This is a genomic window from Paenibacillus sp. FSL H3-0302, assembly GCF_037982245.1.
Taxonomy (GTDB): Bacteria; Bacillota; Bacilli; order Paenibacillales; family Paenibacillaceae; genus Paenibacillus_AQ; species Paenibacillus_AQ odorifer.
Map to the genome: position 1 here is coordinate 346,029 of NZ_CP150284.1, position 57,671 is coordinate 403,699.

At 45.4% G+C, this 57,671-nt stretch carries 53 protein-coding genes (1 of these 53 only partly in view); 40 read left to right on the plus strand and 13 right to left on the minus strand.

The genetic code is table 11. The annotated features are described in order from the left end of the window. From MHH50_RS01550 to MHH50_RS01560, 3 genes are all read left to right on the plus strand, one after another. Positions 1–121, plus strand: the 3' end of a protein-coding gene (locus tag MHH50_RS01550) for an alkaline phosphatase family protein (RefSeq protein WP_340033878.1). Its footprint begins 755 nt before the window's first position; 121 of the gene's 876 nt are visible here — the last part of the coding sequence; the start codon falls outside the window, past its left edge; the stop codon is at positions 119–121. 57 nt (positions 122–178) lie between these two features. Continuing rightward, positions 179–496, plus strand: coding sequence for a hypothetical protein (locus MHH50_RS01555; protein WP_036687337.1), 318 nt, complete (start codon positions 179–181; stop codon positions 494–496). A gap of 110 nt (positions 497–606) precedes the next feature. After that, entirely contained in the window at positions 607–843 is a 237-nt protein-coding gene (locus tag MHH50_RS01560) for a hypothetical protein (RefSeq protein ID WP_036687339.1), read from the plus strand. Between the two features lie 104 nt (positions 844–947). Here MHH50_RS01560 and MHH50_RS01565 read toward each other — a convergent pair whose 3' ends face one another. From MHH50_RS01565 to MHH50_RS01575, 3 genes are read right to left on the minus strand one after another with little or no spacing between them, the layout of a single operon-like run. Further along, positions 948–2,027: a mannose-1-phosphate guanylyltransferase gene (locus MHH50_RS01565; RefSeq protein ID WP_076127047.1), complete on the minus strand. Its 1,080-nt coding sequence runs from the start codon at positions 2,025–2,027 to the stop codon at positions 948–950. Further along, the gene (locus tag MHH50_RS01570; RefSeq protein ID WP_076219709.1) at positions 2,020–3,126 is read right to left on the minus strand and encodes a glycosyltransferase; all 1,107 of its coding nucleotides are present in this window, start codon (positions 3,124–3,126) and stop codon (positions 2,020–2,022) included. Before MHH50_RS01570 ends, MHH50_RS01565 begins: the two co-directional genes overlap by 8 nt. Further along, entirely contained in the window at positions 3,126–4,307 is a 1,182-nt protein-coding gene (locus tag MHH50_RS01575; RefSeq protein WP_076275948.1) for a glycosyltransferase family 4 protein, read from the minus strand. Before MHH50_RS01575 ends, MHH50_RS01570 begins: the two co-directional genes overlap by 1 nt. Before the next feature lie 216 nt (positions 4,308–4,523). Between MHH50_RS01575 and MHH50_RS01580 the strand changes: the two genes are divergently transcribed. The 3 genes from MHH50_RS01580 (at position 4,524) to MHH50_RS01590 (ending at position 6,402) form a co-directional block, all read left to right on the plus strand. Then, positions 4,524–4,820 (plus strand): helix-turn-helix transcriptional regulator, encoded by a 297-nt coding sequence (locus MHH50_RS01580; RefSeq protein ID WP_076127054.1) that lies wholly within the window; start codon positions 4,524–4,526, stop codon positions 4,818–4,820. Further along, positions 4,783–5,730: a DUF1861 family protein gene (locus tag MHH50_RS01585; RefSeq protein ID WP_139330081.1), complete on the plus strand. Its 948-nt coding sequence runs from the start codon at positions 4,783–4,785 to the stop codon at positions 5,728–5,730. The genes MHH50_RS01580 and MHH50_RS01585 overlap by 38 nt, the downstream gene beginning before the upstream one ends. A gap of 87 nt (positions 5,731–5,817) precedes the next feature. Next, the gene (locus MHH50_RS01590) at positions 5,818–6,402 is read left to right on the plus strand and encodes a 50S ribosomal protein L25 (protein WP_076101172.1); all 585 of its coding nucleotides are present in this window, start codon (positions 5,818–5,820) and stop codon (positions 6,400–6,402) included. 64 nt (positions 6,403–6,466) lie between these two features. Here MHH50_RS01590 and MHH50_RS01595 read toward each other — a convergent pair whose 3' ends face one another. Further along, positions 6,467–8,764, minus strand: coding sequence for a UvrD-helicase domain-containing protein (locus MHH50_RS01595; protein ID WP_340033879.1), 2,298 nt, complete (start codon positions 8,762–8,764; stop codon positions 6,467–6,469). Positions 8,765–9,088: 324 nt separating this feature from the next. Between MHH50_RS01595 and MHH50_RS01600 the strand changes: the two genes are divergently transcribed. The 5 genes from MHH50_RS01600 to MHH50_RS01620 all read left to right on the plus strand — a co-directional run bounded on the left by MHH50_RS01600 (position 9,089) and on the right by MHH50_RS01620 (position 12,390). Next, positions 9,089–9,322, plus strand: coding sequence for a hypothetical protein (locus MHH50_RS01600; protein ID WP_340033880.1), 234 nt, complete (start codon positions 9,089–9,091; stop codon positions 9,320–9,322). Further along, on the plus strand, positions 9,312–9,719 hold the full coding sequence (locus MHH50_RS01605) for a hypothetical protein (RefSeq protein WP_340033881.1): 408 nt from the start codon (positions 9,312–9,314) through the stop codon (positions 9,717–9,719). Before MHH50_RS01600 ends, MHH50_RS01605 begins: the two co-directional genes overlap by 11 nt. Before the next feature lie 75 nt (positions 9,720–9,794). Then, on the plus strand, positions 9,795–10,040 hold the full coding sequence (locus MHH50_RS01610) for a hypothetical protein (RefSeq protein ID WP_340033882.1): 246 nt from the start codon (positions 9,795–9,797) through the stop codon (positions 10,038–10,040). A gap of 131 nt (positions 10,041–10,171) precedes the next feature. Beyond that, the gene (locus MHH50_RS01615) at positions 10,172–11,008 is read left to right on the plus strand and encodes a DUF6492 family protein (RefSeq protein WP_076124729.1); all 837 of its coding nucleotides are present in this window, start codon (positions 10,172–10,174) and stop codon (positions 11,006–11,008) included. Between the two features lie 2 nt (positions 11,009–11,010). Beyond that, entirely contained in the window at positions 11,011–12,390 is a 1,380-nt protein-coding gene (locus MHH50_RS01620; protein WP_340011809.1) for a sugar phosphate nucleotidyltransferase, read from the plus strand. A gap of 521 nt (positions 12,391–12,911) precedes the next feature. Here MHH50_RS01620 and MHH50_RS01625 read toward each other — a convergent pair. Then, complete coding sequence (locus tag MHH50_RS01625) at positions 12,912–13,784, minus strand: Cof-type HAD-IIB family hydrolase (RefSeq protein WP_340033883.1); 873 nt, start codon at positions 13,782–13,784, stop codon at positions 12,912–12,914. 305 nt (positions 13,785–14,089) lie between these two features. On the opposite strand from MHH50_RS01625, the gene MHH50_RS01630 reads away from it, so the two are divergent. Beyond that, positions 14,090–15,331 carry a DUF445 domain-containing protein gene (locus tag MHH50_RS01630; RefSeq protein ID WP_076220722.1) on the plus strand — a complete coding sequence of 414 codons (1,242 nt, stop codon included), beginning with the start codon at positions 14,090–14,092 and terminating at the stop codon, positions 15,329–15,331. Positions 15,332–15,769: 438 nt separating this feature from the next. Here MHH50_RS01630 and MHH50_RS01635 read toward each other — a convergent pair whose 3' ends face one another. Further along, positions 15,770–16,909, minus strand: a complete 1,140-nt coding sequence (locus MHH50_RS01635; protein WP_076278946.1) for a glycosyltransferase family 4 protein — start codon at positions 16,907–16,909, stop codon at positions 15,770–15,772. A gap of 181 nt (positions 16,910–17,090) precedes the next feature. Between MHH50_RS01635 and MHH50_RS01640 the strand changes: the two genes are divergently transcribed. Next, entirely contained in the window at positions 17,091–17,867 is a 777-nt protein-coding gene (locus tag MHH50_RS01640) for a YheC/YheD family protein (RefSeq protein WP_256716038.1), read from the plus strand. Here the strand turns inward: MHH50_RS01640 and MHH50_RS01645 are convergent. After that, positions 17,860–18,675 carry a hypothetical protein gene (locus tag MHH50_RS01645; RefSeq protein WP_076220534.1) on the minus strand — a complete coding sequence of 272 codons (816 nt, stop codon included), beginning with the start codon at positions 18,673–18,675 and terminating at the stop codon, positions 17,860–17,862. The two genes, MHH50_RS01640 and MHH50_RS01645, sit on opposite strands and share 8 nt — an antisense overlap. A 280-nt stretch (positions 18,676–18,955) precedes the next feature. On the opposite strand from MHH50_RS01645, the gene MHH50_RS01650 reads away from it, so the two are divergent. The 5 genes from MHH50_RS01650 (at position 18,956) to yfcE (ending at position 26,548) form a co-directional block, all read left to right on the plus strand. Further along, the gene (locus MHH50_RS01650; RefSeq protein ID WP_076310053.1) at positions 18,956–21,457 is read left to right on the plus strand and encodes a PAS domain-containing hybrid sensor histidine kinase/response regulator; all 2,502 of its coding nucleotides are present in this window, start codon (positions 18,956–18,958) and stop codon (positions 21,455–21,457) included. Then, positions 21,454–22,077 (plus strand): C39 family peptidase, encoded by a 624-nt coding sequence (locus MHH50_RS01655; RefSeq protein WP_076304756.1) that lies wholly within the window; start codon positions 21,454–21,456, stop codon positions 22,075–22,077. Before MHH50_RS01650 ends, MHH50_RS01655 begins: the two co-directional genes overlap by 4 nt. A 107-nt stretch (positions 22,078–22,184) precedes the next feature. Further along, the gene (gene pulA / locus MHH50_RS01660) at positions 22,185–24,140 is read left to right on the plus strand and encodes a type I pullulanase (protein WP_076278943.1); all 1,956 of its coding nucleotides are present in this window, start codon (positions 22,185–22,187) and stop codon (positions 24,138–24,140) included. 249 nt (positions 24,141–24,389) lie between these two features. Next, on the plus strand, positions 24,390–25,874 hold the full coding sequence (locus MHH50_RS01665; RefSeq protein WP_076304758.1) for a glutamate synthase subunit beta: 1,485 nt from the start codon (positions 24,390–24,392) through the stop codon (positions 25,872–25,874). A gap of 125 nt (positions 25,875–25,999) precedes the next feature. Continuing rightward, positions 26,000–26,548 carry a phosphodiesterase gene (yfcE, locus tag MHH50_RS01670; RefSeq protein ID WP_076220270.1) on the plus strand — a complete coding sequence of 183 codons (549 nt, stop codon included), beginning with the start codon at positions 26,000–26,002 and terminating at the stop codon, positions 26,546–26,548. Positions 26,549–26,561: 13 nt separating this feature from the next. Here yfcE and MHH50_RS01675 read toward each other — a convergent pair whose 3' ends face one another. Both MHH50_RS01675 and MHH50_RS01680 read right to left on the minus strand, forming a co-directional pair. Next, on the minus strand, positions 26,562–27,200 hold the full coding sequence (locus MHH50_RS01675; protein ID WP_340033884.1) for a LysE family translocator: 639 nt from the start codon (positions 27,198–27,200) through the stop codon (positions 26,562–26,564). Between the two features lie 19 nt (positions 27,201–27,219). After that, positions 27,220–27,651, minus strand: a complete 432-nt coding sequence (locus MHH50_RS01680; RefSeq protein ID WP_076124705.1) for an Lrp/AsnC family transcriptional regulator — start codon at positions 27,649–27,651, stop codon at positions 27,220–27,222. A gap of 300 nt (positions 27,652–27,951) precedes the next feature. On the opposite strand from MHH50_RS01680, the gene MHH50_RS01685 reads away from it, so the two are divergent. From MHH50_RS01685 to MHH50_RS01780, 20 genes are all read left to right on the plus strand, one after another. Then, on the plus strand, positions 27,952–28,980 hold the full coding sequence (locus MHH50_RS01685) for an agmatine deiminase family protein (RefSeq protein ID WP_076307961.1): 1,029 nt from the start codon (positions 27,952–27,954) through the stop codon (positions 28,978–28,980). 55 nt (positions 28,981–29,035) lie between these two features. Next, positions 29,036–29,911 (plus strand): N-carbamoylputrescine amidase, encoded by an 876-nt coding sequence (aguB, locus tag MHH50_RS01690; protein WP_076124702.1) that lies wholly within the window; start codon positions 29,036–29,038, stop codon positions 29,909–29,911. A gap of 229 nt (positions 29,912–30,140) precedes the next feature. After that, the gene (locus tag MHH50_RS01695) at positions 30,141–30,956 is read left to right on the plus strand and encodes a transporter substrate-binding domain-containing protein (protein WP_076124700.1); all 816 of its coding nucleotides are present in this window, start codon (positions 30,141–30,143) and stop codon (positions 30,954–30,956) included. Between the two features lie 93 nt (positions 30,957–31,049). After that, entirely contained in the window at positions 31,050–31,700 is a 651-nt protein-coding gene (locus tag MHH50_RS01700) for an amino acid ABC transporter permease (RefSeq protein WP_076124698.1), read from the plus strand. A gap of 10 nt (positions 31,701–31,710) precedes the next feature. Further along, positions 31,711–32,433: an amino acid ABC transporter ATP-binding protein gene (locus MHH50_RS01705; RefSeq protein ID WP_076307988.1), complete on the plus strand. Its 723-nt coding sequence runs from the start codon at positions 31,711–31,713 to the stop codon at positions 32,431–32,433. Positions 32,434–32,588: 155 nt separating this feature from the next. Further along, positions 32,589–33,035: a tellurite resistance TerB family protein gene (locus MHH50_RS01710; RefSeq protein ID WP_076124697.1), complete on the plus strand. Its 447-nt coding sequence runs from the start codon at positions 32,589–32,591 to the stop codon at positions 33,033–33,035. A 124-nt stretch (positions 33,036–33,159) separates the two neighbouring features. Then, entirely contained in the window at positions 33,160–33,756 is a 597-nt protein-coding gene (locus MHH50_RS01715) for a TerD family protein (protein ID WP_076124695.1), read from the plus strand. Positions 33,757–33,785: 29 nt separating this feature from the next. Continuing rightward, complete coding sequence (locus tag MHH50_RS01720; RefSeq protein WP_036687420.1) at positions 33,786–34,361, plus strand: TerD family protein; 576 nt, start codon at positions 33,786–33,788, stop codon at positions 34,359–34,361. A 57-nt stretch (positions 34,362–34,418) separates the two neighbouring features. Beyond that, the gene (locus MHH50_RS01725) at positions 34,419–35,000 is read left to right on the plus strand and encodes a TerD family protein (RefSeq protein WP_036687422.1); all 582 of its coding nucleotides are present in this window, start codon (positions 34,419–34,421) and stop codon (positions 34,998–35,000) included. A 133-nt stretch (positions 35,001–35,133) separates the two neighbouring features. Then, on the plus strand, positions 35,134–36,414 hold the full coding sequence (locus MHH50_RS01730) for a TerD family protein (protein WP_076124694.1): 1,281 nt from the start codon (positions 35,134–35,136) through the stop codon (positions 36,412–36,414). 27 nt (positions 36,415–36,441) lie between these two features. Then, positions 36,442–37,182 carry a TerC family protein gene (locus tag MHH50_RS01735; protein ID WP_036687425.1) on the plus strand — a complete coding sequence of 247 codons (741 nt, stop codon included), beginning with the start codon at positions 36,442–36,444 and terminating at the stop codon, positions 37,180–37,182. 225 nt (positions 37,183–37,407) lie between these two features. Next, a complete protein-coding gene (locus tag MHH50_RS01740) occupies positions 37,408–38,616 on the plus strand; it encodes an HpcH/HpaI aldolase/citrate lyase family protein (RefSeq protein WP_232061116.1) in 1,209 nt (402 codons plus the stop codon). A gap of 76 nt (positions 38,617–38,692) precedes the next feature. After that, the gene (locus MHH50_RS01745) at positions 38,693–40,003 is read left to right on the plus strand and encodes a phosphoribosyltransferase family protein (RefSeq protein ID WP_076282401.1); all 1,311 of its coding nucleotides are present in this window, start codon (positions 38,693–38,695) and stop codon (positions 40,001–40,003) included. Continuing rightward, on the plus strand, positions 39,984–41,135 hold the full coding sequence (locus MHH50_RS01750; protein WP_076302299.1) for a cysteine protease StiP family protein: 1,152 nt from the start codon (positions 39,984–39,986) through the stop codon (positions 41,133–41,135). Before MHH50_RS01745 ends, MHH50_RS01750 begins: the two co-directional genes overlap by 20 nt. After that, a complete protein-coding gene (locus MHH50_RS01755) occupies positions 41,132–41,965 on the plus strand; it encodes an HAD family hydrolase (RefSeq protein ID WP_036687429.1) in 834 nt (277 codons plus the stop codon). The genes MHH50_RS01750 and MHH50_RS01755 overlap by 4 nt, the downstream gene beginning before the upstream one ends. Continuing rightward, entirely contained in the window at positions 41,962–43,017 is a 1,056-nt protein-coding gene (locus MHH50_RS01760) for an ATP-grasp domain-containing protein (protein ID WP_076185601.1), read from the plus strand. Before MHH50_RS01755 ends, MHH50_RS01760 begins: the two co-directional genes overlap by 4 nt. A gap of 34 nt (positions 43,018–43,051) precedes the next feature. Continuing rightward, positions 43,052–43,759 carry a hypothetical protein gene (locus MHH50_RS01765; RefSeq protein ID WP_340034576.1) on the plus strand — a complete coding sequence of 236 codons (708 nt, stop codon included), beginning with the start codon at positions 43,052–43,054 and terminating at the stop codon, positions 43,757–43,759. Positions 43,760–43,770: 11 nt separating this feature from the next. Continuing rightward, entirely contained in the window at positions 43,771–44,871 is a 1,101-nt protein-coding gene (locus MHH50_RS01770) for a toxic anion resistance protein (protein ID WP_036687432.1), read from the plus strand. A 461-nt stretch (positions 44,872–45,332) separates the two neighbouring features. Further along, positions 45,333–46,121: a formate/nitrite transporter family protein gene (locus MHH50_RS01775; protein ID WP_076124688.1), complete on the plus strand. Its 789-nt coding sequence runs from the start codon at positions 45,333–45,335 to the stop codon at positions 46,119–46,121. A 192-nt stretch (positions 46,122–46,313) separates the two neighbouring features. Then, on the plus strand, positions 46,314–47,930 hold the full coding sequence (locus tag MHH50_RS01780; protein WP_340033885.1) for an ATP-binding protein: 1,617 nt from the start codon (positions 46,314–46,316) through the stop codon (positions 47,928–47,930). Positions 47,931–48,020: 90 nt separating this feature from the next. On the opposite strand, the gene MHH50_RS01785 is transcribed toward MHH50_RS01780, so the two are convergent. After that, positions 48,021–50,303 (minus strand): TPM domain-containing protein, encoded by a 2,283-nt coding sequence (locus MHH50_RS01785; RefSeq protein ID WP_076310047.1) that lies wholly within the window; start codon positions 50,301–50,303, stop codon positions 48,021–48,023. A gap of 175 nt (positions 50,304–50,478) precedes the next feature. Further along, complete coding sequence (locus MHH50_RS01790) at positions 50,479–50,622, minus strand: hypothetical protein (protein WP_167348483.1); 144 nt, start codon at positions 50,620–50,622, stop codon at positions 50,479–50,481. Between the two features lie 305 nt (positions 50,623–50,927). Between MHH50_RS01790 and MHH50_RS01795 the strand changes: the two genes are divergently transcribed. Further along, on the plus strand, positions 50,928–54,050 hold the full coding sequence (locus MHH50_RS01795) for an EAL domain-containing protein (protein ID WP_076219205.1): 3,123 nt from the start codon (positions 50,928–50,930) through the stop codon (positions 54,048–54,050). Positions 54,051–54,168: 118 nt separating this feature from the next. Here the strand turns inward: MHH50_RS01795 and MHH50_RS01800 are convergent, their stop codons facing one another. After that, a complete protein-coding gene (locus MHH50_RS01800) occupies positions 54,169–55,263 on the minus strand; it encodes a GGDEF domain-containing protein (protein WP_076124680.1) in 1,095 nt (364 codons plus the stop codon). Positions 55,264–55,497: 234 nt separating this feature from the next. Here MHH50_RS01800 and MHH50_RS01805 point away from each other — a divergent pair, with 234 nt between their 5' ends. Then, positions 55,498–57,012 carry a methyl-accepting chemotaxis protein gene (locus tag MHH50_RS01805; RefSeq protein ID WP_076185612.1) on the plus strand — a complete coding sequence of 505 codons (1,515 nt, stop codon included), beginning with the start codon at positions 55,498–55,500 and terminating at the stop codon, positions 57,010–57,012. 75 nt (positions 57,013–57,087) lie between these two features. Here MHH50_RS01805 and MHH50_RS01810 read toward each other — a convergent pair whose 3' ends face one another. Further along, positions 57,088–57,603: a nucleotidyltransferase family protein gene (locus tag MHH50_RS01810; RefSeq protein WP_076124758.1), complete on the minus strand. Its 516-nt coding sequence runs from the start codon at positions 57,601–57,603 to the stop codon at positions 57,088–57,090. Between the last annotated feature and the right edge of the window lie 68 nt (positions 57,604–57,671).

Consider the following 57,671-nt stretch of genomic DNA (forward strand, 5'->3'; position numbering starts at 1 on the left):
TCCTTTAATGTGCCACTGTTTGGGGCTGGCCCCTTCGGCAGCAATGAGTAAGGAGGGCTTGCCTCCACTTGTGCAGAAGCAATCTCATGACAAAGTGGAAGAACCTTTGCCGTTGGTATGAAATAAAATAATTAGCACTAGAAAAATCATATATTTTACCCAATTAGGAGGTTGTCTATTGAGCGCTTCTAAAGCTATGAAATGGATTACGGGTTCCTGTGAAATTATTTTGGCAATTCCAATTCTGGGTGCTGCTATTGTTATTGGCACGGGGTATTCCGTTCTGGGGTTGATGTTTATTCTACATGTGATTACATTGATTTTATCTTCAAGAGACCGTGAGTCTATCTACGGTTCAGTGCTAGGAATTATAACTTCTTTATTGGCATGGATTCCTTTTGTAGGCTGGTTCTTGCACTTAATTACTGGGATTCTGTTGATGGTGAGTGGAGGACAGAAGTCCCGTTATCCGTCGAACCATATCTATCCACAGTGATGTAAATTGACTTCAATACAGCCCAATTCGGACGTTTGTCCGGTTGGGCTGTATTCATGTTATAATGAGGGCACATTTTAGCAGTAAGCACAGAGAGGAGGCGCATCCATATGGAAATAACCGCACAAGAAGTAGCAGAATGGATGGTGAAGGAGATTCGTTTTACGGGTACCTTGCATCAGACGGCGGCGATTGAATATGTGAAAGAGAATTTTGGAGAACAATTTGTATTTGTGAATGAGAACGGCAATGCCTCACTCTCCAAAGAAGTGAAGAAAGCTTTCCGGAAACTCCATGGCGGGAGAATTGCTTGGGATCGAGACGGGTTCTTGTGGGCTTGGACCTAGGTTTCGCGCTTAAAAAAAATTTATAAACTGTTCAACTTATATAATGAGATGAAAAACGGACCATGCATGTACTGCAATGGCCCGTCTTTTTGCATTCCTTTTTGTTAGATATATTCTGTCATTCCCTGTTCCTTTAGAAGCTCCACGATATCTTTGACTGACTGCGCTTTGTCCTTGGGACAGATTAATAGTGCATCCCCAGTATCCGCAATGATGAACCCGTCTACACCAATGGTCGTGATCAGTCTGCCATTTCCATAGATGATTGAATTATGGGTATCTATCCCCACATGATTTGCTTTTATAATGTTGCCTGCATCATCCGGAGGGAAGATTGAACCCAGTGCATCCCAGCTGCCAATATCATTCCAGCCAAACTGCCCGGAAAGCACGACAACTTCATCAGAGCGTTCTAAAATGCCGTAATCAATCGAAATATTCTGAAGCGTTGGATAGATGGCGTTAATAACTTCCTCTTCCTGATCTGTACCCAAATAATCACTGATGGGCAGCATGGTTTTGTAGAGTCGAGGTAGATAACGTTTGAAATTATCAATAATGACAGAGGTCTGCCAAATAAAAATCCCACTATTCCATAGATAATTACCGGATGCCAGATAACTCTGTGCATTCTGAAAGTTTGGTTTCTCTACAAATTCATCTACATCATATACAGCCACTGGGCTTGTCGCAATCGGCGTCTTATCAAAGGCAATATAGCCGTAGCCAGTAGATGGGAAAGTAGGCTTGATTCCGATGGTTACTATTTTGTCTGACTCCATGGCAACAGTACAGGCTTCGTCTAGTGTAAGACGGAATTGTTCCTCATCCGTTATATAGTGATCGGAAGGCAGGACGACCATCAAAGAATTGCCATGAGATTTCTCTATAGATAATGCTGCAAAAAGAATGCTAGCGGCTGTATTTCGCGCCACAGGTTCAATTAGAATATTAGCTTTGAGAACGCTGCTGTGCATAATACTCTCCAACAATACTGCTTGGGTACGATTAGTAACGATAACTGTATTCTCCTGAGGAATAATCCCTTTGAAGCGTTCAATCGTATCGTTTAGCATAATGTCGTTGCCACTAATATTCAGCAGCTGCTTTGGGATTTCTTGTCTGGATAGGGGCCAAAACCGTGTTCCGCCCCCGCCGGCTAGGATCGTAGCATATTTATTCATGATGCATCACCAACCGGGCAATTGTGAAGGATATAATGCTCTCCGAGCCTTGGTTCAGGTTGAGCCCCGCGGCATGGATGCCGTCATAACAAGCACCAGTCTGCGGATCGATCAGAGGGATTCCCAAGGAATTATGCCCTAGATACCAGTTGTAGCATAATTCTGCTTGCGTAAGATAGGCGGGGTCCTCAAGAACAACAGCTGCTTCCCGGCAGGCCAGCAGCATCTCGCAGGCTTCAATGGGCTGTTCATCATAGGGTGCAGCCAGCCCATCACGCAGCAGCCAGCCATGGCTGCCGATCGGTTTATAGTAACCTTTGCTGGAGAAGGTGGTGGAAGCTAGGAAATCCAGGCTTTCCTTGGCGGTCTCCCGCAGGTCTTTATTCCCGGAGATCAGGAAGGCCCGAAGCAGAGCCCAGGGCAGCATGGAATTGCCATAAGTGATGCTGTCCTCGAACCAATTCCAGCCGTGCCCCTTATAGCGGGTATATTGATTATGCAGCCGAACCGCAATATTTTCGATCAGACTCTCAATGGTTGCCCTTGGCAGAAAGGCGGCTTCTTCGGTCGTGTTTTCAGTATGCGGGTATGGAAAAGCATAACCTAATGAGCCCGGTGCTTCGGTAAGATAACTTAGGCCGATGATGGCATAGGCTCCAGCCCGAGGTGAGCCCAAGGCTTCCAGATGCGGCAGTGCCTGATTGATCAAATACCGGCAGGTATTCATCAGGTTATCGGGCAGGGAAGCAGCATGCGACAAGGCGAACCCGAGTGCCCACAAGGTACGTCCCTGGCAATCTTCAGAACCTTTATCCTCTATAAAGGAGCGGTTATAATCCATGAAATTGCGAAAATTGCCGTCCGCTGTCTGGGAATGATAGATAAAAGAGATATACGTATGAATGAGATCGAGTGCCACGGCATCCCGGGAATTCTCGTACATTAAGACCGCAGCAATCAGGGCGCGGGCGTTATCATCGGTAGTGTAGCCCTTGGAACGGTCCGGAACCCCAAACTTGGTATGCTGAAAGATTCCTGTATCGTCCGTGATTCTGCGCAGATAGCCTGGTTTAGCCTGTACTGTGGTGGAGGTTTCCATTAAATCACGCTCCGATCAGCTGACGCCGAGCTCTGGATATGGCTGTGGAACAAGGCGGCATAGATTTTGGCGATTTCGTTCCAGCGCATAGTGAGCCCGAGCTTCAACGTACGGTCTTCCATCGTTTGCACCAGGGCGGGGCTATTCAGCAAGCGCAAAATGCAGGCTTCCAAGGAAGCAGAATCATGGAAATCAGCCAGTAGACCGCGGCCTTCTGCCAACATTTCCTGGGCGTAGCGGTAAGGAGTTGACACGATGACCCGGCCATAACCGACCCCGTAGGCCAGGGTGCCGCTGACGGCCTGATCCTTACCCAGATAAGGAGTCACATAGATATCTGACATGACCAAGGACTCTATTACTTCTTCTTGGGTCAGCAACTTATCGACGAATTGGACATTGTCCTGCAGGTCAAACATTTCTACGAGGTCCGTCAGTTTCTGGCGGTAAACTTCGCCGGATTCCAGCTTGACGACCGGATGGGTCTTGCCCCAGACAATGTAAAGTGCTTCGGGATGTCGCTTGACCACGCCGCGCATAGCTTCGATGCTGTATTCAATCCCTTTGCCGGGACTGAGGAAGCCGAAGGTGGAGAGGATTTTGCGGTCTGGATAACCGTATTGTGCTTTGAGGCTGGAGCGTGAAGCTGTGCTCACTTGAGGGACACCGTGATGGATGAATGTGATTTTGGAAACTGGGATCTCATAAATAGTAGATAAATCAGTAAGGGTTGATTCCGCCATCGTCACAACCTGCACGCTACGCTCGGCCAGACATCGGATGATCTGATGCTGCTTAGGGGAGGGCTTGGTCAACACTGTGTGAAAAACAACAACATACGGAATGTTCAAACGTTCGACAAAGGGCAGCAGGTATTCACCGCTTTCTCCGCCGTAGATGCCAAATTCATGTTGGATGACCAACAAATCGGTATCGGAATTGTTGAGGAAATCGGCCGTATCTATATAATCTGCGTAATTATGCTGGTCGATCTGCCGTATTACCTGCTGATCGTAAGCGTAGGTTTCATTGTTGTTTATGGCAATAATCCGGGGCGGGTTGAAGCCGGGAAGGTGGATAAGTTCATCTAGCAGATCCTGTGTGAACGTGGCGATACCGCACTCTCGCGGCAGACTGGTTCCCAGGAACACGATGTTGTGATTACGGACTGTATTTTTCATTCAAAGAGCCTCCCTAATGGTCTTGCGATTGGTCTGGATACAAAAAAAGAAAATAAAGAAGACTTTATTTTCTGAATAGGGAAAGGTATTTGTTTTTTCTGAAATTAGAAATGTTGCAAATTATTTCCTAATCCCACTGTAACATGACCATTTAATCTTGTCAATTTAATTGACTCCTTGGGTGAGTGCGGATATATTATGGGAGGAGGTGGATGAATGCCAGTCATACGCAGTAAACTGAGCGAGGTCATGCTGAGGCATGATCCGAAATTATCGATCCGTAAGCTTGCCAAAGAGATCAATTACCACTTTGATTCAGTACGCCGAATGTACAAGAATGAGATGGTGCAGTATCCAAGGGATCTGCTGCTAAAATTATGTGTATACTTTAATGTCCAGCCCGGCGAGCTGATCGCCATGGATGCGGAAGACAACGATTGGGTAATCGATCGTTCAAATGATTATGAGGAGGACGATGATGACAAGGAACCCGGCACGGACAGCCACCTGTAAGCAGCTTCTGGATACATATCATGCCGGACGCGGTACAACCATAGTAAATAAACTGACGTTCACCGGTGTCGGGCACCGGGATGTCTATAATATAACCGCCCCGTTTATGTATAACGGGGAGGAAGTACTAATGGGAAGAGTTGAGGAACGGGACAGTGAGTTCTCTCAAGTCTTCTTTTTTACATGCCATGATGGAGTCTGGAGGCCTCGTGCGCATACGCATACGTACAATTTACAGGACCCGTGCTGGACCCGGATCAGGGGGGAACTTATTGTGGGCGGGGTGGAAGTGATTACGGCAGCGGATGATCCGCACCGGATTACCTCCTGGGTGACCCAATTCTACAGGGGGTATCACATCGATTCTTTAACCCACTTTTCTTCAGGTCCCGGCACGATGAAGGATATCCGGCTTATCGAGCTTGATAATGGCAGTGTAGGCGTATTTACCCGGCCACAGGGCGAACGGGGTGGGCGAGGACAGATTGGGTTCACAGTGATTCCTTCGCTGGACGAACTGAATGAGCAGACCTTTATTGATGCCGAGGTGCTTCAGGATCAATTCGTGCCCGAAGAGTGGGGGGGAGCCAATGAAGCTCATCTGCTGCGGGGTGGAATGGTGGGCGTATTGGGCCACATTGCTTGCTTCGATAGCGCCGGAAACAAACACTATTATGCCATGGCTTTTTCGCTGAATCCTGAGACTTATAAAGCAACTCCGGTCAAAATAATTGCAGTCCGCAGTGATTTTCCGGCGGGCCCGGGCAAGCGCAAAGAACTGGAGGATGTCATCTTTAGCGGTGGCTTGAAACGTCTTGGAGGAGGCCGGGCGGTATTATCTGTAGGGGTGAGTGATGCTGAAGCATATGAGATTGAGATCGCGGACCCTTTTGACGAATACGAATCCTAGCATTCTTCCAGTTGGTTTGACTAGATTATATGGTCATGTTACACTTAGTGTGACAAGAATTTATGGTCAAAGAGAGCGGGAAACCCAATGAATAAGTTTATTCAATTCAACACACGTAAGACTGACACCAAGTCCAACATCAATCAGGCGCGTAAGCAAGGACGTATTCCGGCTGTATTATATGGTATTGGTAAAGAGACTCTGACGTTGGAAGTGAATGAAAAAGAACTTCTGGACATTCTCAAAAAGAATCCGCGCGCAATTCTGCAAGGTAAGGTATCGGAAGAGCTGGAGGTTCCGGTCGTGGTTCAGAACATTCAGAAGGATACCCTGTCCGGCAAAATTCTGCATATTGATTTCCAACATGTAAATATGAAAAAGAGCATGGACAGCAAGGTGACTATTCATTTTGCAGGTGAAGCCGTAGGGATTAAAGCAGGCGGTACGCTTCAGGTTGAAATTTATGAAGTGGAAGTTCGCTGTATGCCTGAAGATCTGCCTACCTCCATGGAAGTGGATATCAGCGGACTGGATATTGGCGACCAGTTGCTCGTCTCTGATCTGATCTTCAAGGACGGTATTGAAGTGTTGACCGAACCGTCAACCGTAATGATCCAGATCAAGACCGTGCATGAAGAAGAGGAAGAAGAAGCGGTAGTAACTCCAGCTTAAACCTATATTTTTATAAAAAAGGCAAGTTTCCAGGGAAGAGGAAACTTGCTTTTTTTGCGTTGAATCATACAGGAACTTCTCGTTGGTCCTTTGCCATAGGGGAACTACATAACGGGCAGGGCTTTGAGGTTAAATGATCCTCAGCTCCGCCCGCTTTCATGCGTGTCCAGCCAGGACAGGTACTGCTGGTACAATTCCATACCGCAACGACAAGGGTTCTTGTCGCAGTTGTCCGGCTGGTAGGTAAGGATCTTGTTGTCACTGTTCTGCTCACCGTAGTCGTTGCTGTGGAAGAAACGGCAGAGCGGAAGGCTGATAACATGAAGCGGGAGACCTCTGCTTTTTTGCCCCGATGCCTCGCAGGTGAACTGATAAACAGCTCTTCCCGGGCTCTAGTAACAGCTACGTAAGCCAGTCTTCGCTCCTCTTCCAGGGCAGCCAAGCTTGAACTCCCACTATTTGCAGCGGCCAGCTTGCGGTCCTTGAGCCGGTCCCCCTCCAGGGCGGAGCTATGCGGGAGAATTCCTTCAGAGGCTCCAATCAAAAAGACCACAGGAAACTCTAATCCTTTGGATTTGTGAATGGTCATAAGCGCGATCCGATTCCCTTGTTCTTTGGTGCTTGGCTGACGATTATGTTCATTACGTTCCGTAACATTATCTATGAAATCCAGAAAGGCAGGAATACTATCAAATCGCTCTGCAGACGATTCTAGTTCATCTAGCATTTCTTTTAACGTTTCGCGATGCAAGGTTGCTTGATGCCGCTCATTCGCTTCGATGAAATAATCATAGAATTGCGTGCGGACCTGGCGAATCGCTTGGACTGGGGTTAACTCGCGCATATTGCGAATTAGATCCAGCCGCTCTCTAAGCTTAGTGCCCTTGAAATCCTCCATGCCGGGCATGGACAACAGATGGATTAGTGGGCCTTGCTTTGGTTGTCTAGCTTCCATCTGCCGGATGTGATTCATACCTTTTTCACGGTTCATATAAAGAGTAGGCAGGATGTTCTCCATAGCCGCAAAATTCCGCCGATTCACGGAGAGACGCATATGATCCACGACCGGGGAAATTAGCCAGTGTTCGTACAGTAATTGCCCTTCTCCATAATCAATATAGGGAATATCGCGTAAAAGAAGTAATTCCAGAACGGCCCGGTTGCTGCTGGACGCTCTATATAACATGGCGAAGTCGCTATATTCTCTTTTGCCGCTCGAAACCTCGTTTAAAATATGCTCAACCATCTGCTCGGCTTCCTCGTCTGCTGTCTGGGGACGCATATACCGGGGCTGACTCCCGCTGCCTTTGGCAGCTTGCAGGGTTTTGGAACGCCGGCGCGTATTGTGCCGGATAATACCGTTGCCGAGTCCGACTATAGCTGGACCAGAACGGTAATTAATATCAAGTGTAATAACCCTTGCTCCCGGGTACAGCTTCTCGAATTCCAGAATGAATTCACTGCGTGCCCCGTTGAAGGAATAAATCGTCTGGTCATCGTCGCCAACCACCATCAGATTATGCTGCGGGTGAGCAATCATTTTGACTAACTCGTACTGCAGGGCATTGGTATCCTGAAACTCATCCACCATCACGTATAGATATCTCATCTGCAATTCCTGTAAAAGCGTAGGACGCTCCTTCAGCATCCGATAGGCGATTAAGAGGACATCGTCGAAGTCGATTTTAAAATTGTCTAGTTTCCATTGTTCGTAGATTTCCAGAATGGATTTCATTTCTTTTTCAGCGGTGGTTCCTTCAGGCAAGCCTTCTACGGTACCCATGTTCATCTTGCAGGAAGAGAGCAGGGAGAGTAGCGTTTCCGGTGGATAGGCATCTTTAGGTAGCCCTAGCTCACGCATGATTTGTTTCAACAGGATGTGCTGGCGCCGCGTCTCACTGAAAATCTCTTGCTGCAATCCTTGTCTGCGCAAGAAAAATAAGAAAAAGGAATGAAACGTGCGGGCCTGCAGCCGCGCGACGTCCGCTGGGCCTACTCCCGGTAATAGGGCGATCCGTTCGCGCATTTCCGCCGCAGCTTTACTCGAAAAAGTCAGCAATAGCAGCTGACTTGGCGAGACACCGCGCACGGACAACAAATAACCGGTTCGGCAGATCAGAACCGAGGTTTTGCCGGAGCCTGCGCCGGCCAGTGTTAGAAGCGGCCCTTTATGATGCCGTACCGCAGAAATCTGCGGACGGTTGAGTAAGATGCCGCCTTCTTCCAGCCTGCGAAAAAAAGCGGAGTCCTCATCCTCCCGCTTCACCAGCTCTTGGCTTGTCTGCGCTGAGGCCACAGCCGCTTGCGGGATCCGCTCACCAGTAGCTCCCAGTGGGATATTATGAAATAAAAGCTTATTCAATAGATTCACCTTCATTATTTCTGTATAGAGTGGTCTCAACAAATCTAGTTCTATGATGTTTGAGTTCATCTTAAAATGTGCCGAAAATTTAGCCAATCTACAATATACCATCCCAGGCTTTTTACTGCACAGGAAAAGTGTTGGATATTGGGCCAGTAAAAATCTGGGGATTGGTGTGGGAGTGGGACACAACGATGGTATAAATCCCGTAGATTAGCTGGAATGTGGCTGCGTGGGCGGAATGTACGGTATAAATCCCGTAGATAGGCTGGAATGTGACTGCGTGGGCGGAATGTACGGTATAAATCCCGCAGATTAGCTGGAATGTGGCTGCGTGGGTGGAATGTACGGTATAAATCCCGTAGATTGGATGGAAAGTGGCTGCGTGGACGGAATGTACGGTATAAATCCCGTAGATTAGCTGGAATGTGGCTGCGTGGACTGAATGTACGGTATAAATCCCGTAGATTAGCTGGAATGTGGCTGCGTGGGCGGAATGTACGGTATAAATCCCGTAGATTAGCTGGAAAGTGGCTGCGTGGACGGAATGTACGGTAAAAATCCCGTAGATTGGCTGGGATGTGGCTGCGTGGACGGAATGTACGGTATAAATCCCGTAGATTGGATGGAAAGTGGCTGCGTGGGCGGAATGTACGGTATAAATCCCGTAGATTGGGTGGAATGTGGCTGCGTGGGCGGAATGTACGGTATAAATCCCGTAGATTGGATGGAAAGTGGCTGCGTGGAGGGAATGAGAGGCAAAAATGCCCTAAATAAGGGCAAATCCGCCTCTGTAAGCGAAAAGAGAGGCATTTATGCCCTAGAAATGAGCAGAAGAGGAGCAGCGACGTGGAAGAGAGGCAAAAATGCCCTAAATAAGGGCAAAACCGCCTACATAAGCAAAAAGAGAGGCATATATGCCCTAGAAATGAGCAGAAGAGGAGCTGCGATGTAGAAGAGGGGCAAAAATGCCCTAAATAAGGGCAAATCCACCCCCATAAGCGAAAAGAGAAGCATATATGCCCTAGAAATGAGCAGAAGAGGAGCTGCGACGTGGAAGAGAGGCAAAAATGCCCTAAATAAGGGCAAATCCGCCTCTGTAAGCGAAAAGAGAGGCATATATGCCCTAGAAAGAAGCAGAAGAGGAGCAGCGACGTGGAAGAGAGGCAAAAATGCCCTAGAAAAGGGCAAATCCGCCTCCATAAGCGAAAAGAGAGGCATATATGCCCCAGTAAAGGGCGCCGGGTGCAGGTCTGCTTCTATTTTTATAATATAAAAATTTCTGCCCGCGCATCGCAGGCTTGTCCAGCGCACATTTGCCACTCTCCTGAACAATTCTGTGATGCCCATTCCCTTTTCCTATCATGCTCATATCCTAAAGCAAAAACATGATATGGAGATGACCCTATGCCCTCGCCCAGTAAGGCCCGCATCAGACATGCCGTTACTATAGATGTACTGATTCCCGCGATTGAAAAAGATTTACAGACCCTTCCCCATGTGATTGACGCTGTTAGAAAGCAGGTTAAGCATCCCATCGGCCGGATATTAATTGTTGCTCCCAAAAAGAAACGGATGATTGAGTTCTGCCGCACAAAAGGCTGTACCTTTATTGACGAGAATACGGTGCTGCCGATTACGAAAAAAGACATTCATTACCGCTCACGCACCTGGGAACGTTCCGGCTGGCTATTCCAACAGCTGCTGAAGCTGAATGGCGACAAGCTCTGCACGGCGGATTATTTTTTGGTCATTGATGCGGATACCGTTCTGATCACCCCCCACCATTTTCGGGCGAATGGCAAGACACTCTTTTACAGCCGGAACTGGAGCCAACCACAGTATTTTGTAACCTATAAGAAACTCATGGGCCGCAAGGTGACCGCAAAATCATCATTTGTGACCCATTATATGCTGTTTGAACGCAGTCAATTGGCCCAAATGAAAAGAGAGATAGAAGCAAAACACCAAATGCCCTGGTATCGAGCTATTTTACACAGTATGAACCGCTCCAAGCAATTTGCCTTTTCCGAATTCGAAACCTATGCCAATTACCTGTATTCGAAGAATCGCGAGGGAATGAAAATTCAAAAAGCGCGTAATAAAGGTCTCCATATGAATGCAGGACAGCTATCCAAGCAGAAAGTGAATCAGCTGGCTGAGAAGTATAGATCATTGTCTTTTCATAAACGAAAGGGGTATGTGAGAACACCGGGGGCTAAATCCAGCGCAGGGGGGCGATAGGGTTGCAGATCGTACTCCTTTCAGGGGGATCGGGGAAGCGGTTGTGGCCGCTATCAAATGAGATCAGGTCAAAAGCTTTTTTAAGGCTGCTTCCAACAGAAGCTGGCGGTATGGAGTCGATGATCGAGCGGGTATGCAGAGGGCTGGAAGAGGTAGGTTTGTTGGATTCAAGCTGCATAGTGACTCATCGCAGTCAGGTGGAGATTACTCGCAAATCCGTTGGTGCTCAAGTCCCTTTATTAGCGGAGCCGCAGAAACGGGGGACTTTTACTGCAGTAGCTCTGGCGGCAAGTTATCTGCATTCTGTGAAGGGTATGGACTCAAAAGAGATCGTAGTGGTCATTCCGGTGGATTCGTATGTGGAGACTTCTTTTTTTAAACAGCTTCATCAATTTCCAAGTGTGCTTGCCGAATCACAAGCGGACATTGCTTTAATTGGTGTTTTACCTGAATTTCCTTCTACACAGTTCGGTTATATTCTGCCGGGTGAAGGGTCTGGGGTAGGGGGGACGTCTTTTTTAAATGTTAAGCAGTTTGCGGAGAAACCGAACGAATCGACAGCCGCCGAGTTCATTTCTCAGGGAGGACTGTGGAATTGCGGCGTGTTTTCCTGCTCATTAGGGTACCTGCTCTCAAGTATGGTGGAACGGGATCTTCCAGTAGATTACATGGAGTTTATGGAGCATTATGATCAATTGCCAGAACGAAGCTTTGACTATGAGGTGCTAGAACACACGCGGCGTGCGATAGTCATCCCCTATATTGGGGTGTGGGCGGATATTGGCAGCTGGGATGCACTTGTTCCCCATTTGCAAGGAAGAGTAATTGGCAGTGGGAGTATTTCTGAGGATTCAAAAGGTACCCATTTGATCAACGAACTCTCTTGTCCTGTGCATATCATCGGCGCTCCTGGTTTAATCGTGGCGTCGGGGCCAGATGGCATTTTGGTTGCTGGGATAGAGCAGGCAAAACGAATTAAGCAGAAGCTGGAGGGCCCTGCAGCGAAGCCGATGATTGAAGAAAAACGCTGGGGCACCTCACGCATTTTGGACTTCTCTCGTACGGCGGCAGGTATTGAGGTTACGACCTCTAAAATAACTATTTTGGCAGGCGAGCACACCAGCTACCATTTTCATCGGCATACTAAAGAAGTTTGGTCTTTTCTTTCTGGGAATGGAGAATACCGGATGAATGGCCATCTTCATGCGGTTGCCGCCGGGGACACGGTCACGGTACCTGCTGGTACGAAGCATGGACTGCGGGCCATTACAGCGCTCGAATTGATTATTATTGAACTGTTGGAATTTCCTGAGGTGGATGACTACGTACGAGTGTCTGCCGAATGGGAGGGGGAGGACAGCTTCCTTGATGATTTGGGATGAATGGAAAGGTAGTTCGCTTTAACCTGGGGCAGCTATAGATATGGATAGATTGACCGGCTGAAGTGAAATAGATGTATTCAGTGCAACTATTTCGTGGAGTAGCGAATGTCTTGCGATTTAGATGTAGTTTGTACAGTTAAAAATCGCGAATTTTTGCGTTTTGAATAGATTTGCTGAATATAAGTGTACAGAGTGCAATTAAATCCGAATTAGCGCCTAAAAGAGGGCATTTAACTGTACGAAGTACAACTAATTCTTGAGAGGGACGGGGGATGCAATAGGCAAGCCACAGTAAGCTACAGGAAAGCGATAAGTAAGCTATAGGTAAGCCACAGTAAGCTACAGGAAAGCGATAAGTAAGCTATAGGCAAGCCACAAGTAAGCTATAGGCACGCCACAACCTAAACCTAAACCTAAAGTGTAAATGAGAGACCCCTACCCAGCAAAAATAAACCCACAAATAGCACCGTGAGCAGAACTGCCCACGGTGCTATTTGTGCATCCGCTGCTTTATGCAGAAATTATTTTTTAGAATTTCTTTTCAAAAGATGCTCAATTCCTGCCGCGACTCCGTCTTCCTCATTACTGGTGGTGATGAATTCCGCCATTTCCTTAAGAATTGGCGCTGCGTTAGCCATAGCAATCCGGTAGCCGGCTTTCTCGAACATCGGCTGATCGTTATAACTGTCGCCCATAACAGCTACATCCGCTAGCGGGATACCATAATGGTCAGCAAGCATGGTTACACCGGAGCCTTTGTTGGCCTCCTCATGGTTAATCTCGATATTATTTACATGGGAGGCGGTAATAATTAAGCCCGGAATAGCTGCGAAGCGGGTGGAAGCTTCCTTGAGCAGCTCTCGGTTTAGAGAAAAAGCCAATGTTTTATAAATAACATTTTCCTCCTTGCTCCACACCTCTTCCATACTCTCCACATAGGTAACCGCTGCTTGTTGAAACTGTTGATCGATCATTGCTTTCAGCAGCCAGCTGACTTCTTCAGGAACTTCTTCATCGCTTAGTGCAGATAATTTCTCTAACCGTACACGTTTGTTCAGCTCTACATAAACGTTATCCTCAGTGTATACCTCGTAATACAAGTCCGGAATTTCGTTCATCCAGCGCAGAGCGGGAATGATGTCTGCTTTATTCAGCGGCGTGCTTGCCGCGAGGGTGCGATCAGATAATGTGACGACTGCGCCATTTAGACTGACTACAGGACATTCCAGATCCGCTAGCCGAAGCTGACGTTCTGCATCCATAAAAGAGCGGCCTGTGGCAATGATAACAATGTGACCTAGTTTCTGAGCTTTTATAATAGCTTCGCGGTTTTTTGGACTGATGTTTCCTTCTTCGTTCAGTAATGTTCCATCCATATCTAAAGCAATCAGCATATTGTATGAGCTCCTTTTCCAGGTAAAGTGGTACTTTTTAAGGGGTATTGAAACGTTACTTGTATCTTATCATTAATATTCTGAAAACCAAAAACCATTTTCATGCAACTGTACAATAATGAACGTCCAACAAGAGATAAGAGGTTTTTACAGTATATTTTTAGATAATAGTTCAGTCGTGGTACAATAGTTATCAAACTAACCGACTAGCCGAATCTATCGTCAGCTTATGTTCGTGGAACGTGACCGACGGTATTTTTCCTGTGTAAGGACATCGGCAGCTGCTTATGTAAAGGGGACTATTTATGAGATCCAAAAACTTAGCCACCATGTCACTCGCCTTTATGGCATGTGGGTTTCTGATTACACTGTTTCTACCTGAAAACCTAGCCGTGATTCTACTGAGAGGTGGTTTCGAGGCCGGTTTGGTAGGGGGGATTGCCGACTGGTTCGCGGTAACGGCGCTGTTCCGCCATCCGATGGGGCTACGTATTCCACACACCTCACTACTGCTCAAGAATCGTGATAAGATCATCCAATCACTAATCACCGCGATGGAGACTGAGCTTCTTAACAAGGAAAGCATTGAGAACAAGCTGCGTAAGTTTGGCTTTATATCAATGGGCTCCAAGCTACTGACAAAGTTCTTTAGTAAAAAGAAGGCAAGAGTACAAATATTGGAGCAGCTTGGCGAATTCGTGTCTCGTCTTCCGGTAGAGAAGGCAGTACCGTTTCTGCAAAAGGCAGCCTCCGAATATGTTCGTGAAGCTGAGCTTGGCGTTGCGGCTGATAAAATAGTTACTAAGTTAATGAATGACGGTAAAGATGTAGCTGCTCTGGACTATGCGCTGGAAGGGGTATCTACTTGGAGCGGACGTCCTGAAACGAAGGCTATGCTGGGCAAGATTGCCAGCGAGAAATTAGCTGAAGTGAAGCTAGGCGGACTTAAAGGTATGGCTTTTCAGGCTTTTGTCGGGTTTATGGATGCAGATATGCTTGGTGAAATGCTGCAAGGTATGTTGCAGTCCGGTATCCGCGATTTTCGGGAAGAGGATAGCCCATACCGTGAAGAGATTATCCGCGAGATTCGAGTGGCCCTGTTCCAGATTGTTAATGACGAGGCTAGACTGGCTTCATTAAAAGAATGGGCACTGAATGAGCTTGAAGGCGAAGCAGCAACCGAATTCCTGCATGCGCAATTGGAGAACATTCGCAGCAAAGCAATTTCCCTATTGGAGGAAGATCGGGCGGCTGGCGGACGCAAGCTGTTCACGTTATATACCCTGCTTGTACGTCGTATTGGCAAGGAGCAAGAATGGATCAGTAGCTGGGAAGAGCGGATTCGCGCTTCGCTAATTGCCTTTGTAGAGGCTAACCACTACAGAATAGGTCTTTTGGTAAAAGAGAATCTGGACAGCATGGATGACGCTAGTCTAGTGAATATGCTGGAAGATAAAGTGGGTAAAGACCTGCAATGGATTCGTGTGAACGGAGCTTTATGCGGGTTTGTCGTAGGGCTTGTGCTTACAGTTATTCAATTGATTTGAATGAAACTTACTATTTATTGTAAAATAAGGAAAAAAGAAAAGCAGCGATTCTCCCGTGAGGGAGGATCGCTGCTTTTTGTTGTTTCTCATGGCCTGTCTGCATCGTGGAGTAATAATCCTCCTCTGAGGCTTATGGACCGATATGACGTTATTTGTTAGTTCTTGGCTCTTGGAACATGCTTGCGGACTCCACTGGCGTTATTCCTATGGATGACGTTCATATGGGACATTTTTCATGCCAATAGGGGTTATAGGGTCCTTTAGCATTGCAAATGAGGGATAAAGCTGCGTTTGGGGTCAGCTGTGTCCGATAGCTACCTTGTATGCGCATATGTTACCTAATTCATTCGGAGATTGGTGTTTAGCTCAAGCAAGCTCCAAAAAGAAAGGGACCCAGCAGCCAGTTGATGGCTTAGGAGGCCCCTACTTTGGGTGAGTCTACAATTGCATTCCATCTGCAAGAGTTCTGTACCCTTGCTGTGGTGTTGCAGAAGCTTGATACAGCTGTTCTAAATGGTTTGCGGTTCGCTGCCAATTGAAGGCTTCAAGCGCATCTGCTCTCCCTTGTGATCCGATGGTAACTGCCAATTGTGGATGGCGGGCTATCCGCAGCAAATGCCGGGCAAAGGGTAAAGCCTCGCGATATCGTTCTACCAGATAACCGTTATGGCCAGAGGCGACAATCTCTCGTATGCCCCCATTATTAGAAGCGATAACAGGTAGACCGGAGGCCATAGCTTCTACATTAACAAGGCCGAAGGATTCATGATTCTGGGAAGGGCATACAAAGCAGTCTGCCGCCTGATAAAGGGTGTGTATATTCTCATGAGCCACATTTCCTAGAAAAGTAACAGACACTCTCAGCCGCCGTGCAAGGAGCTTCAACTGCCGTATGTACGACGGTTTGCCTTTGCCGGCGATGACCAGATGAGCGGGGAGGTGTTTGTTTAAATGCGACATAGCACGTATTAATATAGGCACCCCTTTGCGGGGGATAACCCGACCCACGAACAAAACGGTAAAGGTCTGCGGGAGTCTGTAAAAACTACGAAGCTGTTGTTTTTCAGATGTCTGCACAGGGGTGAACCGATCAAGATCGGCTCCCAATAAGACAATGTGAATCCCTGTAGTCAGTTGGGGGAAGCGGCGATCCAATCTTCGCTGTAAGGAGTGGCTGTTGGCAATGATCAGATCCGCTTTTGCCAAGGCATGGGCCACTTTATCTGTACCCGGTGTGAAGGTAAGCGAGTGCAGGAACAGAAATACCGGGATATGAGGAAGCTGCTTCTTTACAGCAGACATAAGATGGGGGCGATTATCAACCTGAATGATGTCAAAGGATTCTTTCTGAATGTATTCTAATACCGAAGTAAGATAATGGGCTGGGGTGCTTGCAGGCAATCGGATAATTCTGACCTGCTCCAATATAGTGGCAGCAGGTAGTCCAGGTACCTTCCGACTTACAATGGTTACCTTATGTCTCTCCGCCAGTCTTCTGGCAATGGCCCAAATGCAGATTTCTACAGAACCGTCTCCCGGAACTGGGAACTGCTCCGGTGCAATGATACAAATGTGCATGGTTCACGCCTCCTTTTATCCGCTAATGGATATCCTCTTCCACCATATGCAACACAGTAAACAGTAGATACATCCGAAAGCGGAGAGGGCGTTTCACTCATGCCATTTGTACAGTTGCAGCATAAAATACTAAGGCTTACTAAGGCCGTGATTATTTTTTGAGGGACAGGGGAGAGGACAGTTGGGAAAGAAGTTAAAGTCTGCATTGACCAGCAAATGGATTAAAACCAAGGTGCTCATGCGAAGCGCTGAAATTTCACCGTTGATTCCCGAAACGATAAAATTCAGTAAAGTCAATCTGAAAGCTATGCTGCTGAAATATGGAATGGTTTATGTTAAACCGGAATACGGTACCTATGGCAATGGTGTGATGAAGGTTGAGCAGAGTAGAGAGGCTCATGGAACAGAATATAAGTACCAAAGTGGAACAAGACTCAAAACCTTTAGAACCTTCGACGCCTTCCATTTATCTTTAAAGAAAGCAACGCGTGGACGTAGTTACCTGATCCAGAGAGGAATAGTTTTGCTAAAGCACGGGAAACACCGCTTTGATATCCGTGTGATGGTCCAGCTCAGCCCGCATGGCAAATGGGAAACTACCGGTCTGATCGGCCGGGTAGCTGAGAAAGGTAAGATTGTTACCAACTATCATAGCGGCGGCAAACTAACTGCTATGGAAAAGCTGCTGTCTCCTTATCTGAACGAAGCTCAGCAAGCGCAAATGCTTAAGATCCTGAGAAAGCTAGGAGAAGATACCGGACGTTTCTACCATAAGAAATATCCTGGGTTTAGACAGATTGGTGTCGATGTAGGATTGGATAGATCCATGACGCCTTGGATTATTGAAGTGAATACTAGTCCGGACCCGTATATTTTTAAACATCTTTCTGATAAAAGCATGTACCGCAAAGTAATGGCTTACCGCAGAGCGAATGAGAAGAAAAAGTCCGTTAAATGATCTGTTTCCTCGTATTTGCAATGACAGCAGAAATCTTTTGTTCTAATTCTATGATTTTTTGCTTGTGTGTTGCGATTTGGCGGTAACCGGAGACGAGTGAGGACAGAGACTGAGTGGTTAATGTAAGGTTTTGCTTGCGAATCGCTGCTTTGAAGTCACTCCAATCTGCGGAAATCCGTTTATTCAATGAGGTGACTACGCTTTTGTTTGATTTAATTGAGACCTGTGGACTATCAATGCCAGACAAGGTTTTGCGGGCATAGGTTATCTTTCGGGTACGTGTCTGTTTCGCTGCATTCAACTGATTCTGTCTGTCGCTAATTTCTTTGCGTGCCAACTGAACCAGGATCTTCATAGCATCACCTTGGGCTTGTAATACGGTATTCAACGTCTTGTTTTTAAGACCCTTGGCGATCTTGATACGCTTATTAAGCGCATTGTACTGGTCGAATAAGGGCTGATAGTGCTGTTTGCAGCTCTTAACGGTAGCCTCCAGTTGAGCTACGGTTTCTAAATCAATCTCTTTAATTTGCTTACGTACTGCAATCAGTGTTTGCTCATTATTATAGTGAAGGGTTCGGATCTGCTCCTCACGATTATTGTATTGCATCTTTAAAGTAGATAAATCATTGTACAGATTAGTCATCTTTATCCTTGTAGGACCGTCGGCAGTCGCAGCTGTTAGATCAAAAGCCGCTTGAATAGAGGGTGTTAATTCAGTCGTTGCTGCAGCAAAAGCTTCCGTTGATGTGCTTAACGATAGCAGGATCACCAGTAGTAGTAAGGGGAATGACTTTAGTGCGTTCATTAATTCGCTCCTCCTTTTGTCCGTATCCCTGAAGACAACAAAAAAGCACCCGTAGCAAAGGCAAAAGCCTTTATTACGGGTGCTTCCATCGTAATAGGTCACGAACGATATATTTATTCTTAAATATAAGTTGTTTATTTGCTAGCGTCAATAATTTAAATTTAAATATTTCCAATTTAAAATAATGCGCTAGACATTTCTTTCCCCAGTTCTCTTATCGTATACTGACATAAGAAGGTATGAGAGCTTTAGCACTAGCAACAAAGGAGGTCTGGCTTAAATGGGCAGCTCGGTAGAATTTAACGCAATTCTGGATCATGCATTTATGAGGTCTCCAGAAGGAATGGCCGTACTGTTTTCGAATAACGGCGATTTCAACTGGATAAAAGTCAATCCGGCTTTTTGCAATCTACTTGGCTTTACGGAGGCCGAGTTTCTTGCCGGGGCTCTTTTTACAGAATCGGAAAATAGAGAGGCACATTCAAAAGAGCTCTCCTATAGATTAGTAATGGACGAGCTTCAGAAATCGCCAGCGGGCAGCTGGAAGAAGGAACATTGTTTTTTAAACAAAGAAGGTCAACCCGTTTGCCTGTCTCTCATGTTCTCTGGATTAGGAGCAGAAGAAGGACAAGCCCCTTCGTATATTATAGTATACGCCGAGGATATTACGGAACTAAAGATCGCAGCTCAGGAAACGGTGGATCATCGGGATCAGCAGCAGCAAATGGAAGAACAAATTCGCCAAAGTGAACGCAATTATAGATTGATGTCTGAGAATTCGCTGGATTTAATCTCGCGTCATGCGGTCAAAGACAGTGTTTTCTTATATTGTTCTTCGGCTAGCCGTACCCTGCTTGGTTATGAACCTGAAGAGATGGTTGGGACAAGCGCCTATAATTATCTTCACCCCGATGATCTAGTTATGATGCAAGGTTTAATGGAGCAGAGCCGCAGCTCTGGCGTTATTCCGGCTGTAGCTTACCGCTACCGCCATAAGAATGGCACCTATGTCTGGTTCGAGTCGAGCAGTCGTTATACCTATGATGATGAGGGAAATGTCTTGGAGATTATAGCGATTGGGCGGGAAATTACGGAGCGCAAGCAGTTCGAGTTCAAGCTTAAGGAGAGCGAGCAACGGTATAAATCATTGTTTGAATACAATCCATCTGCTGTGTACTCTATGAATTTGCATGGAGACTATTTGACTGCCAATGCGAATTTGGAGAAGTTGACCGGGTATTCGCTGGAGGAACTGATCGGAATGTACTTTGGCCCCATTGTGCATGAGAAGGACATAGAGAAGACGTTGTATCATTTTAACTTAGCCGCCCAGGGTTATCCTCAAAGCTATGATCTAACGCTTATTCATAAAGACGGACACTTTGTAGAAATTAATACTACCAATATTCCGATCATTGTAGATGACCAAGTAGTGGGTGTGTATGGGATTTCCCGTGATATTACAGAGCGCATCCGTTATACAGAACAAATTGAGAAGCTTAGCAATGAGTATACCCTTATTTTAAATGCGGTTTCAGAAGGCATCTTTGGACTCGATATGGAGGAGAAGGTGACGTTCATTAACCCTGCAGGTTTGCAAATGCTGGACTATGAACATGATGAAATTATGGGCCATCCTTATTTGGATCATATTCAGCAAATAGCGCTTGATGGGAGCCATTATCGGCCGCAGGAATCTCCACTGATGAAGGCTATTAAGTCAGGTGTATCTTATCAGAGTAAAGATGCGGTCTTGTGGCGTAAGGACGGTTCTAGCTTTCTTGCGGAATACCAGGTAACCCCTCTGTTTGATAAAGGGGAGCCGAAGGGTGTTGTTGTAGTGTTCCGGGACATCACGGATGAGAAGGAAATCATTCGGGCGAAGGAATCCGCAGAAAAAGCAGACCAGGCTAAGTCTGAGTTCTTAGCTATTATGAGCCATGAAATCCGTACGCCGATGAACGGAATTGTAGGGATGACGGATCTTCTGGCGGAGACGGAGCTTGATGAAGAACAGCTTGGATATACTGACATTATTAAGGAGAGCAGCAGCTCGCTCCTATCTATTTTGAATGAAATACTGGATTACAGCAAAATTGAAGCCGGAAAAATGATGATTGTAAATGAGCCCGTGCAGCTTCAAGCCGTATTGGACAGCGTAATCGATCTATTTACAGCTAAGGCTTTGGAGAAAAATATTCAGTTATCATGCAGCATGGCACCTGGAGTCCCGCCACTGATTATGGGCGATGCCGGGCGGTTGCGTCAGATATTGGTCAATCTGGTCAGCAATGCAATCAAGTTTACAGATCGGGGCAGTATCAGTATTTACGTAGAGCAGAAGCTGTCCGCAGATCAAAAGAAATTAACTTTGAAATTTAATGTTAGGGATACGGGGATTGGCATTCCTCTAGAGAAGCAGCATCGGCTGTTTCAGTCCTTTTATCAGCTGCATTCCTCGTTTAATCGCAAATATGGCGGGACAGGATTGGGGCTGGCGATTTGTAAAAAGCTCGTTGAGCTGATGGGCGGAGCTATCGCTGTAGAGAGCAGTGAAGGAGAGGGCTCTAATTTCTATTTCACGCTGCAGATTAATCCTGATAGTAAAGCTGAGATAAATGTGGAAGATACAGTGCAGACAGAAGAACGGGAGACAACAATGGAAGGGGCAGCAGCTGCAGAAGGAGAATTGGATGCCGGTGCAAATGTAATTCTACTTCCGGAGGCAACTCCACATTGTGCTCCTAAGTCTAGCCCTTTAAGAGGGGATCTATCCGAATGAAGCATGGACAGCCTCGGATTAGCAAGAAACTGCCTGCGGAGCCATATACACAGTGGGAGGTTGGGGTCGAATCCCCGTCCTCTGCATGTGGCCCAGCTACGATGGCAGCGTTAGCGGAGTATTGGAACACCCATTTAGGAGCGGACTTTATTCGGGGCAAAGGTCATTTTCCTTCCAAAGCCGCTCATATTAATTACATATACAGCCATCACGGTGGAAGACCTTGGGGGATGAGTGTGCGCCGGTTTACCAAAGGACTGAAGAACTATATCCATTCAGTGATTTTACCTAAGGATCAGCAAAAGTTACTTATTACTACGTTTAATGATTTTGAAGTATATAAAACAGAAATTGATGCCGGCCGGCCTGTGGCTGTTAAATTAGATAAGTGGTTTCGTCTGCGGTGGAGAGGTGAGTTTACTTACGATTACCATTGGGTACTAGGTATAGGATATGAGGGATTTGAGGACGGAGAGCGTGCTACCCTGATTGTCCACGATAATGGTGTGCGGTACAAGGACGGTAGAGTCACTCTAGGGAAAGAACGGCGTATTCCGTATTTTGCGAATAAAGACATTATTACGATGGTCGGGCTAGATATTGCAGATGCATCGAGGTAGAGGGATTGTCCTGACAAAATAGCTTGAAAAATTTGAGTCCAAACGTTTGCACTACTTAGACGATCATACTATAATCCAGTTAATAACTGGAAAAGGGGATAGGTGCTTTGTCCGTACAAAGGGAAATGAAGGAACCCATTTATTATGGGGATCCTGCGGCTACTAGAGGGATTTCCGTGTTTGCTCAGGAGTTTGATCAGTTATTCAGCTATGATGGGGACGATCTTGGCCTAACGTACTCACCGGGGAGTTCAGCTTTTTGTTTATGGGCGCCCACCGCTCAAGAAGCGGAGCTGGTACTCTATAATTCATGGCAGGGAGCAGCAGAGTGTAAGTATTCTATGATCCGTGATGTCCGGGGAACGTGGAGAATTACAGTTGACGGTGATTTAGATGGCAAGTTCTATACCTACCGAGTACGTCTTGGAGAACAGTGGAATGAGGCGGTTGATCCTTATGCACGTGCTGTAGGAGTGAACGGTGATAGGGGAGCTATTTTAGATTTACGCAAAACAGATCCGGAACGGTGGACGGAAGATAAGCCACCCTTGGATGATCCTGTGGATGCCATCATTTATGAGCTTCATTTGCGAGACTTATCCATTCATCCAGCAAGCGGTATGACCCATAAAGGACAATATCTTGCTTTGGCGGAAGAAGGAACCCGCGGACCGGAGGGTATTCTCACTGGACTCGATCATATCGCGAACCTCGGTGTAACCCATGTGCAGCTATTGCCTGTCTATGATTATTCTACAGAGAGTGTAGATGAGACGAGGCTGGATGAACCGCATTATAACTGGGGTTATGATCCGAAGAATTATAATGTGCCAGAAGGCTCCTATGCTACAGATCCATATGTGCCTGGACTGCGTATCCGGGAACTAAAAACAATGATTCAAGCACTTCATGATCGCGGTCTCCGCGTCATTATGGATGTGGTTTACAACCATGTGTACGATGGCTATCGTGTGAATTTCACAAAGCTGGTTCCCGGCTATTATTTGCGTTACAAGCAAGACGGAAGCCTGTCGGATGGCTCTGGCTGCGGGAATGACGTGGCTTCAGAACGCTTGATGATGTCCAGCTTCATCGTGGAATCCGTAGTTTATTGGGCCAAAGAATACCATATCGATGGTTTTCGTTTTGACCTGATGGGCTTGATTGACCTCGACACGATGGAGGAAATCCGGCGTCGTCTGGATGGGATTGACCCGTCCATCATGACGATTGGTGAAGGTTGGATGATGGGGACGGAGTTGCCGATGGAGCGGCTCGCTCATCAGAAGAATGCTGCGCTTCTGCCGGGAATCGGACATTTTAATGATGATTTCCGGGATGCCATTAAAGGGAATATTTTTCTGCATGATCAACCGGGCTTCATCAGCGGAATGATGGGATTGGAGCTTGCGATAAAGGCAGGGGTCGCGGGAGGCATTGCTTATGCCCCAGGCATTGGACAATTTGCCGTGGAGCCTCAGCAAACCGTCAATTATGTGGAATGTCATGATAATCATACGTTATGGGATAAAATATTACTGTCCACACAAGGGCAGACGGACAAACAGCGCCAATCTATGCATAGGTTAGCTTCTGCGATAGTGTTCATGAGTCAGGGAATCCCCTTTGTCCATGCGGGTCAGGAATTTATGCGCACGAAAAACGGGGTAGAGAACAGCTATAAATCCTCGGTGAAGATCAACCAATTGGATTGGGAACTGTGCGCTGCTCATCAAGATGATGTGGTTTATCTGAAGCAGCTAATTGCCTTGCGTAAAGCACATCCGGCTTTCCGTATGCGAACGGCAGATGACATTCGGAATCATCTAGTATTTGAAAAAGCACCGGTAAGTTCGGTAGCGTATACATTGCGTGGCCATGCTGGAGGCGATGCGGCGAAGCATATCTATGTGCTTTTTAATGCTAATGTAGAACAGACGGCTTTGGTTCTGCCACAGCTTGGTGCATGGAAAACAATTTTTGGAGCCGATCTTGTGCAGAATCTGACGGGTAATAAGCTAACTGTAAGCGGGATTGGAATGGTAGTGCTGACGGCGGACTAGATGTTTTTTTACAGATAATTCTTCAAAAGCATGCAGTGTATTGTGCTCAATGAGTGCAGTACACTGCGTGCTTTTTTGTGTGGAACTTTCTTTTGAATGGATGCTCTTATTTTACATAAAAAGGTGACATTACTCATTTTCGTTAAAGATCTAGGATGCTAATATTAAGGCATTTACTTTGGCGCTTTAGAGTGGCATAACAGCAGAAAGTGACAGAGAGTACTTTTCTTTGGTGAGAGGATGAAAGAGATGGGGAAAGCAACCGGATTTTTAGAGTTTGAACGACAGACACCCTCCGAGTGTGAGGCATTGGAGCGAATTAAGAATTGGAATGAATTCTCGATACCTATGGATGAAGAAAAGCTGCGCGAGCAAGGGGCGCGTTGTATGGATTGCGGTACGCCATTTTGTCATGTAGGACGTCTGTTGTCTGGTATGGCTTCCGGCTGCCCTTTGCACAACTTGATTCCTGAATGGAACGATATGGTCTATCGTGGAAATTGGGAGATAGCGCTGAAACGTCTGCATAAGACTAACAACTTTCCTGAATTTACAGGCCGTGTCTGTCCCGCTCCTTGCGAAGGCTCTTGTACGGTAGGGATGAATGGCAAACCTGTCACCATTAAATCTATTGAGAAGTCGATTGTAGATAGAGGTTTTGCAGAAGGCTGGATTGTGCCTGAGCCGCCGCTTCATCGCACGGGTAAAAAGGTAGCTGTAGTGGGTTCAGGTCCGGCAGGGCTTGCCTGTGCGGCACAGCTTAATAAGGCAGGACATACGGTGACTGTGTATGAACGGGCGGACCGGATTGGCGGACTGCTTACCTATGGTATTCCCAACATGAAGCTGGATAAAAAGACTGTACAGCGCCGGGTGGATCTGCTTGCAGCTGAGGGCATTACCTTCGTAACTCGAACAGAGATCGGCCGAGATCTCCCAGCATCACAGCTCAAGGCAGAGCATGATGCTGTAGTACTGTGTGGTGGATCTACACAGGCACGTGATCTGCCGATAGAAGGACGCGATTTGCGTGGGATTCATCAAGCTATGGAGTTTTTAACGCTGAATACAAAGAGCCTACTGGATTCAGGGCTTGCCGATGGGGAATATTTATCAGCAGCAGGTAAGGATGTAGTTGTAATCGGCGGTGGGGATACTGGAACAGACTGTGTAGCCACTTCGATCCGTCACGGCTGCCGCAGTGTGACTCAGCTTGAGATTATGCCACAGGCGCCGCTGACACGTCAGTCTAACAATCCTTGGCCGGAATGGCCAAAGGTGCTTAAAGTGGACTATGGTCAGCAGGAGGCCGCTTCACTGTATCAAGAAGATCCGCGCCGTTATCTGGTTTCGACGAAACGGTTTGTCGGCGATGAGGGCGGGCAAGTGCAGGAGCTGCGTACAGTGCGTATTGAATGGACTCGTAATGAACAGGGACGAATGGTACCGGTCGAAGTGCCGGGCAGTGAGGAGACCCTGCAAGCGCAGCTGGTATTACTGGCTTTGGGATTCACAGGACCCGAAGAAACTATACTGGGCGAGCTTGGGGTGGAACGCGATGAGCGGGGGAACGCCAAAGCAGAGTTCGGAGCACAAGTAACCAATGTAGAAGGTGTGTTCACAGCAGGCGATATGCGGCGCGGGCAAAGCCTTGTAGTCTGGGCTATTGACGAAGGGCGTCAGACTGCGCGCGAAGTAGACCGCTTTTTGATGGGATCCTCGAATTTACCGTGAGTGTTAAGATATAGCGAACAGGGCGTTCCTTTGGGGACGTCCGCTTTGCGTTGTGGTATGTTCAAGGTTAAGATTATTGTCTAAGCGCATATTTAATTAAGTTAAGTTGAAAAGGAGAATACATGATGAAGTTAATGTTTATTTCCGACATTCACGGATCTTTATTTTGGCTGGAACGGGCTTTGGAAAAGGTGGAAGAAGAGCAGCCGGACAGTCTTATTATTCTAGGAGACTTTTTATATCATGGCCCAAGAAATCCGCTGCCGAAGGACTATAACCCACAAGAGGTTGCTAATAAGCTTAATGCATATAACAAAAACAAGCCGATAACCGCAGTACGTGGAAACTGTGACGCCGAGGTAGACCAAATGCTGCTGGAATTCCCGATGATGGGCGATTATGTAATGCTTTTGCACGAAGGCAGACGGATTTACGCTACACATGGTCATGGCTTTAGTATTGAGCATTTGCCGGCGCTTTCCGAGAAGGATATTTTTATTCAGGGACATACCCATATACCAGTTGCCGATGTAAAAGAGGGAGTGTATGTACTGAATCCCGGCTCCATATCGCTGCCTAAAGAGAATAATCCGAATTCCTATGCTATTCTAGAGGGCGGGCAATTTATCGTTAAGGATTTTGAAGGCAATGTGGTAAAAAAGATTACCGTATAGTGAGAGATATCGTTTAAAGGAACTCCTGAAGATTGAGAGATTGAATAAGGGAGACAACGCCGAAAGACAACATTACCAATCCGGACAGTTTGTTGAACATGAGCTGTTTCGAACGCCCTGACATTATGTTGATTCTGAACAAAGCGGTGCTCCCTGTCAAACCCATCCACCATAATGCGGAACCCAGAAAGACGCCGCTAACTAGAAACGGCATATTGGAGCTGCTATGAGACAGAAGGACGCCAGATGCGCTGAATATGCCAAGGAAAAAAATAATCGTCATGGGATTAGACAGCGTCAGCAACAGCGTTACTATGTATGAATTCAGTGAGCTTTTTGGGGAATTGGGTGCTGTGCTGTCTGTGTCTGGGGGTTCTAACAGCGACTTCATGCCAAGATAACAAATAAACAATCCGCCCAAGGCTTGCAGTACCGTTTTATAATCAACCAAAAAAGCGGTGAGGGCGGATAAGCCGAATCCGGTGATACTACCATAAACTGCGTCAGCTGTGGCCGCTCCCAAGCCGCAGCATAGGCCAGTTTTGAAACCTGAGCTTAAGGTTTTCTTGATGCATAAGATGCTGATAGGACCTAAAGGAGCCGCAATAGAAAGCCCCAGCAGCATTCCTTTTGCCATCCACTCCCAAGGCATAAGGCTTCACTCCTTTTATCTATTCTTCTTTTAACGTGGACAAAATAAATACGGTATTTGATCTTACAATGTCATGATTGGCCTTGAGCGTATGCGTTATAAAACCCTCCAATTCGGATAAATCCGGTAGACCCACCTTCAAGAGATAGTCGTATTCCCCCGAGATATGATGACATTCCAGTACTAGCGGCGATTGAATAATGGTTGTGCGGAAGTGTTGGGTTTCAACTGAGCCGTGCAGCTGCACGAAAATATAAACCAATAGGGTTTGTCCTATTGCCTTACGGTTTAACTTGACCGTGAATTGATCAATCACTCCGTTATTCTCCAGTTTACGAATTCTTTCAGTGATGGAAGGCACGGATAAATGAACGATTTTACTGATTTCGGAACTGGTCATGCGGCCGTTGCTTTTCAGTAATTCCAAGATTTGAAGATCGATGTCATCCATTGCAACCCACTCCTTTAAGCTAATTATATAAAATCCATTAGAAATGAAAATGGAATCACTAAAATAAGTAAAATTATTAAATGATATCCTGATTTATATTAAAATAATTAAATTTAGCTTCGTTGTAACGGATGAAAACTTAAATTTTTTAACTGGAAAATGGGGGCTGCGAACAAAAAAATTCCTTCCAACATTATTAATGTCCCAGGGAATTGAGCACTAGAACATATTATTGTATGATGAGGAAGGAGTTTTAAGGGTAGGACTGGCTCCAAATATATTAGTAAAGGTAGTTAACACATGTATCCTAAAGATTTGAACTATACAATGCCACCGGAATGGGGCAAGCATGAACGTACTTTTATCTCCTGGCCGGTGCAGGAATCTATGTGTTTCCCGGATAACCACGAGTCAGTGTGCCAAGGTTATGCTGACATTATCACAGCCATCGCCGAGTTTGAACCAATCACGGTCATTGTGAACCCGGAGGATGTGGAGCGGGTAGAGCATTTGGTCGGCGGACCGAATGTAACGCTGCTGCCTATTGCGCATAGCGATGCTTGGCTGCGTGATAACGGACCTACCTTTATTGTTAATAAAGAAGGACAAATGGCAGGTGTGGACTGGAAGTTTAATGCTTGGGGCGGTAAATATTCACCTTGGGATCTGGATGACGAAGTGGCTCCGAAGATTCTGGAGCATGCGCAGATCACCCGTTTTGATGCACCGCTTGTGATGGAGGGTGGCTCGATTCATACGGATGGAGAAGGCACTTTGCTTACTACAGAAGAGTGTCTGCTTAACCTAAACCGCAACCCGGAGCTGAAGCGCGAAGAGATCGAAGAGTACGTGCGGAACTATACAGGTACAGAAGCTATTATCTGGCTGAGACGTGGCCTTAGTGGCGATGAAACCGATGGTCATGTCGATAATATTGCTTGTTTTGCTGCACCAGGCAAAGTTATTATCCAGGTCTGTGAGGACCCGCAGGATGAGAACTATGAGATTACGCAAGAGAATCTGCGTATTCTGGAGAACGCTACAGATGCCAAAGGGCGTAAGCTGGAGATTATCAAGATTCAGCAGCCACCACGGGTCGATCATGACGGCAGTCGTCTGACGCTCAGTTATTTGAACTTTTATTTCGTGAACGGCGGAATTATCTTGCCTGTGTTTGGCGGCACCGCGACAGAAACGGATACACTTGCTGAGAAAGTACTCGCTGGTTTGTTCCCGGATCGCAAGATTCGTACAGTTAACGGAATGGCCGTTATCACCGAAGGCGGAAATGTCCACTGCACTACGCAGCAAATGCCTGCACAGCAATAATTTGAAGGAAAACTAAACGTCCAAAGGGACATTTATATACAAGGAGGACAGATACTTGAGAAATGTAAAAGTAGCTGCGACACAAATGAGTTGTTCCAGCAATATTGAGGAGAATATCAGCAAAGCCGAGACATTGGTCAGAGAAGCGGCAGCACAGGGTGCGCAAATTATTTTGCTGCAGGAGCTGTTTGAGACTCCGTATTTCTGTCAAAAAGAGAAAGCTGATTATTACGCATACGCAACAGAGCTTGAGCATAACAAGGCGATTAATCATTTCAAAGCAGTAGCCAAGGAGCTGCAAGTGGTACTGCCGATTAGTTTTTATGAGAAAAAGAATTACGCGCGTTACAACTCACTTGCTGTAATTGATGCTGATGGAACGGTGCTGGGCAAATACCGCAAGAGTCATATTCCAGATGGCCCAGGTTATGAAGAGAAGTTCTACTTTAATCCGGGAGATACTGGCTTTAAGGTATGGAACACTCGTTATGCCAAGATTGGTGTAGGCATCTGCTGGGATCAATGGTATCCAGAAGCGGCTAGAGTAATGAGCCTGATGGGAGCAGAAATTCTGTTCTATCCAACGGCTATTGGGTCTGAACCGCAGGATGGATCGATCGATTCCAAGGATCATTGGCAGACCTGTATGCTTGGACATGCAGCTGCGAATCTTATTCCAGTCGTGGCTTCCAACCGTATTGGTGAGGAAATTGATGAGGATTCGAGCATTAATTTCTACGGTTCATCGTTCATTGCAGGTCCTCAGGGCAATAAAATCGTTGAGGCTGGACGTGAGGAGCAAACCGTGCTGGTAAGCGAATTCGATCTGGATGCTTTGGAAGTTGGCCGGATCGAGTGGGGAATCTTCCGTGACCGCCGGCCGGATCTGTATAAATTGATCGGTTCTTATGATGGAGATATCACACTTTAATAGGTTTAAAGTTAAATATGCTAAAGGCATTGCTAGAGAGAATAGAATCTCTGGCAGTGCCTTTTTCTGTTTGATGGTATTTTTTTTGAGAGTGATGTACGCATAAAATGTATAAAATAATAATATTGTGTTATATAACCTTACATTATTTAGAAAAGTTAATTGTCATGAATCCTTTAATCTGTTAAAATCTCTTTAAGTTATTTCCGAAAATAGGGGGAATGGGGATATGAAAATAAAAGGTCGTGTTTTAATGTCAGTTTTTATATCATTTGTGGTGGTTGCATTGGTAGGTTGTGGAGCAAATAACAGTAAAGCTGGTAACGAATCCTCAGCGGAGAAAATTAAGTTTGCCAGTGATGCCAGCTACGCTCCTATGGAGTATATGGACACGGATAAAATCAAAGGATTCGACATCGATTTCATTAAGGCAGTTATGGAAGAAGCGGGAATAGACTATGACGTAACGAACACAGGCTGGGAAACGATGCTGCAAAGTGTGAAGCAGGGAACGGAGTATCAAGCAGGGCTATCTTCAGTATCGATTACGGATGAACGTAAAGAAACCTATGACTATTCCATCCCTTATTTCGAATCTACCAATATGATTATGGTTAAAGAAGGCAGCGACATCAAAAACGCACTTGATCTTAAAGATAAAGTAGTTGCAATACAAGGGGCCACAACTGCAGATGACCTGATGAGCGGAATAATGGGTGTCGACAACCCTAACTTGAAACGTTTTGACAGCAATGCGGTGGCATTGATGGAACTGAATGGCGGCGGAGCCGATGCGGTTGTAGCGGATATTGCCATTGTACGTGAGTACATGAAAAACAATCCTAAGCAGAAGCTGGTGGGGATTGTAGACACGGAGAATTTCGGAGCGGAATATTACGGCATTCTTTACCCTAAGGGCAGTGAGTTAAAAGCGAAACTGGATCCGGCTATTAAGAAGGTATTGGAAAACGGAAAGTACGCGGAAATCTACAAAACTTGGTTCGGCGAAGAACCTAACCTGGATAGCTTATTGAACGCAAAATAAGGAAAAAACCTAATAAGCATGCGTAATGATAGCTATTGCGCATGCTTATTTTTTTAAAGAGAGATGACATAAAGAAGAGAAGGGGAGAGTCCTATGGATTTTAGAATGGACATTATCATTCATTATTTGCCCGTCCTTTTAAAAGGGACACTGCTGACTATCGGTATTTCTGTAGTTTCTATTTTATTTGGCTCTATTTTGGGACTGGGGATCGGATTTGGCAAAATGGCCCCAAAATGGTATTTGCGCTGGCCTTTTCATTCATATATCAATTTTTTTCGAGGAACACCACTGTATGTGCAGATTCTGATTGTTCACTTTGGAGTGATTCCCCCGCTTTACGGCAAAACCAATGCTCTAATTACTGCGTTTGTTGCTCTGTCGCTTAATTCGGCTGCTTATTCGGCTGAGATTTTTCGGGCAGGCATTCAGTCGGTTGATCGTGGGCAACGGGAAGCGGCTATTTCATTGGGGATGACTAGTCGGCAAGCGATGAGATTTATTATTTTACCGCAAGCGATCAAACGGATGGTTCCGGCTTTTGGTAACGAGTTTATTGTGCTTGTGAAAGACTCCTCTCTTCTGGCTTTGGTGGCTGCACCGGAAATAATGTATTGGACCAACACGATGAAAGGGCAATATTTGCGGATATGGGAGCCTTATTTGACAGCGGCACTTATTTATTTCATTCTTACCTATTCTCTTAGCAAGCTGCTGAATTACGTTGAACGGAGGCTGAAATAGGATGGAGCCTATGATTTCAGTACGGAACTTACATAAATCATTTGGAACAAATACGGTGCTGGCCGACATAAGTATCGATATTTTCAGTCAGGAGGTAGTGGTGGTTATTGGGCCGTCCGGATCGGGTAAATCCACCTTTTTGCGTTGCCTTAATTTACTGGAGCAGCCGCAGGCCGGCGAGATTGTAATTGAAGGCACTTCTTTGATGGCGGCGAGTACGAAGATTAACGATATCCGTACAGAGCTTGGGATGGTGTTTCAGCAGTTTAATCTATTTCCTCATATGAAGGTTATAGAAAACATTATGCTGGCACCGGTTCAGGTGCGTAAATGGTCTCCGGATAAAGCGCGGCAAAAAGCGCTTGAGCTGCTGCAAAAAGTAGGTCTAAGTGAAAAAGCAGAGATGTATCCAGCCTCATTGTCTGGGGGTCAGGCTCAGCGGGTAGCGATTGCAAGGGCGCTGGCTATGGAGCCCCAAATTATGCTCTTTGACGAACCAACCTCAGCGCTTGACCCGGAGATGGTGGGGGAAGTGCTGGCGGTGATGAAGGAACTGGCCCGTGAGGGGATGACGATGGTCGTGGTGACACATGAAATGGGCTTTGCGCGTGAGGTGGGGGATCGGGTGCTGTTCATGGAACAAGGTGAGATTGTGGAAGAAGGAAGTCCGGAGCAGCTGTTCGGAAATCCTAAGCAAGAACGGACACGATCCTTTCTATCAAAGGTGCTGTAATTTAGTGGAAAGTAGAATCTTGTTATTTTATCAGGTATATTAGAAGAGTAACGGTTAATTCAGGGATTTATATGCAAAATCTGTCGGAACGTGGAGAGGAGGCTCTGGGGATATCTTTTGTTATCATAATCTTGCAGTGATAGAGGGAGAATACGATGAGCACATTTAAAAACTGGTTGAATACAGCCAAAAGCGGACTTACAGATCAAGTGAAGAAATTCAAAAATAAAGATTTCATGAATGCGGTAGTTGCAGGCTGCGCTTTGGTCGCTGCGGCGGACGGTAAAATAGAAGAAGCAGAGAAAAACAAAATGGCCGGCTATATGAATATGAGTAATGAATTGAAGGTATTTGACATGAGAGATGTCATTGCTCAATTCAACTATTACGTAAGTAACTTCGAATTTTCACCAGAAATAGGAAAACAAGAAGCTTTGAAAGCGATCGCTAAGTTTAGCGGCAAACCAGAAGCGGGCCGTCTGATCGTGGGTGTATGCTCGGCAATTGGATCAGCTGATGGTGATTTTGATGATTACGAAAAAGCAGTTGTGCGGAATATTTGTGGCGTCTTAGGATTAAACCCTAGCGAATTCAGTTTATAAATTAGGTGAAGTCATAGATAAAAGTTCGTTGAAACGTAATTTATTCTTTATCGTATCACTGATATAACACCTAAAAGCTAGACTAACAGATAATGATTTTTATCGGAAACGGAGGTACGTTGATTTGGCTGGAATTAATCTGGTAAAAGGTCAAAAGATTGATTTGACTAAAGGTAATGCGGGCTTGTCCAATGTAATTGTGGGCTTAGGCTGGGATCCAATTGAAGCCTCGCGGGGATTCTTTGGAGTCAAGAAACAGGCGAATGTCGACTGTGATGCCTCAGCACTGCTGTTAAATGAGGATGGTAAGCTAACTAAGAAGGGTAACCTGATCTGCTTCCACAACAAGCAAAGTCCTTGCAACTCGGTCATTCATTCCGGAGATAATCTGACGGGTGAAGGCGACGGAGATGACGAGCAAATCATGGTTAATTTGAAAGCCATTCCTGCCGATGTTCACAAGGTTCTGGTTGTCGTTAACATTTACGATGCGGTGAATCGCAAACAGGATTTTGGAATGATCAAATCAGCGTATATTCGGGTAATAAATGCTGCCGGGAATAGTGAGTTGATTAAATTCAACTTGTCAGACAACTACACAGGTTTTACGGCACTTATTTGTGGAGAGCTTTACCGCCAAGGTGGAGAATGGAAGTTCGCTGCAATTGGTGAAGGCAGCCACGCCGCTCATATCAATCAACTTGCAGAACGCTACGTATAATCCAAATATAAGAAAAGAGGTATGTAATCATGGCAATTAATCTATCCAAAGGTCAAAAAATCGATTTAACGAAAACAAACCCAGGTCTATCCAAAATCACAGTAGGTCTTGGTTGGGACACTAATAAATATGACGGCGGAAAAGATTTCGATTTGGACGTATCCGTCTTTTTGACCAATGCTAGTGGTAAAGTTGATAAAGAAACCAACTTCATTTTCTTCAATAACAAGCAAAATGAGAATGCTTCTGTTGTTCATACCGGAGATAACCGTACAGGTGAAGGCGATGGTGATGATGAGCAGGTTCAAGTGGATCTTCAGAACATCCCTGCTGATGTAGACAAAGTAGCTTTTACTATTACAATTTATGATGCTGAAGCAAGAAGCCAAAACTTTGGACAAGTCTCCCGTTCCTACGTACGTATCGTAAACGATCTGAACAATGAAGAATTGATTCGTTTCGACCTCGGTGAGGATTTCTCTATTGAAACTGGTGTTGTTGTAGGCGAATTGTATCGTAACGGTGCAGAATGGAAGTTCAATGCTATCGGCAGTGGCTACAAAGACGGCTTGAGCGGTTTGACTCGCGACTACGGCCTGCAATAAATTTCATTCTGCATGCTAAAGATGAATTGAATTCATAAATGAAAGAAGGTTTTGTCAGTGACGATCAGTCTCTCTAAAGGACAACGGATTGATCTTACCAAGACTAATCCGGGTTTGACGAAGGTAGTAGTAGGGTTGGGCTGGGATACTAATAAGTATAGCGGCGGCCAAGATTTTGACCTTGATGCCTCAGCCTTTTTACTGCATGAAGATGGTAAGGCCAAGGGCTCCGATGATTTTGTATTCTACAACAATCCTTCGGGTGGCGCAGGTTCCTTGACTCATACGGGGGATAACCGTACAGGTGAGGGTGACGGAGATGACGAGCAGATTGTTGTTGATTTCAGCAAAATCCCTGCTCATATTCAGCGCATCGGAATAACGGTAACGATCTATGATTATGAAACTCGGGCACAAAACTTTGGACAGGTTTCCAATGCTTTTGTACGTGTAGTAGATGCTTCTAATGATCGTGAAGTGCTTCGCTTCGATTTAGGTGAAGACTTTTCAACTGAAACAGCTGTTGTATTCTGTGAGTTCTACCGCAATGGTGCGGATTGGAAGTTCCAGGCGATTGGAAGTGGCTTTGCCGGCGGTCTAAGCGCTTTATGCAGAAACTATGGACTGGACGCGCAATAACATCCAAGTGGGCGGGGTCATTACCGATCCTGCCCTTTTTATAAATATTTAGAGCAGTACAGACTCCACTTTGTGGGGTTCTTTTTTACAAAATTATTAGTTGGTTTACTCCATTTATAAAGGTGGCGTAAGAATGAGTGTTAACGTAGTCAAAGGGCAAAAAGCTGATCTGACCAAAGGCAATGCTGGACTTCATTCTATAATCGTAGAGATCGGCTGGCATGCTCCGGCTGCTCTGGAGATTGATAGCTCTGCTTTCCTGCTTGGATCAGAGGGTAAAGTAAGTAAAGACGAGGATTTAATATTTTATAATAATCCAGCCACATCTTATATTAGGTATAAGGATGTGCCAGGATTCAATGACCGCAAGCAATTCGAAGTTCAATTGGATAAGATTCCTTCCGATGTGATGAAGATTGCCTTTACGCTTACCATTTATGATGGGGAGAAAAGGGGTCAAAGTTTTGGGCAAGTTAGTCAGGCCTATTTTCGGATTCTCAATCAAGTGACAGGTGCGGAACTGCTCCGATGTGATCTCGACAATCTTTTCTCCGTGGAAACGGCCATTGTGGTAGGGGAATTATATAGATATAACAGTGAATGGAAGTTCAGTGCCATTGCAGCGGGGTTTGCCGGAGGTTTGAAAGAGATATGCAGCAACTTCGGTATTGAAGCGAATGAGGAGCCTGCTCCTGCTGCTCCACAGCCGGAGGTTAAGCCGCAGATTCCACCACAAATCTTCGCAACGCCGCCTGCGCAGCCAGTGAAACGTGAAGAGAGCTCTCCAGCCACACCCCCGCCTTCGCCAATGAATCTCAACTTGAAGAAAATCGAGCTGAAGAAAAAAGGCGATTCCATCAATTTGAAAAAATCAGCCAGTGGTGATTTAGGGGAAGTGTTGATTAATCTCAACTGGAACCAGAAGCAGGGCGGACTCTTTAGTCGTAAAAATGGCGTAGATCTAGATCTTGCTTGTCTGTATGAACTGAAGAATGGCAGTAAAGGAGTGGTACAAGCGTTGGGCAATGCCTTTGGCTCATTGAATCAACCTCCTTATGTCATGCTTGATGGGGATGATCGGACAGGCTCCGTAACTACTGGTGAGAATTTGCGTATAAATGGTATCAAAATTTCCGAGATTGAACGCATTCTAGTGTTTTCCTTTATTTATAAAGGGGTAACCAACTGGTCGGAGGCCGATGGGGTTGTCACCATCAAACAAGGCGGAGGACCTGATATCATTGTAAATTTGGACGAGCATAACAACCGAAAAGGGATGTGTGCCATTGCGTTATTCCGGAATGTAAGCAATGAAACATTTAGTGTTGAACGGCTGGTGCAATATTACAGTGGTCATCGTGAGATGGATGAAGCCTATGGCTGGGGGCTGCGCTGGGTTGCGGGCAGCAAATAATCGATTTTACCGGAGGCGCAAAGTGTAATGGATTGGTTCGCAGATTTTTTTAGAAATATTAGTGAGAATTATGGGCATTTTTTCTCATGGAGTGATGTAGTAGGTACACTCTCTGATCCTGTGAGCTGGGGGATTATCGGGAGCTTAATTCTACTAGAAGGTTTGCTCTCTGCAGATAATGCACTTGTGCTTGCCGTTATGGTTAAGCATCTACCTAAGGAGCAGCAGAAAAAGGCGCTTTTCTACGGTATCTTAGGGGCTTATTTGTTCAGATTCCTGGCCATTGGACTAGGGACATTTCTTATTAAGTTTACTTTGGTTAAGGTTCTTGGTGCACTGTATCTCTTTTATATCGCATATAAAGGTTTGTTTAAGGGCAGTGGCGAAGAGCATACGGAGAATAAAGGCACTTCTTTTTGGAAGACGGTTCTCCTTGTTGAATTAATGGATATTGCTTTCAGTATTGACAGTGTTATTGCGGCATTTGGACTTAGCGATCAGGTTTGGGTTCTCTTTATGGGTGGTATCTTAGGGGTTCTGATGATGCGCGGAGTGGCGCAGGTATTCTTGAAGCTTATTGATAAATTCCCTGAATTGGAACAGGCAGCGTTCCTGCTTATCGCCATTATTGCGGGTAAGATGCTAGCGGGTGCTTTTGGTTTTGAATTGCCGCATGTCGTATTCTTTACAATCCTTATAGCGGTATTCGTGGGTACGATCCTCTATAGTGCTAGACGTAAGAAAAAAGATGCCCATAAAAGTGCATGATTAAAAAAGTAATTGCACCATAGAGAAGTCGGAGCCGATCATGCAAGAATAGAAACGCCTGCTTCTTTCAGGTAATCGTATATGTTATAGCGTAGGCCTTCACTTATATTTGAGAGAGCCAAGATGCCATCCCCAAGGGAGAGTATTGCCGGTTCTGACACTCTCTATGAGGAGAGGTCTACGCTTGTTTTGCTTGGCTTCGCAAAACTATAAGGGGGAACCGATTTGAGATACTTCGATTACCTGACGAAAGAACAAGAAATCTCTTTGTTTTACACTCCGCCTATCTCATTTGATCATACCACGAACAAGGAACTGCTAGCCTACGCTGTCGGCGCTGCCCTCTATATGCCGGCTACCCGTGCAAGTGTTGCAGAAGACATCATTAAGCTCAAGAATGCAGGTCTAGTGACGGTTATTATAGATCTGGAGGACGCAATCGGAGATGACCAGGTTGACAATGCAGAGGAGTCTATTATCCAGCATCTTATTTACCTAGCTGCTTACGCAGAAAATGAGCTGGATTCATCGAACAGCCTCCCGCTTCTTTTTATACGAGTACGTAACCCGGACCAACTCCGGCAAATGATTTTCCGCTTGGGATCCTTGGTAACGATGTTAACAGGGTTTGTATTTCCTAAGTTCTCTGTGGACAATGGAATTCAATATTTTGAAACGTTAGCTGAGTACAACAATACGCGTGGTTATAATGATCCTGTGCTTTACGGGATGCCAATCTTGGAAACTGCACCTATTATTTATCGGGAAAGTCGAGTGGACAGTCTGCTATCTATCCGTGATTTACTCCGTAATTACCGTGAACTTGTCCTAAACGTCAGAATTGGGGCAACGGATTTCTCCAGCCTGTTCGGACTGCGTCGCAGTCCTGATGTTAGTATTTATGATCTTACTCCTATCCGTGACTGTATCTCGGACATTATCAATGTGTTTGGGCGGGTTGAAGAGGGATATGTGATCTCAGGACCTGTCTGGGAGTATTTTGCGAATAAAGGTCATCGAGTTCTCCGGCCGCAGCTACGGCAGACGCCATTTGAGGATACTTACGGCAAAAACGGCCGTGATATGCGGAATAGCTATATCTCGAGCAGTGTGGACGGGCTAATTCGTGAGGTTATTTTGGATAAAGAGAATGGAATTGTGGGTAAGACGATTATCCATCCTTCTCATCTCAGACCTGTTCAGGCGATGTATACGGTGATGCATGAGGAATACGTCGACGCTTTAAGCATTGTAGAAAGTAATGATGGCAGTCTGGGCGTGTTTAAGAGTCAATATTTTAATAAAATGAACGAAATTAAGCCCCATCTGAACTGGGCAAGACGAATTTTACTACGATCTCAAATATACGGGGTGTTACATGAACAACAGCATTTTGTCGGATTATTACCCGAAAACGAATTTACGCACGTATAACATAGTCGAGAACCTGCAAGTGAATGTAACCGAAACCTTTAACCCCTTTCATATGCCTCTGGATTCTTTATTTTCTATGGCGGCGCGAATTAATAAAAAACGAACTTTTCTGTTTGTCAGTAAGGTGCTTGGCAAGCATATCCCCGTCGATCCGTATACTTCACTTCTAAGCGGAGCAGCGTTGGCGCTGCTGTTATATCAGGAGATGAACGGTGATTCCGTGGATAGTGATCGTATGACAAAGTTATTGGATATGGCGGTTCATGGGCTGATTCATCCTGAATTTGCTAAGGAAGCCTATCAACATTTACTAGCGGCCCGGCTGGTTTTGCCCAAGCCTGTGGTTTTTATTGGATTCGCAGAAACGGCAACTGCACTGGGTCACAGTGTGTACAACATCTTTGCTGAGCAGGCATCCTATATTCATACTACGCGTGAGCATATTCCTGATTTGGAGTCTGTTGTAAGTTTTGTAGAAGAGCATTCCCATGCAGTTGATCATCTATGTTATGCCTTGGATACCGAACTCTTATCTGGGACAGAGCCCATTATATTGGTAGATGACGAGATTACGACCGGGAAAACCGCGATCAATACAATTCGAGATATTCAGTCAAAATTCCCGCGGGAGGAATATGTGGTAGTCTCTCTTCTGGATTGGAGAAGCGGCAGCAATCTTCAACACTATAGTGAGCTTGAGCAGGAGCTGGGGATTCGCATTAAGTCGTTATGTCTGCTGCAAGGGAATATTGAAGTGATAGGTTCACCAGTGTTTAATAAGGATACTGAGCAGCTGGATAGAGAGGCCATTTCTGAGTGTGAGGTTGTAACTACTTATGCTCAAGATGGAATGGAACGACTGGAGGTATCCTCTATCGATTCCTATGGTGAGATCAACACAGCGCCTTATATGAAATATAGTGGACGGTTCGGAATGGAGTCACAGGATAATCTGGAGCTTGATCAGGGTGTGAAACGAATAGCTGAGCAGCTGCGGCAATTGCGTAGAGGACCGAAAGCCTTGGTAATGGGTGTAGGAGAATTTATGTATCTTCCGATGAGAGTGGCGGCGGAAATGGGGGAAGGGATTGCTTACCAGTCTTCCACTAGAAGTCCAATTCACCCTGAGCGTCGGCCGGATTATGGGGTACATAGTGCTGCTGCGTATCCTTCAGCTGGTGACCCGGAAATCACAAACTTTATTTATAATATAGCTCCTGGTCAATACGATGATATATTTGTGCTGATTGAGCGTGATGTACCGCATGAGCGTATGAAACCTATGCTTGATATACTGAAGAAACTGGCCCGCCATAAAGTGCATCTTATTGTACTGACCTCGGAAAGAAGAAGTGGAGGCCCTACCTATGAAGGGAACAGTAACTGAAGAAATTCTAAACAGAAGTATAGCCGAACCGGTTCCGCTAGGCAGCTATTCTCCGTCAGATGTTATATTTTTGCTTAAGGATCTGAGCGATGTTTCACTGGAGCGGGCGACTGACGAAAGAGAGGCCGCCATTCAATCAGGCGTACACTACTCTGAGATGCTGCCCGTGGAATATCAGCCTACTGAGCAGTATATTGAGTTATTTCACGAGACGCTGGAGCAATCTGCGGAGAAGGTCGCTCTAGCAGTAGCGGTAGTCTCTGAGATGATTGTCGCTCAAAGGGGACTTGATACGGTGTTAGTCTCTTTGGCAAGAGCGGGAACACCAATTGGTGTACTGATTAAGCGTTATATCCAAGAGCGATATGGTGCTGATCTGCCGCATTATAGTATCTCTATCATTCGGGGCAAGGGGATTGATGAGAACGCAATCCTTTATATTCTGCAAAAGCACGGGCTTGACGCTGATTTGCAGTTTGTCGACGGATGGACGGGGAAAGGGGCTATTCGCCAGGTATTGATTGAAGCGTGCAACAGCCTATATGAGAAATATGGCATTCGGCTAAATGATGACCTGGCCGTATTGGCTGATCCCGGGAACTGTTCAGGCACGTTCGGGACTAGAGAGGATTATCTTATTCCTAGTGCATGCCTCAATTCTACGGTGTCAGGACTGATGAGCCGGACAGTGCTGCGCGATGATTTAATCGGTCCGGAAGAATTCCATGGAGCTAAATTCTACAAGGAATGGCTCGATACGGATGTATCTAATGTATTCATTGCGGCGATCTGCCCGTATTTCTCCTCCGTTGCGGAAGAAGCACAAGCGATTGCTGAACAGATGCAGCAATCGCCGCCAGAAATTACATGGCAGGGCCTGCGTGATATTCAGAGTATTCAAGAAGTGTTCGGCATAGATAACATCAATTTGGTCAAGCCCGGAGTCGGAGAAACTACCCGAGTGCTGCTGCGCAGAGTACCGTGGAAGATTCTTGTCGATACTATGGATAATCCAAATCTTCGTCATATTATTCTCTTAGCAGAGGATAGAGGGGTTCCAGTAGAAGTATTCCCTGGACTCACCTACTCCTGTTGCGGGATTATTAAGCCGCTGAGAGGTGAGACGGAATGATCTATGCCAGTGATTTGGACCGAACGTTAATCTATTCCTTAAATGCAATCGGTGTCCCTGAGAATACTCCGGGCCTGGTTCCTGCGGAGGTTGTGGATGGTAAGACGGTTTCATACATTTCGCAAAAAGCATTGGCTGATCTGATGGAGCTTACTTCCCGTATTATCTTTATGCCCGTTACAACACGTACAATAGCGCAGTATAAGCGTATTAATCTGTTTCAAGACACGATTATTCCAGACTACGCGATTACTAGTAATGGCGGGAATATTCTGATTGGTGGCGAAGTAGATAAAAGCTGGAGAGCTTCTGTGGGCAGGCTTGTTCAAAATGAATCGGCTGCGGCAGAAGAAGTTAGAATGCACGTTAGGTCTGTAGTGCACGAGGAATGGATCATTAGTGAGCGGTATTGTGATGATTTATTTTATACTTTTGTAGTAGTTCGTGATTTATTACCTATGGATGAGATCACGAATCTGGCAGAGCGATTATATGATTTGGGCTGGCGGGTATCCTTACAAGGGCGCAAGCTATATGTCGTTCCTGCCGCTGTGAATAAAAGTGATGCGATTGTTCATGTGCGCCGGACGGTTCGTTCAGAACCGATGGTAGCATCGGGAGATTCCTTGTTGGATAAGAGTTTACTAGAAAGTGCGGACTATGCGATTGCTCCTTGTCATGGAGAAATATTTGCAGAGCAGCAGAGTGGTCTTGTAAAATCAAGGTATCCCTTTACGAAGCAAGCGGGTGTTTTTGCTGGTGATGAAATTCTACAGTATGTAAACATGATCTATAATAACTTAACCGTATTGGGAGTTGGGCCACTATGAAAAAGGTAAACATTTATTTCAATCGCTGGTTTTCCGTCGCTTACCATTATATGAATCTCATCCGCAATAATGAGGATGGCGTTCCTGTACAAATCTTCGCCACGCATCCTGATATTCACCATATGTCCCTTCAAGGTGCTGATGTTGCTGGGACTGAACCAGCACTGACTGGAATAGAATATGTTCAATTCTGCGTGGATTTCTGTCGCCGCAATGAGATCGATATCTTCATTCCACGGTTACATATGCTGGATATAGCTTTGCATGCTGCTATGTTTGATGCGATTGGCACCAAGGTTCTAGTCTGTAGAGATTTGGACTTATTGGAGACCATCATGGATAAGGGGAAGTTCTACGAAAGTGTTAAGGAAACAGGGATTATGACAATTCCTGATTATCATGTGGTGAGTACAGCAGAGCAGTTCAAAGAGGCTTATCATGATCTTGTAGCCAAAGGACACCACGTATGCTTTAAACCCACGGAGACAGAGGGAGGCCTCGGCTTCCGTATCATTGATAACACACGTAGTCCTTTACAGGAGCTGTTTGGTCATGTAACTCCGCTGATATCCTTCGATGAGGCCTATCGTATTCTGGGAAGTGAACCTACATTCCCTGAACTTATGGTGATGGAATTGCTGGAAGGTTATGAATACAGTATAGATTGCTTGTCAGATGAGAATGGCAGGCTGTTAGCGGCTGTACCCCGTCGTAAAGCTGGCGGTCGTCTGCGGCTGATGGAGCATATTCCGGAGCTGGAGGAGATCGCTTCCCGGGTAGCAGAGGTATATAAAATACCTTTCAATTTCAATATTCAAATGAAGTATAGTGGTGGAATTCCTAAACTGCTGGAGATTAACCCCCGGATGTCTGGAGGTCTTCATATTTCTTGTCTGTCTGGAATTAACTTTCCATACCTGGCTGTCAAAAGTGCACTCGGCGGAGAGGTCCAGCCTGCGGAGTTCGGCGATAATGTGCTTGCCAGCCATGTAGAGCAGCCGCTAATTATGAAAATAAACGGCGAATCCGTAATTCCGGATCCCGTGAATTGAGCGTTCGCAATCTCGCTCACAAGAGGTGAGAAAAATTAAATTTAAATCGAAAATATTGCTGTATGCCGGTATTGGCTATGTTGTCGCTGTATTAACGAGTTCTTTTTTGCCTGAGTTACTCTCCTTGCTGTTGCCTGTAGCGGGTGCAGCGGTAGGGGTTCTTGCAACGAGAAGTCCAAGAACCAACCTTCCGGCTGAGGTGCTGCCAGCAGGTCCAGAGACGGTGCCTGTTGCTCCAGCTCCCTCTGCAAATTCTCCGCAATTACCTAGTGTGGCAAATAATGCTGCACCAGGTAATCCGGGCAATAGTGGTAGAACTGAGGCCGAACCAACGAAGATTGGACCGGAATTTGCTCCAGTAGTTGAGTACCTTAGCATTCTGGAAGATATGATTATCTCCGAGGGGCAGAAGGATACACTGGACAATGAAATTGTCGAGAAATCACTGGCGCTTTTTGCGAGACTTCAACGTGTAATTCCGCTGCTGCAGGAGCTCAATAATGGTGATATTAATCATACGGTCCGCAGATTGATTCTGAAGGATTTAAATGGTGTGATTAACCCATTTTTGCGCCTAAGTGGTGAAGCGAAGACGAAGAATCGGAGAACGCTGCTGAACGGTCTAAGAGATGTTGATTCCAAAATATCGGATATTGCTTCGACGATCGAACATAAAGACCTGATGGAACTTCAGACGAAGGCGGAACTGATTCATCAGCGGTATAGCAGTTCCGAATTATAGGAGGGAAACCCATGTCCACGCAGTTGATCCAATTAAAAAAAGAAGATGAACAAAAGGTAGTCGAAGAAGCCGCACAATTGATCGAGAAGGTATCTCAGACAGATACAGTCACGTTGGATTCTTTAATGGATGATATTGGGAAGCTTGGGGTGAAGACGCAGGAAAAAGCAGGCCAAACGCTCAAGCTGCTGGATCGTCCGGTAAATGACCTGATGTCCGGTAAGCGTGTTGAAGTGCCTAACATGATTATGAAGCTGCGGAATGAGTGTGAAAATCTGCAACAGAGTAAGAATGTTAGCTTTTTCGGCAAAATGCTGCGGAAGAGTCCGATGAAGAACTATGTGTACAAATATCAGTCTGTCCGCACGAATATTGATGCGATTGTTACTGGTCTACGCGACGGCAGAGATACCCTCGAAGAGAGTATTGTAAATATGCGCCAGCTGAAACGTACCTCTATGGAGGAGATCTATAACCTTCAAACCAAAATTGCCTTCGGCAATAAGCTAAAAGAGCTGTTCGAGGTGGAGATTGCAAAGCCTGAGAATGAGTTCCGTAAAGCTTATCTGGAGCGTGGTCTGCGTAAAGTGATGGTTCGTATTCAGTCCATGACAGAGATGATTCTGCTCTACAATCAAGCGATTGCTGCTACAGATATCATCAATGACAATAATGATAAACTGATCGATTCCGTAAATAATGCGATTGATAAAACTTCTAATCTGATTACAGTGTCGGCAATGATTGCGATGTCGCTGGCCGATCAGGAGAATGTTATCAACGCTGTAGAAGCAACAAATAAGACGATTGAAGATCAGTTTAAAGAAAATGCACGCTTGCTGCGTACGACTACAGAAAAAACCACCGAGCTTCTATCCAAACCTTCCATGTCTATGGAAGCCGTGAATCAAGCGATCGGCGATCTGCTTAGCGCATTGGATACTTCGGAACAGTCAAACCGTCGTATTATCGAAAGCTGCCAGGATTATACATCCAAAATGACGACGATCAATACCCAACTGGGCAATCGTCTAGGACTCAATGAAGCGGACAAGCCTGAGGCGCTGAAACAAGGTGAAGCAGAGAGCCAACTGAGCAGCTTCTTGAACTAATTGTTTTAAAAAAAGTCCGTAAAAATATAGCAGAGCAGTGAGCCTTCATTTCTGGGGGTTCGCTGCTCTGCTTTTTTTTGGATATGAAGTAGCTTGCTTCAACTACTGCATAGGCGTAAACGTGATCTAATCAAATGAAGTTTGCTGTAGCCAAACATAAAGCCCTATCCACATACATAAGTTGTCACAAGACTACATGTGGAGGAAGTGGGGATAGGCTATGGTTTTAGGCTGTTTGATACTCGTGCTTATCATCGTCGCCAGCAGTGAAAAAGCAGAAGCCATTGCTAAAATGAATGAAGACAATTAGCAAGAGGTAGCTTCGCTTCCCCGTAAGTATTCAGGGATTTTTTGCCGCGAGTTGGTTCAAGTAATTTCCAGCGGGTTATTGGGTATAATAACGCAAGGCTGTCGATTAGCCCATAATCAGCTGGAAATACCAAAATCCCTAAGGAGGTCACATGGAGAACGAGGCACTGCTTCAGGTTGAACAATTAGCACTTAAGAAACAGAAGATATTCCGGCAAAGCGTAATGCGCTATATTGCCAGAGCCATGCTGGCCAGTATGTTTATCGGATTCGGTGTAATTGTAGCATTTAAGACAGGCAACTATTTCTTTATGGAGCAATCCCCCTTTGCATATCCAATGGCTGCGATTACTTTCGGAGCGGCTATTATTCTAATTTCTTTTGGTGGTGGGGATTTATTCACCGGAGATACTTTTTATTACACATACACGGCACTAAGACGGAAAATGAAATGGTCTGAGGTTGTCCGCATGTGGATCATGAGTTATATCGGTAATATTCTTGGGGCTGCCGTTTTTGCCTTGCTGATTTTTTTGACAGGACTGTTCTATAGCTCAGATGTAAACGGTTTTTTGCTATATGTAGTGGAGCATAAGATGGAAGCCCCGGCAGGTCAGCTTTTCTTTCGGGCCATTCTTTGTAACTGGCTCGTTTGTATGGCTTTTTTTATACCGATGAATATGAAAGGCGATGGGGCCAAAATGTTCGCCATGGTCTTATTCGTATTCTGTTTTTTCATCTCCGGTTATGAACATAGTATTGCCAATATGTGTACCTTTGCGATTGCGCTTGTACTTGATCATCCCGGAACGGTATCGTGGTATGGCGTGGTGCATAACCTTGTCCCCGTTACGATCGGCAATTTAATTGGCGGTGGCGTACTGATGGGGGTAATGTATTATTATGTGAATAAACCTTTTTTGGATGACACTAAGCATTAACAGAAAAATAGAAAATAGTAATCCTCCAAAACTTCGCTCTTTTATAGGGGTGGAGTTTTTTTGTGCAGAAAGTTATTTTTTAACATTGGGATTATTTGATTTTTAAGGATTGAAAAGGATTAGAGGAAGAGAGGTAGAATACATAATTATGCAATGCAAAATTGAAGATTCATACAGAATGGGGTAAGGGCTTTGGATGAGACAACAGGGATACTGACGGATGAGACCATTATTAAGGCTTCCAATCAGCATTGTATTGACCAAGGAATTGATCCTGAGCAACCGCCTGTCTTTGCAAAGGGATATTCTACTGATGAATTGGGGGCACAGCTTAGCGCATATAGTGAAGTGATTGAGGTTATCGAATTTTTTGTCAAAAAATTTCTTTCCTCAGTCAAAGGGAACCCGATCCTAGTTACGATTTCGGATGATGCAGGTTATCTATTGGCGTTCCAAGGAGATGCGACGATTATAGATCTCGTAGGACAGGTAGGCATCAAAGAAGGCGTGCAGATGAATAAAGAGGTGGGTACCAATTCAATCGCTTTAGCCCTTGAATATCAGAGGCCATTCCAGCTGACAGGACGAGACCATTTCCATCATATTTTGCATCATTTAGTATGCTGTACAGCTCCATTTTATAAAGAAAATGGGCAAGAAATTTTAGGTACAATTTCATTTATGGCAGATATAGATGTAGCCCATCCCCATTTGCTGCCTCTGCTCTGTACGATGGCTGACTCGATTGAACGTGAGATTTTGTTGCGGAGAGGGAATTCTCAGCTGCAATTATTAAATCGGATTTTGCTAGAGACCAATTACTTAGGGGTAATCATAACAGATCAATTCGGAACAGTCGTGAATATAAATGAGAACGGTTTAGCTATGCTTCATTTGGGTGGTGAGCATCAAGAGTCTGTTGTTGGAACTAGTGTCTTTGAAATTAGGAATGTGGGTGCATACTTTCAACATGTCATCATACATCATGTCGCATGTGCCGGGTTAGAAGTGATTCAGGAGAAAAACGGGTTGTTCGAGCATTATATGTTAGATGTACTACCCGTTTACGATGGGAATGGTTACTTAGCGCGTGTGATTGGAAGTTTGCGCAACATCACGGAGATGAAAAGAACGGAAGAAGTGCTGCGCAATACAGAAAAGCTAGTGGTCGCAGGACAACTGGCTATGAGCATTGCACATGAGATCCGCAATCCTCTGACTACTGTGAAAGGGATGCTTCAACTGGCTAATAAAGATTCACGTCTGTTGCATTATGATCTCATTATGTCAGAAGTGGAAAGAATGAATCTCATTGTGAGCGAGTTTCTTATTCTGGGTAAACCGCAGGCTGCGCATTATATGACTGAACAATGTAGCACGATCCTGCTGGAAGTATTGAATATCTTCGCGATTCAGGTGGAAATGAATAATATAGTGTTAAATACAAAGATCCATTATGATGCTGAGATCGAATGTGACCGCAATCAGATTAAGCAGATTTTCCTCAATATCCTAAGAAATTCAATGGAAGCTTTGCCTTTTGGCGGGAGCATTACAGTGACTCTTGATGTGAAGGATGAATTCCAGGTGATAACCTTCACCGATAATGGAGAGGGGATGAATAAGGAAGTTCTGGATAAATTAGGAGAACCTTTTCACACGACTAGAGGCGATGGGAATGGACTTGGCTTCATGATTGTCAAAAAAATCGTGACTGCCCACAGAGGATATGTGGCAATAGCTAGTGAAGAGGGAGTAGGCACGGCCGTTACAATTTATCTTCCGATGGCACATTCATACCACAAATAAAACAGCAATAATTCATAATTAAAAAGACTCTTCCGCCCATATAAGCGAAAGAGTCTTTTTGTATATCCATTTGCATCTAATGGTGAGGAATTACCACTTAGAGCCACCCGATGAATTTCCACCGGATTTGCCGCCGCCACCGCCCCAGGAAGAACCACCGGAGGATTTGCCGCCACTGCCGCCACCACCCCAGGAAGATCCGCCGGAGGAACGTCCCCCACCGAATCCGCCTGAAGAAGGAGGACCAGAGGACATCCGTTTACGGGCTTGCGCACGCCGCTGTTGCTCTCTCATCATGGCTAGCTGGGCAAGCCGTTCTTCCTCTTCTTTTTGGCGAACGATTCGGTTCGCTTCATTCACAAAGGAAGTGATCTGAGCGTCATAAGCGCGGCCAATCGATTCCAGTTCCTCCAGGTTGTAAGGCCGGGATGACAACCGTTGCTCCAACTGGCTATATTCCGGCAGTAAGGATAACTCAAAGCGGATTCTGGAAGATAAGCCTCTGCTGTGCAGCATTCGCTGGGTCGTCTCTACCCGACTTTGTCCTTCGGAGAAGAGACGTTGTACTTTATCCAGTCTTTCATTTAATGCATTTAGACTTTCAGAGACGCCGTCATATTGCCGGCCAGCTTCATCCTGCAAGGACAGCAAGCGCTCCAGCGCATCGTGGGCCTTGTCATATTCGCCCCGTTCATCACTGGTCCAGTTCTCAATTTGCGCCACTTCACCTGCGCCTTCCCGAAGACGTGTGCTCCACTCCGTCAGAATGTTCTCTACGCTAACTATATGCTGTTCTTCGAAATGTATACGTGCTTCTGTAATTCGGGCCTGCAGCTCGTCTCGCCGCTGCTTCAAGTGGCTCCATGTGGTGCGGAATGTCTCTAGATCTCTGCGGTTATTCTGCCGCAGCAGTGCTTGCTGCTCTGTCATAGCAACAGCTTCATCCAGAAGCAGATCTAGACTGGCGCCGATTCTGCGCACCTCATCCATATCTCCTATACGCAGCGGCGCTTCAAGTGTCAACGATTCTACGCGGGCCTGCTCTAGGTGGTCATATGGCTTAACCTTCATATTGTGCAGTGAATTCTGTTCAATGATCCCGGTGATTTTGGCACGTGCCGCAGCTAATACCGTAGGAAATTTGTTTAGCTTATCATCATAGAGATCAACATCCTTCAGATCCTGTTCGATTTTTTCCTGACGTTCCTGTGCATCCTCGGTAACCTCTTGTGCAGCAATGGGATCAAAAAGCTCCAATTGGTCTGCCTTAGCAGTTTCCTCCGCAAGCTCCTTAAGTTCCTCTACAATTTCTTGAAGCTGATATCCGGTTTCTTTAACTGCACCTTGCAGCTGTTCTTCAAGCTCTGGCGTATCCTCTTTCAGCTCTGTAATACGCTGTTTGACATTGCGGTCAGCTTCGCTAATGACAGCAATGTGTTTCTCTTCCTCTTCAAGCGCTGTGCGGAAGGCAGCTTCGGTCTGCTGCAATTGTTTCACGGCTGTCTTGAGGGCAGCCAAACGATAAAATGCTGGCTGAACACCTTGACCTTCACTTTGTAGTGCGGAGATTTCAACGAGCTTGGCGGACAGCCGCTTGGAAATACCTTCGACTAGCTCTCCCGTCTTCCCTTGAACGATCCCTTGAAAAGGGTTTAGCGATTCCAGTGCCCGATTTGCCTGGACCATTAAATTAGATAACTGTTTCTGTTGCTCGCTAAGCTGCTTGCGTCGACGCAGACCTGTAACCATTACAAAGAGTAGAAGGAGGATTAGAAGGGCTCCGATAAGAATCGCTGCAATCATAAACATGGAGCTGCTGGAGCGGTTTACATCATTCCCGACCCCGGCTGCGCTCCCGTTTCCTGCGGTTCCTCCAGTATTGCCGGCACGATCTCCGATGGAATGGATGGCATTAATCAAAGCCTTTGTCCCGCCAGCGAAGTCCCCTTTTTTGGCATAAGGAATGAAATAGGTGTCGAGCAGTTTTTGGATGGCTGAACTTCCCGAGGACCCTCCCTGATTCTTAGACCAAGTATTTAACGAGCTTTGAAAGTCTGGATTTAAGAAATTTAGCTCAATGGACTGGTCACCAGCGGAGATCAGCAGTAGAAGATCCCGCGTGGACAGTTTCCACGAGTCATAAACCTTGTCTGCATACTTATCAGCTGGAGTACCGTCTGTGGAATCTACAGTGAGTACATGGATGGTCATGAGTTCTCCAGTAGCGGTAGCAGAAATAGACGCGGATTCTGCGGAACTGAACATTTCAGCGTTATCGGTAACGAATCCCTGCTGTGTAGGAATTCCAGCGGCGTATGCACAAGGTACCCATAACAGGCTGAGCATTAAGAATAAAGCTATATACTTTTTCAAGCTGACACGCTCCGATCTGAAGGACTTTTTATTCAATATATTATGCTGATAATTATACTATATCATTAACCATCAGGTGACCTGGAGATACTCCAATTATTATATAGTTATGTCTGCATACCAACAAAAAAAGCCATGCCCCCAAATAAGGGAACACGGCGTATACTCGGAAGCATTATCTTGTCGGCAGACAGAGAATGTATTGCAATCTGGATTTAATTTCTTTTTGCCATTTCAAATCTCCAACTTTAACGGCAAGATTGAGCAGATCCAGATAATCGTCAACCTGTAATGTTGTTCGGGTAGAGGTAACGTTCATGGGTGATCAGTCTCCTTTTAACTTAAATATAGTAAATTGAAATTATTAACGCTTATAATAATGATAATCATTATCATCGTTTGTCGTTATTGCTATTATCCACATTTTCTATGTAAAAAGCAATATAAAAATCAAGACTTCGTAACTTTTATCATTTACAAATAAAAGAGTCCATCGAAAGATGGGGATTTGCGTATAATGTGTGGTTTTAGGAAAGAATTAGCAGGAATCTTACCATATTTTGTCGAATACTTTTTAGAATAATGCTTTAAATTCTAAATTTTAGCAAAAAGGGGAATTGGGCAATGAAGCGGTGCACAATGTTGCTTCTGATTATTTTTCTGCTTTTGCTCGTACCTCCTACAGCCGCTCACGCCGAAAGAGAGGATATAAGGTACCAAGTAGAACTGGAATATCCACCTTATAAATATGTAGAAAACGGGTATTTGACCGGGTTTGATATTAATTTGAGCACGATGATTTTTGAGAAGCAGGATTACCTTATTCACTACAGTACTGGGCAATGGGATGAAGTATACAGTCGGCTGATTCAAGGAGATATTGAAATAGCAGGTCTTATGGCAATTACGGAGTCGCGTAACCAAGAGGTGTTATTTTCAGATCCAGTTATTAAGAATTATATTTCCATCTATGCAAGGCGAGAGCTTGAGGATGAGATCGATTTAAAGACGTTGGGAAGTTATAAGATTGGGTTAGGGAATGGACAGTATTCTGCAACCGTGCTGAACAGCAAGGTGGGGATTACAAATTACATAGAATATGCAACGACTCCTGAAGCTTTGAAGGCTTTAGAAAAGGGGGAAATCGACCTTCTATTTGAGAATCAGGAAGTGATTGATTATCTGATTGCTGAACAGAAATTGAAGGGGAGTATTATCAAAAAAATGAGCAATCTCTACCCTAGGGATGTCGCTTTTGCAATAAGTAAATCCTCTCCGGAGCTAGTGACTTATGTTAACGAGAGATTGGATCGCCTGCATCGTTCAGGTGCTTTTGAAGAGCTGTATCAGCACTATTTCTTCGTTCATTCAGATTATTATAAAGTTATGATGCGCAATAGATTTATTGTGGGAGCCATTATTCTGCTCGGCCTTCTGATCATTAGTGCGGTTTTGCTAAAAATGTATATTAATCACTTACGGCGGGCGGTTTATTCGGAACAGCAATTTTTTGAAGATGTAATAGAGCATAGCGGTATGGTGGTTTGGGCTGTGCAGGCGGATAAAAAGGTAGTTCGGTTTAACAATTACGCTGAGCGAATGACGGGCCTATGCGAGAATGAAGTAGTGGGCAAAAACATTGAGGATATAGAGGGGCTGACAGGCAGTACGGCGGCTATTCGGAATCTGTTGGAAAGGGCCGTACAGCTTGACTATGTTGATAATATCGAGCATAAACTTCCAGACAATTCGCCAGCAGCGCGGTATTTTTCATTTCGGACCACCTTGTTGAAAGGATTGGATAAGCAGGCAGCTGATATTTTTGTGCTTGTAGGAGTGGATATCGATGAGCGCAAACAAAATGAGCTAAGGCTTCAGCAAAGTTATGAGGAACTGGAAGCTACTTACGAAGAGCTGTCAGCGACAGAGGTCGAGCTACAGGAGCAATTTGCTAAGCTGCAAGTAGGTGAACGACGGTTCAGTCTCGCGACAGAGGGTTCTGGTGCATACATGTGGGAGCTTGATTGGGAGACAGGACTGTATAATCTATCGGATCGCTGGTACAAGCTCATGGGCTATACGGAGGATGAAATCAATTCCTTCGAAAATGGGGTGCTTAGTATTATTCATCCCGATGACCAGCCATCATCCCAAAAGGCAAGACATGATCATCTGGCAGGTTTAACACCTATCTACGAGACGGAATACCGCATGCGGACCAAAGATAATCAGTTCGTCTGGTTTGAGGTAAGTGGTAAAGCTATCGTTGATCCAAAGAATGAAGTTGTGTTATTTATCGGTTCGCTGATTGATATTAGTAAGCGCAAGCAGGTAGAGCTAAAGCTGAGCAACAGTTATCAGGAGCTTGAGGCAACCTATGAACAGCTTACAGCCACACAGCAGGAGCTTGTAGAGCAATACGATATGCTGGTGGAGAATCAAAAACACATGCATCGTCTAGCTTATGTGGATGAGCTTAGTAATCTACCCAACCGTGTATGTCTACTGGAATCTATGGAGAAATATCTGCAATGTTCAGGAGGCAAGGCGGCGCTGTTGTTCGTAGACACCGATAATTTTAAATACATCAATGATACCTTAGGGCATAAATCCGGTGATGTTCTTATTCAGAAGGCTAGTAAAAGGCTGCAGTCGGTGGTGCGGGAAGGAGATATGCTCTCTCGGCTCGGCGGGGATGAATTCGTGATTTTTATTAAGGATATAGAAAACCACGAGGATGTGCTAGACCTGGCGGAGCGTATCATGAGAGCGTTCAGGCAGTCCTTTTTAATCGGAGAGAGTTATTTGTACGTTTCCGTAAGCATCGGAATTTCCTTTTATCCGGAAGATGGGGAGACCACCGAGCAAATCTTAAAAAATGCGGATGTCGCTATGTACCGGGCAAAAGAGGATGGTAAGGGGACTTATGTGGTATATGACAAATCTATGCATACTGCGTTTAATGAACGGATGAATATAGAGAAACATTTGCGCAGTGCCATGAATAATAATGAGTTTGAGTTATATTATCAACCGCAGGTGGATATCCAGTCTGGATTAATCTCTGGTTTTGAGGCTTTAATTCGCTGGAATAGTCCAACGCTGGGCTTTGTATCTCCACTTTCCTTTATCAAAATCGCCGAGGATTCCAGGCTGATTATTTATATTGGAGAATGGGTGCTTAGGGAATCGTGCATCTTTATGAAGGGCATTCAAGATCGTATGGGCATTCCTTACAAGATATCAGTTAACATTTCCATTATTCAACTATTGCAGGATGATTTCGTCGAGATGGTGCAGGAAAGTCTGGCTGAAAGTGGGCTAAAGCCTAGTTGTCTTGAACTGGAAATCACCGAGTCTATTTTTATGGAATCGTTTGAGAGTATCGTGAATAAGCTTCAATTCCTCAAATCCCAAGGCATTCGTATTGCGCTGGATGATTTCGGAACGGGATACTCATCTCTTAGTTATTTGCAGCAATTGCCGATTTCTACGCTTAAAATGGATAAAACCTTTATCGATTCGCTTTCGGAAAAAGCTTACAGCCAGTCTTTTGTGCAGACCATTATACAGCTGGGCCACAATATGGGGCTGGAGGTCGTTGCGGAGGGAGTGGAAGAGATCAGCCAGCTGGATTTCCTCAGAAAATCGGGCTGCGATAAGGTACAGGGATATCTGGTTAGCAGACCTGTTCCGAAGCAGGAAGTGGTGGAGCTTTTGGAACCGCAGAAGCGTTACGGAATATAGCAGTGGATACACAGCCCTCATCTCAAGGTGGGGGTTTTTGGTATGAAATGCTTCTGAAATTAAGGCTTTGCAAAAAAAACAAGCTCCGACAGATAAACAGTGTCTGTGGAGCTTGTCACTAGCTGATGACAATTTTGTTCTTCCCGGTGTTTTTAGCTTCGTAAAGTGCATCATCAGCCTGCTGAAAAGTAGAATTTTTGGAGTCTGCACCTGTGTAATCATGCATCCCGATACTGACGGTTATGCTTTTCCCTTCCATTTCGGCAAAAGGGGTATCGGCGACTTTGGCTAGAATCTGTTGCATGATTTCATAGGATTGCTCAAAGGTTTTGGTTGTCAGAATGACAATGAATTCCTCGCCCCCGTACCGCGCGGCGAAATCATCAGGACCGATATACTCGAGCAGGATCGCTGCGACTTTTTGTAATACGATATCTCCAACGGAGTGTCCATAGCAATCATTTACTTTTTTGAAATTATCGATATCCATAACGGCAAGCTGCATGGAGAATGGATTACTCTGCTGATGCTCGATTAGCCAACCCAAATATTCGTGAAAAGTCTTGTGATTATACAGATCAGTCAGGGGATCTATCTTAGATAGACGATCCATGATTATATTCTGAATGCGTAATTCCTGTTCTGACTTGACGGAGTTCTGCAGGGATTGCATCAAATCACGTCCACGAACGATTACTGCAAAACCTGCCAAAGCAGTGCCTGCAAAAATAAGAGCGATAATGATTGTTTGGGTGATCGGGAAGTACTCGTGAATGGATGTCTTGGTGAATAAAATGATCGTGTACAGTAGAGAAATAGCAGAAGTGGCTATCATATAACTGCTCTTCAGATAGATCATCGAGACTAGTAGCGGGAACAGCATAATTAATGATTTAACATGCAACTCATCGCTGAGATTGACGATAATCAAAACCGCAAATAGATGGCTTGCAACCGTAATGGCGAGTTGGGCCCACAGAGGCCTCCATCTATAGATTACTTCTAGAATAATGATCAAACTCACTATGATGGAATCAGAAATCAACGAGTGCTCAATATAATCGTTCCTGGTTGGGGTTTCCGGACGCTGGCTCCATAAGGATAGAGAAACAATGAACTGAATACTTAAATACACAATCAGGATGATCCAGAATGAATTGAGAAGCACACGATTCCAATAGGTCTGACGAGGAGTTTGAGGTGTGGCGCGCATAATGTGATCCTCTTTTCCAGTGGCAATATGCTTATATATTCGACAATAAGCTCAGGTTTCCTCTTGATGGCTTTCTTGGAAGCGGGAGATCAACAAGCATCTTTATAAGGGGAGATTGCCTGGCCCGGGGAATGATTGATCGAAAAGGAATACTATAGAAAGTATTTCCTTTAATTAACTCTGCTGATATAATGTTAGAATACATAACATCAATCGAGTGGAGTGGAAGTAAAGATGCAGATCCGTCGAAACCAGATTTTCGTAGTCGTCCTGTTGCTTCTTGTCAGTGTGTACAGCTTATTGATTGATATGCTCTGGATGCATAAGCTGGTGATTATTCTGCTTATGGGTTCTCTAGGATGGTTCTCGCTGAATACATCCCGCTACGGTTATCGCAAAGAAGCGCTGCTGAAGGAGTCACAGAACAAAGTGGAGCTTCTTGGCAATGAGATTGTAGTTACCTCGGATCGGCTGCATGGTGCGCTTGAAGAAATCAGCCGCCATACAGAGCAGCTGCAGCAGACAGCAGATTATTCACACGCGTATGAAACGGATTTAAGGATTCGCAGCAATGAAGCTAAAGCCAATATTGAAGGGGCCTATCAGACGATGGGCGGTGTAGCCTCAGTTACAGCACATATCGAAGAATTGACGGAAAAACTAGGCTCGAATATGCAATATGCTCGGCAAGGAATGACAGCAATGGTAGATTCCCTGAGCATTGCAGATGTGGTGATGAAGGATCTGCAAACACAGAGTGGGGACATGTTAGCTAAGTTTACTACCCTGAGTAATCATATTGCGATGGTAGAGGAGATCAATACATTGATTAACTCCATTGTGAATGAGACCTCGTTGCTCGCGCTGAATGCTTCTATTGAAGCGGCCCGGGCCGGTGAACAGGGCCGCGGATTTGCAGTAGTGGCCAGCCGGATTCGGCAGCTGGCTGATCAAAGCAAGAGCTCGGTAGACCGCTCCTCAGGCATCTTGCTTGACATTAATAATGGAGTACAGCAGGTGCTGGAATCCGTTACGAAAGAGCAAGTCTCAGTGGAGCGTGGGGTGAACGAGGTCGGCACGGTTAAGCTTCGACTCGATGATATCGCGTCGAGAGTAGATGAAGTAGGCAGCGCCGTGACGGAAACAATCGATGCTGCCGCGAAGCAGGGCAAGCTGATTGTAGAAGTGACAACGGAGCTGAGCGGTGCGGTGGCTATCGTGAATGAGACGATTGCCAATGTAGACCTTACGCTGGAGCAGGTGACACGGCAGCGGAACCAAATTGGGCAGCTGAACGAAGTCAGCGCCAATCTGTTAGCGGAGTCGCAATCCTTGCAGCAATCGGTTACTAGCATTGCGGGCAGAGCGGAAATTGAGATGAGCCAATATGCAGCCCGGCTTCAGGAAATGCAGAGTCTCTTGGAGACGATTTCCGCCAAGGAAGAACTTTACGCTCCAGATACTGAAGTTCATCAAGGTATTTTGAACGCTTACATTAAGAAAATTCCAGATGTACAAGCCATTTGGTCCAATCGGACGGATGGAACCTTTATCTACTCCGAGCCAGCGGCTGGCCTGTTGAATGCTAAGCGGCGTGATTGGTGGAATGGGGCCGTGAATGAGGGTGAATATGTCTCTAAACCTTATGTATCCGCGATTACGAAACGTTCTTGTATTACATTATCTAGAGCAATCCGGAATCGTCAGGGAGATGTAGTAGGCGTGGTTGGTATTGATTTAGCGGTGTAATAAAACAACAGCAGCAAGCCCTTCTGTAGCAGAGGCTTGCTGTCTTTTTTATTCCGATGCTAACACAACTTAGCTTTAGGTAGCGCTGACCTGCAATTGCTTCCACGTTGCCTGCCAGTTTTTTTGTGCAATTCGTTTTTCATAAATAGGGAGTAAGTTCGGATTATTGTTGAAATGAGGGGTAGCCCGTAACACTACATTAATAACATCTGCAATCCCATGCGGAGCGGTTAGGATAACCTTACCGTATTCATCTAAGGAAAGCCCAAGCGCTGTAGCTGTTTCCGGAAACTTGGAGATGGCATCTACAGATGACGTATAGGGCGCAAGGTTGTTAATGGTATGCATTCTTGCTTCATTCTTAACGGACCATGGCACATGGGGATTTAAATTTCTTAGTTTTGCCTCCCATTGCTTTTCCACTTCCTCATGAAGATTGCTGCCGTCATAATAAATAACATCAATATCTGGCAAAGGGGTCCGCTCTTCAAAGCCATGTAAGGTATCCCAGATTTTTGAACGTACAAACCCAGCACAAACCCACCAGTCAGGTAACTGTAGCGATCTGGCATTTTCTAAAATATCCATCATCCAGGGGTCATTATGTACAAGCTGAATGATATCTGCCTCGTGTTCTATCTTGTGCAAACTGCCACCTC

Bases quoted from the DNA above. Each gene is read 5' to 3' on its own strand.
- MHH50_RS01560 (WP_036687339.1), top strand. From the start codon at position 607: ATGGAAATAACCGCACAAGAAGTAGCAGAATGGATGGTGAAGGAGATT.
- MHH50_RS01565 (WP_076127047.1), bottom strand. From the start codon at position 2,027: ATGAATAAATATGCTACGATCCTAGCCGGCGGGGGCGGAACACGGTTT.
- MHH50_RS01570 (WP_076219709.1), bottom strand. From the start codon at position 3,126: ATGGAAACCTCCACCACAGTACAGGCTAAACCAGGCTATCTGCGCAGA.
- MHH50_RS01575 (WP_076275948.1), bottom strand. From the start codon at position 4,307: ATGAAAAATACAGTCCGTAATCACAACATCGTGTTCCTGGGAACCAGT.
- MHH50_RS01580 (WP_076127054.1), top strand. From the start codon at position 4,524: ATGCCAGTCATACGCAGTAAACTGAGCGAGGTCATGCTGAGGCATGAT.
- MHH50_RS01585 (WP_139330081.1), top strand. From the start codon at position 4,783: ATGATGACAAGGAACCCGGCACGGACAGCCACCTGTAAGCAGCTTCTG.
- MHH50_RS01590 (WP_076101172.1), top strand. From the start codon at position 5,818: ATGAATAAGTTTATTCAATTCAACACACGTAAGACTGACACCAAGTCC.
- MHH50_RS01600 (WP_340033880.1), top strand. From the start codon at position 9,089: ATGTGGCTGCGTGGGTGGAATGTACGGTATAAATCCCGTAGATTGGAT.
- MHH50_RS01605 (WP_340033881.1), top strand. From the start codon at position 9,312: ATGTACGGTAAAAATCCCGTAGATTGGCTGGGATGTGGCTGCGTGGAC.
- MHH50_RS01610 (WP_340033882.1), top strand. From the start codon at position 9,795: ATGAGCAGAAGAGGAGCTGCGACGTGGAAGAGAGGCAAAAATGCCCTA.
- MHH50_RS01615 (WP_076124729.1), top strand. From the start codon at position 10,172: ATGCCCTCGCCCAGTAAGGCCCGCATCAGACATGCCGTTACTATAGAT.
- MHH50_RS01625 (WP_340033883.1), bottom strand. From the start codon at position 13,784: ATGCTGATTGCTTTAGATATGGATGGAACATTACTGAACGAAGAAGGA.
- MHH50_RS01630 (WP_076220722.1), top strand. From the start codon at position 14,090: ATGAGATCCAAAAACTTAGCCACCATGTCACTCGCCTTTATGGCATGT.
- MHH50_RS01635 (WP_076278946.1), bottom strand. From the start codon at position 16,909: ATGCACATTTGTATCATTGCACCGGAGCAGTTCCCAGTTCCGGGAGAC.
- MHH50_RS01645 (WP_076220534.1), bottom strand. From the start codon at position 18,675: ATGAACGCACTAAAGTCATTCCCCTTACTACTACTGGTGATCCTGCTA.
- MHH50_RS01650 (WP_076310053.1), top strand. From the start codon at position 18,956: ATGGGCAGCTCGGTAGAATTTAACGCAATTCTGGATCATGCATTTATG.
- MHH50_RS01655 (WP_076304756.1), top strand. From the start codon at position 21,454: ATGAAGCATGGACAGCCTCGGATTAGCAAGAAACTGCCTGCGGAGCCA.
- MHH50_RS01665 (WP_076304758.1), top strand. From the start codon at position 24,390: ATGGGGAAAGCAACCGGATTTTTAGAGTTTGAACGACAGACACCCTCC.
- yfcE (WP_076220270.1), top strand. From the start codon at position 26,000: ATGAAGTTAATGTTTATTTCCGACATTCACGGATCTTTATTTTGGCTG.
- MHH50_RS01675 (WP_340033884.1), bottom strand. From the start codon at position 27,200: ATGCCTTGGGAGTGGATGGCAAAAGGAATGCTGCTGGGGCTTTCTATT.
- MHH50_RS01680 (WP_076124705.1), bottom strand. From the start codon at position 27,651: ATGGATGACATCGATCTTCAAATCTTGGAATTACTGAAAAGCAACGGC.
- MHH50_RS01685 (WP_076307961.1), top strand. From the start codon at position 27,952: ATGTATCCTAAAGATTTGAACTATACAATGCCACCGGAATGGGGCAAG.
- MHH50_RS01695 (WP_076124700.1), top strand. From the start codon at position 30,141: ATGAAAATAAAAGGTCGTGTTTTAATGTCAGTTTTTATATCATTTGTG.
- MHH50_RS01700 (WP_076124698.1), top strand. From the start codon at position 31,050: ATGGATTTTAGAATGGACATTATCATTCATTATTTGCCCGTCCTTTTA.
- MHH50_RS01705 (WP_076307988.1), top strand. From the start codon at position 31,711: ATGATTTCAGTACGGAACTTACATAAATCATTTGGAACAAATACGGTG.
- MHH50_RS01710 (WP_076124697.1), top strand. From the start codon at position 32,589: ATGAGCACATTTAAAAACTGGTTGAATACAGCCAAAAGCGGACTTACA.
- MHH50_RS01720 (WP_036687420.1), top strand. From the start codon at position 33,786: ATGGCAATTAATCTATCCAAAGGTCAAAAAATCGATTTAACGAAAACA.
- MHH50_RS01730 (WP_076124694.1), top strand. From the start codon at position 35,134: ATGAGTGTTAACGTAGTCAAAGGGCAAAAAGCTGATCTGACCAAAGGC.
- MHH50_RS01735 (WP_036687425.1), top strand. From the start codon at position 36,442: ATGGATTGGTTCGCAGATTTTTTTAGAAATATTAGTGAGAATTATGGG.
- MHH50_RS01745 (WP_076282401.1), top strand. From the start codon at position 38,693: ATGGCGGCGCGAATTAATAAAAAACGAACTTTTCTGTTTGTCAGTAAG.
- MHH50_RS01750 (WP_076302299.1), top strand. From the start codon at position 39,984: ATGAAGGGAACAGTAACTGAAGAAATTCTAAACAGAAGTATAGCCGAA.
- MHH50_RS01755 (WP_036687429.1), top strand. From the start codon at position 41,132: ATGATCTATGCCAGTGATTTGGACCGAACGTTAATCTATTCCTTAAAT.
- MHH50_RS01760 (WP_076185601.1), top strand. From the start codon at position 41,962: ATGAAAAAGGTAAACATTTATTTCAATCGCTGGTTTTCCGTCGCTTAC.
- MHH50_RS01770 (WP_036687432.1), top strand. From the start codon at position 43,771: ATGTCCACGCAGTTGATCCAATTAAAAAAAGAAGATGAACAAAAGGTA.
- MHH50_RS01775 (WP_076124688.1), top strand. From the start codon at position 45,333: ATGGAGAACGAGGCACTGCTTCAGGTTGAACAATTAGCACTTAAGAAA.
- MHH50_RS01790 (WP_167348483.1), bottom strand. From the start codon at position 50,622: ATGAACGTTACCTCTACCCGAACAACATTACAGGTTGACGATTATCTG.
- MHH50_RS01795 (WP_076219205.1), top strand. From the start codon at position 50,928: ATGAAGCGGTGCACAATGTTGCTTCTGATTATTTTTCTGCTTTTGCTC.
- MHH50_RS01800 (WP_076124680.1), bottom strand. From the start codon at position 55,263: ATGCGCGCCACACCTCAAACTCCTCGTCAGACCTATTGGAATCGTGTG.
- MHH50_RS01805 (WP_076185612.1), top strand. From the start codon at position 55,498: ATGCAGATCCGTCGAAACCAGATTTTCGTAGTCGTCCTGTTGCTTCTT.
- MHH50_RS01810 (WP_076124758.1), bottom strand. From the start codon at position 57,603: ATGATGGATATTTTAGAAAATGCCAGATCGCTACAGTTACCTGACTGG.